The sequence below is a fragment of the Bifidobacterium boum genome, from assembly GCF_000741535.1.
Classification (GTDB): domain Bacteria; phylum Actinomycetota; class Actinomycetes; order Actinomycetales; family Bifidobacteriaceae; genus Bifidobacterium; species Bifidobacterium boum.
This window is the reverse complement of sequence record NZ_JGYQ01000013.1, coordinates 115,343-173,013: the sequence shown is the minus strand read 5'-3', so window position 1 is coordinate 173,013 and position 57,671 is coordinate 115,343. Positions and strand designations below refer to the sequence as shown.

Sequence of the window (57,671 nt, the reverse complement as noted above, 5' to 3'; positions counted from 1 at the left end):
CGTGAAATTGGTCATTGCTCCACCTTCTGTATGTCCCGTGCAAGGCTACCACGAGGTGGAACTGCGTATAGGCGGAATCGCCCGATTTGCTGTGAAATCACCATAATTTGCATGATGATTTCACAGATGCGTTACCGCCGGTTCAGACCTGAAGAGGGATGGGGATGGATGAGGATGGGGACTCATGCTTCAGGTGTCGGGGCGGATGATGCGGCGGTAACAGTGCTGGAAGGGTTGGTGCCGGCAGCGGTGGTGTCGGTACCGTCAGTATTGTCGATGTCGCCGGCGGCATCGCTCTCCGTGGCGGAATCATGACTGCTGCCATCACGCGCCCCGTTTGCGTCTGCCGTCTTGCCCTTGTTCGACTCCGCGCGTTTCGCTTTCTGCGCCGCCTTTTCGGCCGCTTCACGCGCACGCTTGGCTTTCGACCCCTCGTAGCGCAGTTCTGGCTTCGCTTCAAGACGGGACAGGCCGTGCCAGGCGAGGTTGACGATCAGCGCGGCGAGCTGTTCTTTGCCGAGCTTGGGCCGGTCCGCCCAATACTGGCCGGTGAATACGGTCATGCCGACGAGCATTTGCGCGTAGTATGGCGCGCTTTTGGCGGGAAGATGCAGGCGTTTGAACCATTCGACGAGGATCTGCTCGACTTTGGAGCTCACATCGCCGAGCAGCGAGCTGAACGAACCGGTCGGATCAGTGCTGGGGGAGTCCCGCACCAAGACTTGGAAGCCTTCGGGATTCTCTTCAATGTAGGTGAGCAGTGCGAGGGCGGCGCGTTCCACAATCTGCCGGGGATGGGCGTCGGCGTCATTGAGGGAGCCAATCAGCGCGTCGGTCAGCGCGCGCATCTCACGGTCGACGACGACAGCATACAAGCCCTCTTTGCCGCCGAAATGCTCATAGACGATGGGCTTGCTGACTTTCGCACTGGCGGCGATTTCCTCGACGCTCACCGCTTCAAACCCTTTGGACGCGAATAGCGACCGCCCGATTTCGATAAGCTGCTCTCGCCGCTGATACGACGTCATCCTCGAACTACTTGCCATAGTGTCTAGTTTCTCACTTCTTGTGGATTTCAGCTGTGGGGCAGGGGATGGCGAATTGGCGGGTGGGTACTCAAAGGCACCCAAAGATAGCAGTGTATCCCGAGGCTCCTGTTCGCCCTGCAGCACGGGAACCGGCGGATGGACGCGTATTTCGCCGGTGCTGTTGAGATGTGCCCGTATTCGTGGGTTGCTGTGATCGGGCAGTGTCGGCTTGTCCGGGATGCGTCCACATCTGCCGGTCACCGTACGCTGGGCGGTGCGGGAACCGGCGATTGTGTGCGTATCTCATCGGTGTTGCCGGGATTGCGCGCCCATCTTGCGTTTGCCGGGCGCAATCCAGCACAGGAACTGCCGGTTGCGTGCGTATCATACCGATGCAGTGGGGGATGAGCCACTATCTCCCGGTTCCTGCGGCTGCAACGATACGGCCTTGCACACTTACGCACCTATCCACGGGTTTCCGTACAGTCTCGCACACTTACGCTCCCATCGGCCGGGGACCGTAAGTCCCGCCGGGCCCGTAACTCCCCGCCGCCGGAGGTTGCATCGCCCTCGCGCCGACAGACATGACTGGTTCCCGGCGTGATTGTGCGAACAGGATGATCGCCGTCACCGCATCCACGCAGAACAGGAATCCCGCGATGCCGTACATCGCGCTTTGTACCGGTGTCAGTCGTCCGTACCGCACCCCGACAATCACTGCGGCAAGTTCATACAATCCGCTCGTCACAATGAGTGTCGCGTCGGCGATGAAACAGAACGCCCACACCGCCACCGTGATGAACGGGATTTTCAACGAGAGGATGATCGACAGCGCGGCGCACGCGAACACCAGCAGATAGTAGGGGATATGGGCGAGTTTGATGATCATCGCATTGCGTGCGAGCGAGCGGAATTCACTGTTCCAGGAAAGCCAGATGTACAGCGCTCCGATGATTCCCGTAGCGAGCACCCACACGGTCGCGATCAGCGGGAGATTGTCGGAGAACCAGTTGGCATCTTCGAACACGTGCGCGCAGACACTGAACATGAGCCAGAACAGGTAGGGTTGTGCGGCTTCGAATATGGTGAGTGCGGTGAGCGCACGCTTGGTGTTCATGTCATGTCCTGCCGTCGGCGGTTGGCGCGGAATACAGCGATGTGGTTTCCGTTGCATCCCAGTGTATCAACACGGATGGGCGTGGCGTTGAGCCATACGTGGTGCACGCCTCGTATAGAGTCCTGCCTGTCCCTTGAAAACCATAGGCTGGGGGTATGGATACTCAACAGATTATTGCGATTGTGGTGGTGGCGGTTATCGCCATCGCGTTGATTATCGCCGGCGTGCTCGCTGACCGTGCGCGCAAGAAGCGTATCGAGACGGCCGAACAGGCGCGTGAAGACCGTGAGGCCGCAGCGAAAGAGGCCGCCGACACGGCGATTGTGGCGCAACAGGCTGAACGATCCGGTCAATCCGAGTCTGAACCTGAACCGCCGGCGGCGACCCCCGAGCCGGCGGCAACCTCCACTCCTACGCCCGCCCCAGCTTCCTCCGCTGCGTCCGAGTCCGCCCCGGAATCCGCGACCTCGCGCATGACCCGGTTGAAGGCGCGCCTTGCGAACAGTGCGAACCCCTTCGGCAAGGCGCTGTTCAATATTCTTGCCAAGGATCACCTGTCCGAAGCTGATTGGGAGGACGTCGAAGACACGCTGCTTATGGCCGATGTCGGCGCGGATGCCTCCGAACAGCTCGTCGATGAGCTGCGCAATGACGCCCGCATCACCGGCACGCATGACCCCGCCCAGGTGCGTGAGGCCTTGCGTTCCAAGCTGCTCGCGATGGTCGGCACGGATACTGATCGTCGTCTGAACGCCGACAAGCCCGAAGCGCACAAGCCAAGCGTCATCATCATGGTCGGCGTCAACGGCACCGGCAAGACCACGACCGCCGGCAAGCTCGCGCGCCTGTTCGTAGCCGACGGCAAGAGCGTCATGCTCGGCGCGGCGGACACCTTCCGTGCGGCCGCCGCCGACCAGCTGGCAACCTGGGGTGCGAAGGTCAACGTGCCGGTCGTGCGTTCCGACAAGGACGGCGCTGACCCGGCGTCTGTCGCGTTCGAGGCATCGCAGCGTGCGAAGAACGAGAACGCCGACGTGTTGATTATCGATACTGCGGGCCGCCTGCAGAACAAGGCGAATCTCATGGATGAGCTCGGCAAGATCCGCCGTGTCACCGAGAAGAACCTGCCGGTTGACGAGGTGCTGCTTGTTCTTGATGCGACCACCGGCCAGAACGGCATGGAACAGGCGAAGGTGTTCGCCCAGGCGATCGGCATCACCGGTGTCGTGCTGTCCAAGCTGGATGGTTCCGCGAAGGGCGGCATTGTGATTTCCGTGCAGAAGGAGCTTGGTGTGCCCGTCAAGCTGGTCGGTTTGGGTGAGGGGCCGGATGATTTGGCGCCGTTCGACCCGGAAGGTTTCGTCGACGGTATTCTCGCCTGAATGTAACACTCGGTGCCGCCGTATGCAGTGACGCTACGGCGGCACTACATACGGCTTACGTGTCCGGTTGCGGCCATCGGTCTCCTGATAGCTAGGCGCGGTATCGAGGTATGTGCAGCATCCCGCAGCATCTTGCATATCTGTAGTACGTTGCGGAACATATCGTTGCTACGAGGGTTCGCTGCCGATCAAACCGGCGAGTACAGACAGCGGATTTCCCATGGTTCTCTTGCGGTATTGACGCTCATCGAACCCTGATAAGCGAGTTGCTTTCCGGCATGTACTACAGATAGCGCGGATACACCCGCCGAATCTCGATTCAGCGCCCCATATCATCGGCTGGCCGCGCCGGCAATGGAATCTGGACGGGTCATAACATGTCAGGCGACTGGTGCAGCCATCCCGACCGCGCTGGTGTCTGCCGTCTGCGCATCGATGATGTCCGTAGCTTCGCTTTCGGTCTCGATGACGTTTTCTGTCTTCGCGCTCCCAGCCTCAGCCGCATCATCCCGCGCCGGAGCCCCGCGCAGCGCAGCCTTCAAGAACAGCGGCGCGATGAGCGTCACCAGCGAAATCGTGAAAATAATCGTCGAATAGTAGTCGTCCGACAGAATATGCTGCGAGAAGCCGATTTGTGCGGTGATCAGCGCCATCTCGCCGCGGGGAATCATGCCCGTGCCGATGATGATGGAGCTGCGGCCGTTGAAGCCGGCCATCCGCGCTCCCAGCCCGCAGCCGACAATCTTCGTGATGACACCCAGCACGGTCATCACCACAATGAACCACACCAGATGCATGTCGTGCACGGCCTCGGTGTTCAAACCGATACTCACAAAGAACAGTGGCACGAAGAAGCAGTCGCCAATCGGCTCGATATCTCGATCCACCTGCTCGCGGTAGTCGCTGCGGCTCACGGCGATGCCCGCAAAAAACGCGCCCACCGCGTAGCTTAATCCCACGAGTTCCGAGCACCAGGCCATCGCCAGGCAGATGATCGTCGCCATGATCGCAATGCCACTCGGCGCTTTGAGCAGTGCGGCGAAGGTCATCAGCCACGGCGCCACCCACAGCACCACCACGACGGTCAGCGCGAAGAACGCGACCTGCTTGAGCGCAATCAATCCGAGCTGCTGGAACGACACGCTGCCCGTGCTGATCAGCGTGCTCATGACACTGAGCAGAATCACGCCGATCACATCATCCGCGACGGCCGCGCCCAGAATCGACGCGCCTTCCTTCGTGTCAAGACGCCCCGCTTCCTTCAAAACCGCCACCGAAATCGACACGGATGTCGCGGAGAACACCACGCCGATGAACAGGGACGACATGAGGTCGAACCCGAACACCATGCTCACCCCGCCCATGATGAGCACCGGCGCGACCACACCCATGCACGCCACAATGAGCGCCGCCTTGGAATAGCGCTTCAGCAGCCCCAGATCGCAACCCACCCCGCCTAGGAACATGAGCACGATAATGCCGATATTGCTGAACAATTCCGTCGAACTGCTCGGCTGCATCAACCCCAGGACGGTCGGCCCGAACACGATGCCCACTACGATTTGGCCGACGACTTCAGGCAGCCCGGTTTTCCGGCAAATCGCGCCGGACAGCATGGTCAGAACCAGGATTGCGCACAATGTCGCGACGAATACCGCCATCTCGGAACCTTCTCTCTTCGGTAGTTGGACATTTCGGGCATTGGCGTCCAACTGTTTCCACACGACTGCATGAGCCGCAAGACGCGGGAATCCAAGCTGTTCGATGCCATGTGCCGGATATATAGGAATCACTGTAATCTCGCCGCGGTATCGTCCGTTACTTCCGCGCAATCTACGTGACCTGCGTGTAACAAGGCATGCGTTCCCCGGAAATCCGCCTGTTTAGCATGGTTGCCAGAATCCGGGACAACAAGAGACGGGCTGAGGCCAGCGGGTTGAGGCCGGTTCTTGGGGCCTCGCGTCCGGACCCGTGTCCGCGTCTTTCGGATTCAGACGGCCATCCATAAGAGAGGAAAGGAAGTGGGTGCCATGTCATCGACCAATGTCATTTGGACATTGCTCGCCGCGACGCTGGTGTTCATGATGCAAGCCGGCTTCGCGATGCTGGAGACAGGCTTCACGCGAGCAAAGAACGCCGGCAATATCGCCATGAAGAACCTCATGGACTACTGCATCGGCACGGTGTTGTTCTGGATTTTCGGCTTCGGCATCATGTTCGGCCCGTCCATCGGCGGCATCATCGGCAAGCCTGATTTCTTCGTGATGAGCAACTACCAGTACAACCAGTACGTTCCGACGATGGTGTATCTGATGTTCCAGACCGTGTTCTGCGCGACATCCGCGACCATTGTCTCCGGCGCTATGGCTGAACGCACGAAGTTCTCCGCTTACCTGATTTACAGCGCTTTGATTTCCGCGATTGTCTACCCGATTTCCGGCCACTGGTGCTGGAATTCGGATGGCTGGCTCGCACAGCTCGGCTTCCACGATTTCGCCGGTTCCACGGTCGTACACATGGTCGGTGGCATTTCCGCGTTGATCGGCGCGATTTTCCTTGGTCCGCGTATCGGCAAGTTCGACAAGAACGGCAAGGCGCGCGCCATTCCGGGCCACAGCATCACCCTGGCGATGCTCGGCATCTTCCTGCTGTGGATCGGCTGGTTCGGCTTCAACCCAGGCTCCACGATCACCGCTGATGGCAAGGACACGTGGGTGGAGATGGGCAGCATCTTCATCACCACGAACCTTGCGGCCGCTGTCGGCGCGCTCACCGCGATGTTCCTCGCCTGGAAGAAGTACGGCAAGCCTGATGTCGGCCTGACCATCAACGGCGCGCTCGCCGGCCTGATCGGCATCACCGCGGGCTGCGATGTGGTCAGCCCGGTCGGCGCCTTCTTCATCGGCCTGATTTGCGCGTTCATCTACGTGTATGCCGCGTCCATCGTCGAAAACAAGTTCAAGATTGATGACCCGGTCGGCGCGTTCGCCGCTCATGGTTGCTGCGGTGCCGGCGGCACGCTGCTGGTCGGCCTGTTCGCCAAGGATGGAGGCCTGTTCTACGGCGGCGGCTTGAAGCTCTTCGGCGTTGAGCTGTTGGGTGTTGCCGTGGTTGCGGCGTGGACCACGGTCACGATGATCATCATCTTCTGGGTCATCAAGCACACCATCGGCCTGCGCGTCTCTGCCAAGGAAGAGCTGTCTGGCCTTGATCTGCCTGAACACGGTCTGGTCGCGGCCTACGCTGATTTCGAGCCGAGTGTGCTCACCAAGAGTGAGGACTCTTATGAAGCCCGTATCGCCCGCGAAGCTGAAGCCGCTGCCGCCGTCGGCACCCCGGCGAAGGAGGCTGCCGCCGCCAAGTAGCAGACAGGCAGTCGTCCTTGTGCCGCCAGTCTTGAGCTGGCCGGCCATCGGACAATGCCCACAATGTGGTCATCAACTGGGTGGATGCGTCCCATCCGCAGACCCCCGCAAAGCGCGGAATTCGAGACAAGACCGCGGAAATGTCCAATACGCTGTAACTTCGGCGTAACATTCCGTAACGTTCCGAAAACCCGGCGGGCGTTCCATGACCATGTCAGTCCCCACGGGGATTACTAATGAGTGGTTCGCTCGCCCGCCCGCCTCGTCCAAGGTGGGCGCCGGAGAGGGAGGTAATTGTATGGACACCGGAAATGCAGCGTGGATGTTGACATCTGCGGCTCTGGTCTTTTTGATGACGCCTGGTGTGGCGTTCTTCTATGGCGGCATGGTCCGCGCGAAAGCAGTCTTGAACATGTTGATGCTGTCGGCGGCCGCAATCTCGGTCACCGCCATCATCTGGACGTTCTGGGGCTGGTCGATCGCCTACGCAGGCAAGGATATTGGCGGGATTTTCGGCGATCCGGCCACCGGCTTCCTGCTCAAGGACTCGATGGTAGCCAAGGACGGCGTGTTCACGGCAGCCAACACGTCCGGTGATTATCCGGGCAGCATCAACGTGGCGTTCCAGGCGACCTTTGCGATGATCACTGTCGCGCTGATCACCGGCGCGATCGCTGAACGCGTGAAGTACAGCACGTGGATGCTGTTCGTGGCCCTGTGGATCACCTTCGACTACGCCCCGATGGCGCACATGGTCTGGAACGGCGGCCTGCTGTCCCCGACAGGCGCTATTTCACAGGCGCTCGGCGCCGCAGCCCACGATTTCGCCGGCGGTACGGTCGTCCACATCAATGCGGCAACCGCAGCCCTTGTCATCGTGCTGATCATCGGCAAGCGCAAAGGCTTCGGCACCCAGCCGATTCGTCCGCACAACGTCCCGTTCGTCATGCTCGGTGCGTTCCTGCTGTGGTTCGGCTGGTTCGGGTTCAATGCGGGTTCCGCGTTCGGCGCGAACGGTGTCGCCGGCTACGCGTGGGTCAGTACGACCGCTGCAGCCGCCGCCGCCATGCTCGCTTGGGGCTTCACCGAAAAGGTGCGTTCCGGCCACTTCACTGCGGTCGGTGCGGCATCCGGTATGGTGGCCGGTCTGGTCGCCATCACCCCGGCAGCCGATGTGGTCTCCCCGCTGTGGGCCATGGTGATCGGCGCGATCGCCGGTGTGGTCACTTGCCTGGCGTGTGGTCTGAAATTCAAATTCGGTTATGATGATTCGCTCGACGTGGTCGGCGTCCATGGCGTCGGCGGCCTGATCGGCACCGTGCTCATCGGTTTCTTCGGCGTGGGTACCGGCCTGTTCACCGGCGGCAGCTGGCGGCAGCTGGTCGTCCAGATCCTGGTGGCTCTGGTCGCCATCCTGTACTCCGCCGTGGTGACCTCAATCATCGCCTTCGCGCTTGAGAAGACGATGGGTTGGCGTGTCACCGAAGCCCAGGAGGTCGCCGGCATCGATATGGCCGACCAGGGCGAGCGCGCATATGATTTCGCTGGCACTGCCAGCTCTGTCCTCAAGGAGGTGAAGTGAGATGAAGCTTATTACCGCTATTATTCAGCCCCATAAGCTTGATGATGTCAAGGAGGCGCTCGCAGCTGCGGGCGTGCATGGCCTGACCGTCTCGGAAGCCAATGGATATGGTCGCCAACGCGGCCACACCGAGGTTTACCGCGGTGCCGAATACACGGTGGATCTCATTCCGAAGATCCGCGTGGAAGTGCTTTCCGATGATGCCGACGCGGAAACGCTGGTCGGTGTGATCGTGAAGTCCGCGGGCACCGGAACCATCGGTGACGGCAAGGTTTGGGTCACGCCTCTTGACTCCGTGACTCGCGTCCGTACCGGCGAAACCGGTTCGGCCGCCATCTGAAAGCTCCCGTCCCCGGTGTCGCGGTTTCGTCTGTTTGCCGTGGCGCTGACGGTCGGGTATTGATAAGACAGGTCCCCGCACGTGCTGGCGCAGTGCGGGGATTCTTTATGCGCCCCACGTCTGCGGGCAAGCGCCGGAATAGTTCACCCGTTTTCGGGCGTTTGATCGCGGCAACTGCGCGACAAGCCCGGGAATCAGGAAACATGGCTCATTGGAGGGGACATGGCTTCTGCGGTAGATGGATTGAAACAACGCTTCATGGATGTCAGCAAGCCCGACGTCGACGGTATCTACCGTCACGGCAAAGACAAGCGCAGGCAGCGCACGGATATTGCGATGTCCAGCCTGCGGGACTTGTGGCGGGAAGCGGTCGAATCAGTACCGTTTGACGTGCCGGATCATGGCGTGGGTCTCGCCGCGGTAGGCTCGCTCGCCCGTGGACAGATCGGTCCGAGCTCTGACATCGATGTCGTGCTCATGGTCGAGCCGCACACCCTGAAGGACGACCAGCTCAACCAGCTGGCGAACAAATTGTGGTATCCGCTGTGGGACAGCGGCCTTGACCTTGACCATGCGGTCCGCACTCGGCAGCAATGCGAATCGGTGACTGACCATGACCTGCCGGCGGCCATGGGATGGCTGTTCGTGCAACCGGTTGCAGGGGATACGGCTCTGATAGAAAGCACAGCGAAATCCATTCTCGAACGATGGCGCAAAGCGGCGCGCAAACGATTGCAGGAACTGCTCGATTCAGCGTCCTCACGTCTTGAGGAGTTCGGCAGGCTCCCGTACTTGAACCAGCCTGATATCAAAGAGGCTCGCGGCGGCCTGCGCGACACAGTGCTCGTGTCCGCGCTCGCGGCATCCTGGCTTGCCGACCGGCCCCACGGCTCCTATGACGAGGCAGTCGAACGGCTGTTGGATGTGCGCGACTGCCTGCACGTGGTCGCGGGCAAGGAGACCAATCTGCTGTTGCCTGCCTATCAGCCGAAAGTCGCTGCGATGCTCGGCCTGGCCGATCCGACCTTGCCTGAAGGCGAGCGTGAGGCTGATGCGGTTGAAGGGTTGCAGACCCTGTTGGCCACGTTGGGTCGTCGTATTGCGTTCTCGTTGGATTCCACGGCTTCGCACGCACGGCACACGCTTACCCATGAGAAACCGCGCTTTGCGTTCTTCCAGATGTTCCAGCCGCGTTCCGGCGGTAAACGCGAGGCGCCGACCTTCAACACCATCGCGCCGGGCGTGGTCGAACATGAGCAGGAGGTGGCGCTCGCCGTGGGTGTCGCCCCGAGCGGGGACGCGACCCTGCCGCTGCGGGTCGGGGTGGCGGCCGCGGAATACGGTCTGCCGATCAATCCGTCAACGCTGCTCAATCTCAAGCAGTGCCCGGTCAGCGATAAGGGTTGGGATGACGAGACGCGCGAACTGTTCATCCGCTTCTTGGCTACGGGTGAGTCGTTGCCGCCTGTGTGGGAGGAGCTTGATTTCGTTGATCTTCCGGGACGGTGGATGCCCGAGTGGCTGGGCGTACGCAACCGGCCGTCGGTGTCCGCAGCGCACAGGTACACGATTGACCGCCATATGATCGAAGTCGTCTCACGGCTTGGACGCGAGGCGCCGAGTGGGATGCGGTACGACGACACGCAATACGCGACGCTGCTGCTGGCCGGCCTGCTGCACGATATCGGCAAACGTCCGGGCGTGCGCGACCATGCGGCCGAGGGTGCGCGGCACGTGCCGGTCATTTTGGGGCGCATGGGTTTTGACAAGCCGATAATCGCCCAAGCGACGCTGCTGGTGCGTGAGCATCTGACACTCTCCCAGTTCGCGACAGGCAAGGATCCGGAAGATCCTGCGGTCGGGCGTGAGCTTGCGGAGCGTGTTGAACATGATCCGGTGCTGCTGGATATGCTGTTCGACCTGACGCGTGCGGACGGCTCGTCCTTGGGCGCCACATCCGGCGAGGCAATCACCAAGCAGTACGGCTGGTCGCATTGGCGTGAGGCGACCGTGCGCATGATGTATCAGGCGGCGCGGGAGGCGATGAAGGGCTGAAGCGTCGGATGGAGTGCGTGCGCCATCAGCCTGTCGGCGGTAGGCTGAGTGCAAGCAGAACGGACGGAAGGCGGATATGGTGCATCGGAAAACAACCAAGGAGCTGCTTGCTGAATCGTTTCGTGAGCTTGCGTCCAGCAAACCCGTCGACGTGATCACCGTGCAGGGAATCACCGCCCATTGTGGGTATTCGCCGGCGACATTCTACCGGTATTTCAGTAGCAAATTCGATGTGATGGCGTGGGATTACGCGGCGAATTGCCGCGCCATCATGGACTGGTCCGGTCGCAATCGCCCATGGTCCGAAATCATCGCGTTCGGGTTGCGGTATCTGGACGAGCAGCGCGCATACCTGCGCAACCTGCTGGAACATACTAGCGGGCACGAATCATTCTTCGGCTATATGCCGTCCGTCAACACAGATGCTCGCAGACAGAATATCCAGACGGTCCGACGGCATGGCCCTACCGGAAGGTTTGCAGGTATTCATTGATATCTATGCCGCCGTGGTCACCGAGCTGATCTGTGAATGGCTGCTGGGCAGGCGCATGATCCCCCTCGACCAGTTCCCGGACATCCTCGTACAGGCGTTGCCGCAGCCGCTCATACCGTACTTGCATGATGCGTGAGACACTTCTCGCATAATCTCTCATGGTGAGAGATTTCGCGCGTGTTCTGTATCACCGTGTACGTGGCGTTCCTATCAATACCGTTCCGATTGCGCAACAGACCGAAAAGCGGCGGAACGTGAAACTCGCGCTCAAAGAATTGCGGCATGGTTGGAAACGATACACACTCATCGCCATCATCGTATTCCTGATGATGTTCATGGTGCTGTTCCTGTCCGGACTGGTCAACGGTCTGGGCAGAGCAGTATCCTCCGGTATCGATAACCTGCCCGCGGATTCGTTCGTACTCAGCGACGACTCCGAAAACTCATCACCGTGTCGAACCTCACGTCGGACGAAGTCAACAAGATCGAGACCGATATTCCCGGCACGACAACGACACTGGATATCCAACGAACCTACGTGAAAACGGCAGGCAGCGACGAAAAGAAAGACGCCGTGTACTTCGCCGTCGATCCGGACGGCTTCCTGGCTCCCAGCGTGGACGCCGTGCGGTGGAGATGATCGCCATGGAGGCGCATAAGCGTCACAAGGCGGCGGTTATGGTGACCCATGATCAGCGCGTGCTTGATCTTGCGGATGCCGTCTACCGGATGGAGGATGGTCGTCTGGTGCGGCAGTAGGCTGCATCATCGGGCTGATCGGGGCGGATTGGCCGAACCCGCGCAACCGCCCCTGCCCATGTCCTGCACCCGCCGCAACCATCGCCCGTAACTTTCGGAATTTCTGACGCCAGCGTCAATAATTCCGAAAGTTACGGGCGTATGCGGCGGAGCTCTCACGTCCCGCTACCGGTCGAGACTGTCTGAATCAAGAAGAAAATCGAACAATCCCATGGTCAGAATGCCGTCGTCATCCATATAGGGTCGTATCACGTCCTTCACGACCACGATTTTCTTGAAACTGTCATCGATGGAGAGCAGGGGGCGCTTCTCCTGCACGGTTTTCTCAGGGGTGTCGAGCCGCAACGCCGATTGGACGTAATACCGTCGATAGCCACGATTGGCCACGAAATCAACTTCTAGCCGTTGTCGCTCATTGTTCCCTTGGTTTTTCGTTCGTTTCTCGACCTGTCCGACATCGACCGAGAACCCGCGTGCACACAGTTCGTTATAGATGATATTCTCCATGAGATGCGTTTCTTCGACCTGCCGGAAGCCGAGCCTGGCGTTGCGCAGCCCAACATCTTCGAAATAATACTTTTTCGGGGAACCGATGTAGTGTCTGCCTTTGATGTCGTACCGTGTGGCTTCGTTGATGAGGAAAGCCTCCTTGAGGCAGTCGATATACCGGTTGATGGTGTCGGCGCTCATGGTGGAGTGCAGGACGCTTTTGAAGGTCGCTTCAATTCTCGACGGATTTGTCAGAGAGCCGACCGATGACGCGAGAACGTTCACCAGCGAATCCAGCTCTTCTGATTTGTGCAGACGGTTTCGCTCGACGACGTCAGTCAGGTAGACCTCGTTAATGAGGTGAGTGAGATACGTGGCTTTCTGCTCGTCGTCGTGCATCGACAGTGTGAGAGGAAGACCGCCGTACATGACATATTCAGCCCAGCCTTCATAACGGTCGCCGTCGAAAGCCTGCATGAACTCGGAGAAGGTGAGAGGGTGGATGCGTATTTCGTCGCCTCGTCCACGGAACTCCGTCATCACATCAGTGGAGAGCAGTTTGGAATTGCTGCCCGTGATGTAGACGTCAACATTGCGATGGTGTAGAAGACCGTTCAACACGCTGTAAAGAGCGGGTGGCTCGTCTTTGCTTCTGAGTTCGCGGGCGCTGATTGCATACTGGGCCTCATCGAGAAGAACGTAGTAGGTATTGTCGTCCTGGATGAGTTGGAGCAGATGCGCGTACAGTGCCTTGGGATCACGGAAGGACCTGTTCGCTTCGTCATCCAAGGCGAGAGTGATGATGTGGTCCTGCGGCACGCCTGATTCGATGAGATGATGTACAAAAAGCTCGAATAGAAGATATGTTTTCCCGCAGCGTCTGATGCCGGTGATGACCTTCACCATGCCGTTGCCCTCGTGGATGACAAGGTCGTGCAGGTATTTATTCCGTGTAATCTGCATCATCGGCTCCTTTCATGTCATGATGATAATCATACGGAATTTCTGACGCCAGCGTCAATAATTCCGAAAGTTACGGGTGTGTACGGTGGTCGTGATGCCGAATGTGGTGTGGATGGCCGCTCTGCGGGCTTGTTCCGGTCCGGCCTGAATTTCTTGGCTTGCTTGCTATTGCCTCGGATCTTGCCGGGCTTCGACCTGTCTTGAGCCGTGACGCCCCTGCCTTATCTCACCTTGTGGTATTCATCCTGTGGTGGTCTGCCCCGTCCTGCCAGCGCGTCGTTTCTTCTCCCGCTACTGTCGGAATTTCTGACGCCGGCGTCAATAATTCCGCATCGTGTTGCTGCCGTGGAAGGGGACGTGATGGTGATGGGCGTTTGCAGATGGCCGGCCGCAGGATAGGCGGTGTGGACGTGCGCGCTGCTGGGATTGTTGCGCATAGCACTTTGAGGGGATGGATGCAAGTCGGTGTAGTGACGCCGGAGGATTGTCCCCAAGCTATCCACAGAATTATCCCCAATATGTGGATAATCATATGCGTTATCCACACGGTTATCCCCACAATGTGGATAACTCGATTTTCTATCCACATTTCGTGGCGTCCGCGTGTCGTACAGGTAAACGGCGTGCAAACATCAGCTCGCACAACAGCGGGTTGCGCGCCGTGATTGCTGTTGGCAGAGAATGGAAGACGCCAGTGTGTGAGGATTCGCTCACACAGTGACTGGTTGCACGGCTGGATTTGGCCGTTTGGGGATGCAGGGGCATCTCCGTGTGAGGATTGGTTCGCACAGTGGCGGGGTTGGTTGTCCGGATGCGGTCATGCGGGCTGTTGAATGGGTGGTTGTGTGAGCATTGGCTCACACGGCTGCGGGGGTCTTGACTGGTGGCACATGCAGGGGCATGTGGCCTTGCCGGATTATGATCAATGCACGAGCCGGCTGATTGCGCATGACACGTCTGCTCCCCGCAGGTGTGGAGAGGCGCGGAACATCCGCTGGCGGGGAAGCAGGATGCGGCTCTGGAAACCGCGGGATTGCGCCAATCTTCTCCCCGTTGTATCTCACATGTGCCCATTGCTCCCTCGGTATGCTTTCCACACGAAACGGATTGGTGTCTGATTTCGCGGGTGCGGAGGGATAGCTGCCATCCGAGGTGAGAGGGGGGCAATCGGCAGTGATCGACAAACCGCATGATTCCAACAATCTTTCATTCTGCTGGCTCCCGCCGTCGTCTGCCGCCCCTCAGTATCCTTTCCACACGATGCGGATTGATGCTCGGTCTCTCGGGTGCGGAGGAAGCGGCGGCGGGATCATCGGCCCATAGGCGTAACATTGCGGTTCCCTTACATTCCGCCCCCTATACTCAAAGGTATGGCAGAAGGCAATCCATGGGACAACAACCGGCAGCAAGGCACCGGCTATGTGAAGGGTGAGACGGGCACCCCGGTCCGCGACGCGGTGTTCGACCGCGTGCCCCCGCATGACGATGACGCGGAGATGGCCGTGCTCGGCGGCATGCTCATGAGCAAGGACGCCATCGGCGAAGTCTCGCAGATGATCAGCGTGTCTGATTTCTACCAGCCGAAGCACCAAACGATCTATCAGGCGATCATCGACCTGTTCTCAGCCTCGCAGCCGGTCGACGCCGTGCTCGTCGCAAACGAACTCATGAAGAACGGCGACCTCGAGAAAGTCGGCGGCGCCGATTACCTGCACAGCCTGGTCGCCTCAGTCCCGACCGCCGCGAACGCCACATATTACGCCGAAATCGTGCATCAGCGAGCGATTTTGCGTAACGTGATCGCCGCGGGCACGAAAATCGCGCAGCTCGGCTATTCGGCGGAAGGTTCGCAGGCCGAGGACGTCGTGAATATGGCCCAGGCCGAGGTCTACGAGATGAGTGTCGGTAAGGTCCGTCAGGATTATTCGGCCATCGGCCCGGTGGTCCATGACGCGCTCGACCAGCTCGACAAACTGCAGAACGGCGAGGTCGAGCGTGGCGTGCCGACCGGCTTCCGCGATATCGATGATGTGACGCAGGGCTTGCAGCCGGGTCAGATGATTGTCGTCGCAGGCCGTCCGGCCATGGGCAAGTCCACGCTCGGCGTTGATTTCGCGCGCTCCGCATCGCTGCATCACAATATGACGACTATCATCTTCTCCCTTGAGATGAGTCGCGTGGAACTTGCGCAGCGTATCATCTCCGCCGAAACGAACATTCCTCTGGTCGCATTGCGCCGTGCGGACGATATCACGCCGGAACGGTGGAACACGTTGAATAATTTCTGGAATAAGATGCAGGACGCGCCTCTGTTCATTGACGACAGCCCGAATATGAGTCTGATGGAAATCCGCGCGAAATGCCGTCGCCTCAAGCAGACGAACGACTTGAAGCTTGTCGTGATCGATTACCTGCAGCTCATGAGTTCCGGTAAGCAGGTGGAAAGCCGTCAGCAGGAGGTTTCTGAATTCTCTCGCGCCTTGAAACTGCTTGCCAAGGAGCTTGAGGTGCCGGTTGTTGCGTTGAGCCAGTTGAACCGTGGCCCGGAAATGCGTAATGACCGCAAGCCGCAGTTGTCCGATCTGCGTGAATCCGGTTCGATTGAACAGGACGCCGACGTGGTGTTCCTGGTGCACCGCCCGGATTTCTACGACAAGGAGGACCGTCCGGGCGAGGCCGATATCATCATGGCGAAGCACCGTAACGGCCCGACGGAAACATTCCATCTCGCCTTCCTTGGCGCCACATCGAAGTTCAAGGATATGCCGCAGGATTACCAGCAACAGCAGGAGGTATGACATGGCGCAACAGCTTTCCCCGGTATCGGGCGGTCATCAGGATTCCGCCGCGTCCGCCCGCCCCGTCCAGCAGCAGCCCCTGCCCGCCCGGTCTGCTTCCGCAGCCGAACCTCTGGCAGAGCCCAAGCGCCCGTGGTACGCGTTCGCGACACCGACAATCGGCAGGGCAGTCCGGCACGCGTCTCGTTTGCTGCACCATGGCGGCAGCGCGCTGCCCGGCAAAGTGGTTGAGCGCATCGACCCGGGCTTCCTCGCCCGCACCTTGGGTTCGCTGCCTTACGGGGTGGTGCTGGTGTCCGGCACGAACGGCAAAACCACCACGACCCGCATGGTCGCCTCCATGCTTTCCGATATGGGGTTGCGCGTGTTCACGAACCCGACCGGCTCGAATTTCACGCGCGGTGTGGTCTCCTCCCTGCTCACTCAGGTGAGCGCCTTCGGGCATCTGCACGCGGATATCGCGGTGTTGGAGCTTGATGAGGCGTACGCCGTGCATTTCGTCCGTCAGGTCCGTCCCCGCTACGCCCTGTTGCTGAACGTGATGCGCGACCAGCTTGACCGCTTCGGCGAAATCGACAACACCGCCCGCCTGCTCGCCCACGTGGCGCGCGCGACCACCGGGACCGTGGTGCTCAATCGCGAAGATCCGCGCATCGCGCGGCTTGCCGACGAGGTGCAACCGGGCGTGCAGGTGCGGTATTTCGGCCTATCCCAAGCGTTGCGCAGCTATTTCCCATCCGATGATGACATGCACAATACCGATATGCAGGCCGCCGGCACGCAGTCCACTACCGGAGTTGTCTACGATCCCGACTGTCTTGATGCCGATACGACACTCACCCATGTAGGCGACCACGAAGCCACGTACCGGATCGACGGCCACGACATCGCCACATCCGTGAAACTCGAAGGCGTCTATAACCTGTTCAACGCGGCCGCCGCTGCCGCCGTCGTGCGTGCGGTCACCGCCGACACTCCGCAAGGCGTCGCTTCGGACGACCGTCTGATCGCATCGCTATCCCGCGTGACCCCGGCGTTCGGCCGCGGCGAAACCATCAGCGTCAACGGCACCCCTGTCGAACTGCTGCTGGTGAAGAATCCGATGGGGTTCCGCCTGTCGCTCGCCTCGTTCCCGCCTGCCGGCCACGACACGATGATCATCATCAACGACGAATATGCCGACGGCCGCGATATGAGCTGGCTGTGGGATGTTGATTTCACCGGGCTGCGTGGCACCGGCGTGGCCTCCGTGTCCGGCACGCGCGCCTGGGATATGGCCTTGCGCCTTGAATACGACCAGGTGCCGGTCAGCCATGTCGATACCGACCTCGAACAGGCGGTCGCTGATTTCGTGGCCGCCGACCCGGACACGCCGAAACGCATCTACTGCACGTACACGGCGATGCTGCGCACGCGCGCGAAACTGTCGCATATCACCGATGTCGCGGACGCGGGCGTCGGCAGATAACCACGGTGAGACGACTTGCGCACGGACGAACCAGCGAAGACACGAAGGAGCTTGTCATGCCAGCAGTGAATGAAACAACCCGGCGTCCGTCGGGCGTCGAGACTAACCAGCACCCAGATCGTCGCATCGACGTCGTGTCCTTGTACCCGAAGGATATGAACATCTATGGCGACTGGGGCAACGTGCTCACCGTCATGCGCCGTCTGTCGCTGTACGGCTACGACCCGGTCCTCCACGAATACAACCAGGGCGACCCGTGGCCGGACCATGTGGATCTGATTCTCGGCGGCGGTGGGCAGGACAACGGGCAGAAGAAAATCACCGACGACCTGTTCGTCCGTGCGGACACCCTGCGCGCGCTCGCCGCTGACGGCGTGCCGATGCTCATGATCTGCGGCCTGTACCAGTTGTTCGGTGAGTATTTCGAAACCGTGGACGGCACCAGGCTTGACGGCATCGGCATCCTCGGCGCATACACCGTGGGCCGCGAACACCGCATGATCGGCAATCTGGTCGAGCACAGCGAGGAATTTGGCGACATCATCGGCTACGAGAACCATTCCGGGCAGACCTTCCTGACCGGTGGCACCAAGCCATTGGGGCGCGTGGACGCCGACGGCACCGGCAACAATGGCACCGACCACACCGAGGGCGCGCGCTTCGGCAACGTGATCGGCACATACATGCACGGGTCGGTATTGCCGAAAAACCCGCGTTTGGCGGACGGTTTGATTCGAATCGCCGCCGAACGGCGCTATGGCGCGTTCGCTCCCCGGCAGGACGACCAGCAGACCGCCGAGCTGCGCAGAATCGACGATTGCGCGCAGCACGCGCGTGATGTCGCCGCGTCACGCCCCCGGTAAGCAGACAATCGGTGACATATTCCTGTTCGCGACGCGCATACGGGAGTGTCAGACCTCCCGTCCGTGACATTCGTGGAGTAAGGTGGAATATGCAAGGACCTGATACAAGGAGGTAATGATGGCTGACTTCAACTTCAATGACGGCCTGCTGCACAAGGTGTTCCTCGCAGGTGTCGGCGCTCTGGCGACTACGGTCGAAAAGAGCCAGGAAATCGTGGATGATCTTGTCAAGAAGGGTGAGATCACCGTTGAACAGGGTAAGGCGCTGAACGCCGAGCTCAAGCATAAGGCCGAGGAAGCCAAGGCTGAAGAAGCCAAGCCCGCTTCCGACGAGAAGAAGGACTGACTCCGGTCGGTTGCCGTCGTGCCGCCGTCCGCGCCTGCCGTATGCATTCCCATGCGGCAGGGCAGGCGGCGGCATGTGGTATGCCCGGCGTCAGACAGTACATATATGGCTGATATGGCAGACGATCACAACGAGACATCGCAAGAAGCCGCGAAGCAGGAACCCGGACGGCAACAGGCATCCGGGGCGGAAGAGCGCGTGAACGCGCAGGACGCATCATCCCGTTCCGACAGCCGTTCCGACAGCGCTGCCGTGCCCGACAACACCCCGCTCGCATACGATGATCCCCAGTTGCAAGCCCCAAACGCCACATCCAACCATATCGACGAGAAAATCGGCTTGTTCAGCGGCCGAAAAAACGACTTCTCCGAAAAATACCATCTCACTCGGCGAGGCAGACTCAAGCGTCTCGAGCAGATCATCCGGATCGCTAACCAGTTTGATGCGATTCATGGGTTGACGCCGGTCAACATGCGTCTCATGTTCGAAGCGCTTGGCCCCACCTTCGTCAAGGTCGGCCAGATCCTGTCCATGCGTTCGGAGATTCTGCCGCAACCTTTCTGCGACGAACTTGCGAAACTGCGCGCCAACGCTGACCCCATGCCCTACCAGACCGTGTTGGACACGTTGTCTCACGAGTACGGCAAACCGGTCAAGGATATTTTCAAGTCCATCGATTCAACCCCGCTCGGCTCGGCTTCGCTCGCGCAAGTGCATCGCGCGACCCTGCTGACCGGCGAAGACGTGGCTGTCAAAGTGCAGCGTCCGGGCGTGCGCGAAACCATGGCGCAAGACGTGTCCATCATGCGCACCATCGCCAAGGGCGCAACGAAAATCATGCACAATGCGCAGGTCGTCGACTTCCAAGGTGTCGTCGAAGAGCTGTGGGACACCTTCGAATCGGAAACGGATTTCCTGATCGAGGCGCGCAACTTGCAGGAATTCAAACGATTCTGCTCGCACTTCGCGTATATGGACTGCCCGAAACCGTATATGGACCTATGCACCGAGCATGTTGTCGTCATGGATTACGTTGACGGTATCTCGCTGTCGCACCCGGGCGCGCTTGTCGCCAAAGGCTATGATCTCAAGGAAATCGGCACCAAGCTTGTCGATAATTATGCCACTCAGGTGCTGGACGAGGGATTCTTCCATGCCGACCCGCATCCGGGCAATATCATCATTTCCGGTGGGAAAATCATTCTGATCGACCTCGGCATGACTGGCCGGCTCAACAAGAAAACCCGCACGGTGATGCGGGATATGATTTTCGCTGTCGCCAAGCAGGATTCGCCTGCGCTTGCCGACGGGCTGCTGCGCTTCGCCACGACGGGCGCCACTGTGGACAACTACCCGGAACTGCTTGCCGATCTTGATTTGATTGTCGAAGAATACGGCACTGTCGATTTGGATGAGCTGGATATCGCGAGTTTCATCACATCGCTCACCCAGCTCGCCCAACGGCATGGCATTGAGGTGCCAAGCTCGGTGACTACGGTCGGCAGGGCGCTGGTGACGTTGGAAGGGCTGCTGGACGAGTTCATTCCGGATGTCAACATGATTGAGATCATCTCCCAGCACATCGCCAACAGCAAGACGAATGTCGCCACAATCGAGAACGAGGTCCAGACGCTCGGCATCGAGGGGCATAAGGCGTTGCATGGCGCGTTGCAGGCGCTCGCCGAGATGAAAACCGCGTCGCGTATGCTCACTCGCGGCCAACTGCGTGCAAACATGCAGCTTGTCGGGTTTGACGAGCCGTTCAAATTGCTCAGCGATATGGTGAATCGTCTGACGATGGCGTTGATTGTGGTTGGGCTGTTCATCGGCTCGTCCATTGTGTACTACGCGGGTATGAAACCGATTATTTTCGGCATTCCCGTCGTCGGGTTCATGGGGTATGTCGTCGCGTTCATCCTATCGGTGTGGATTGTGTTCGACATTTATTTCAAAGGCCGCAAGAAGAAACATTGAATCGAGCCGCCCGCCTGGCCTCACCGCCCCGTGTCTTCTCAAACTGGTTGCGTTGGGTGGGCGCCCGGTGGCGCGGTTTCCTGCGGTTTGCCAGATGGTCACGCTGCGTTCACTGGATTCCCGGACGTTGGTTCTGCCGGTACGGTAGGCTCGAATAAGCATGTCCACGAGGAGGAATCATGTCCGGTAATAAGCAACTTACGCGTCTGCTGTTCGGCGCCGCCGCCGTGACGGGAGCCGCGGCGTGGGCGCTCGCCCCACGGTCGTTCAACGATAAACGGAATAATTTCGTTCCTGTCGTGCCACACGTGTGGTACGCACACCGCGGTTTGCACGATGCCGGTTCCGGTTTGACGGCACGGTATGCGGCCGAAAGCGGCGAGTATGTGGCGCTTGCCCGCAGGATGGCCATGCAAGCGGGGTATGGCTCGCCGCTCGTGGCCGGTCCGATAGCCCCGGAGAATTCACTGGCAGCTTTCGCCGCCGCCTGCGAGGCCGGATACGGGATTGAACTGGATGTGCAGCTGACCCGGGACGGTAAGGTCGTAGTCGTGCATGACGGCGATCTGCTGCGTGTTGCAGGCGATCCACGTCGCATCGAGGATCTCACTTATGACGAGTTGACCCGTATCCCGCTGTTCCCCGCTCCGGCGGCTCCGGGAGACGCGGCCGCCGCACGGATTGATTTCGCCGGCGCGGCGCCGGTCACGCCGAGTGAAGCGCCGGAAGGGTATTATCAGCATGTCCCGCTGTTCGCCGACGTGCTGCGCGTGGTCAACGGCCGTGTACCGCTGATTGTGGAATACAAGTTCACTGACAACGCCGCGTGGAGCGAACGTGATGAAGCACTGATGCAGCGTGGAGACGAGCTGCTGCGCCGCTATGACGGCCAGTATGTGATCGAGTCGTTCCACCCGGCGGCGGTGCAATGGTACCGGCAGCATCGTCCGGAAGTGTGCCGCGGACAACTTGCCGAGCCGCCGCAGCCCGGGCGATCCGACTGGAAAGGCTGGATCGCGGGTTTGCTCGGCTTCGATTGGCTGAGCCGTCCGGATTTCGTCGCATATGATTGGCAGGGCGGTGATTTGCCGCAAATGCGCGCAGCCCGCGCGATGGGTGCGACCGCCGTATCATGGACCATCCGCAGTCGTGCCGAATTGGAGGTCAGCGACCGGTGGTTCGACCGCCACATCTTCGAGGCGTTCATCCCCGATTTCAAGAACCATTCATCCTGAACAGGCGCCATTGAGCGTCATCGCCGGGCGTCTTCGATGGAAGATCTTCCGATAGCGCAACGAGCCGGGAACGGGCACGGTACAACCCATGCCAGTCCCCGGCTCGTCGTGTTGTGGGCGACAGAGAGTCCGCCGCTCAGTCGACCACGCCGTACAGACGGTCACCGGCGTCACCGAGACCCGGCACGATATACGCCTTGTCGTTGAGCTTCTCATCGACAGCGCAGACGACGACCTTGAAATCGATGCTCGGATCGATCTGCTCCTGCACGAATTTCAGGCCTTCCGGTGCCGCGATGATGTTGATTGCGGTGACATCCTTCGCGCCGCGTTCAGCCAGATAGTGGGTCGCAGCGACCAGCGTGCCGCCGGTGGCGAGCATCGGGTCGATCAGGAAGCACTGGCGTCCGGTGAGATCATCCGGCAGACGGTTCGCGTAAGTGATCTGCTTGGTCGGATTGTCTTCGTCACGCTTCATGCCGAGGAAACCGACTTCGGCGGACGGGATCATCCTGGTCATGCCGTCAAGCATGCCGAGGCCGGCACGCAGCACGGGCACGATGATCGGGCGAGGCTCAGCGATATGCTTGCCGATCATCGGGGCGACCGGGGTTTCGATGGGCTTGTCGACCACGTCAAGATTGCGCGTCGCTTCGTAGGCTTCGAGCATGACGAGTTCGGAGATGAGCTCGCGGAAGGTGCTGGACGGGGTGTTCTTGTCGCGCAGCACGGTGAGCTTGTGTTCCACCAGCGGGTGGTTGAGTACATGCAATTCCATGCTTCCCAGATTAGCCCCATTGCGTCCTTTGGGCGAACCGGCATTACGGCGTGGCGGGGTCTCGACTTTGAAGATATGGGACGACACCTTGGAAAAGCAATGCGCCGGACCGCGAAAGCGCCTGTCGGCGCAAACGCCGCTCGCAGCGGCAACAAATGGAGCCCGGGGCTTAAGCACGGCCCGACGCAACAGTCCAGTATAGCGGCATTCTGCGGGCTTCCGCCACGGCGTGGCGCAACCGTCTGCGACCTGTCGCGCGGGCGGAGATAGCGGTCGCGCCGGTTATTCCAATCGCCCCCGCCGCCACAAATGGGCGCCTTCGCGGAAGTCCCGTGACGTGGTCAGCAGGTTCGCGGCGGTGTGCATCAGCCGTGCGGCACGAGTCTGGGCTTCGTGCAGGGTTCCCCGTTCACCGTCTCGTGCCGTCGTCTCCCTCTCCTTTACGGTGATACGCCGCGCTTGAAGACGCAATCCGGTGGCGATGACATCAGTGAACGCGCTCGCCCGGTCCAAAGCCACGGCGAAATCCCCGGTGAACGCACCGGAGAGAATCGAATCCGCAGTGCGTGCGATATCCGAGGCGTCCGGGGTTTCATCAACGCCGGCGATAGCTGACGCTGTGGTCGCCACCGGCTCTCCGAGCCGCCATAGGCGTGCGATGTGCTCGCGATTGCGTTGCATCCACGTGCGCAGCATGTACAGACGCCACATGATGCCGGGCAGGGAATCGGGTTCCGCATCGCTCCACAGTTGTGCGATCACGTCCACGCCTTCCGTGTCCACGAGTGTGATGACGCGGCGCACCACTTGCGGGTCTTCGGTGTGGTGCACGCGGTCGAGCAGCGCCGCGGCGGAGGCATGGCTCATTTCGCTGACTTTCTCCGGGTCGAGGCCGCCGCTGAGATGATCCAGAATCGCCGGGTCGAGTTGCGCCGGTCGTGCCGGACGTGACGCACCCGATGGGGAAACGAGGAAGCCGGTCCGGCTGGATTGGATTGAGCCTGAACGATAAGAGTCAGTAGACAAGTGGAGCCACTTTCTGTATGTCGATGATGCGTGGGCCGTCGCCCGTTCTGATGATAGCCAGTACGATCGCGCATCCGGTCGGCATATACGGTGATTTCGCGATAAGCCGTTTCGCCAGTGTCTCTGATGCGCAGATATCCCGCAAGTGGGTGAAGATGCCGCCGATGACCGGACGGTGCATGCACACCGCAGTGTCCATGCCCGTATCCAACATGTGATCGATTTCCTGGCTGAACCGCCGCCAAGCCGCATCCGGGTCAGCGGCGAACGCATCCTCCGTCAACTCGCCAGCAGTGATAATCGGCAGGCCGGTCTGCCATGAGAAAATCTCGATGGTTTGCATACAACGCAACCATGGCGAGCTGACCAGCCGGTCCGGGCTATAGCAGGCGAGCTCCCGGCCCAGTGCGAACGCTGCCGCAGCACCCCGCGGCGTGATCGGCCGGTTGCCGTCCTCGCCTTTCCACTGTTTGCGAGCCTCGGCTTTGCCATGCCTGACAATGAGCAGGGTGCGAGCCTGAGCCGCTCCCGCTTTCACCAGTGCCACGAAGCGGTCCAGGATATTGCGGTCGAGAATGTGGGTCAGCAGTTTGCGTGCTCGCTGGACCGGCACCCACACTACCGTATCGATTTCGTCTTTGTCTGCGGGCAGCACCGGTCCGAACGCTGAATGGCGTCGTCGTGCTTCCTGATCGTCAAGCGGCGTCGCCATCCAGAACACCACATGCTTCTGATCCAGTGTTTTCTCTTTCGTGCGGCGCTTGCGTCGTCCCTCGTCTGCGATCGGGTATTCGATATCCCCGATGATCGGGCCGAGCTGCACTTGGACGCCGGATTCCTCACCCATTTCACGCACCGCGGCATGGCGATGGGTCTCATTGTTTTCCAGCTTGCCTTTCGGCCAGCTCCAATCGTCATATTTGGGGCGGTGGACGATGCACACCTCGATCGCGTCCAGCGCCGCCGACGGGTCAGCGCCTTGAGGCAGGCTCCCGTTGTCGGAAAACTTCATCACGCCGGATTGATCTTGACGTGCGCGATAGATGATGCCGCCTGCTGCTTCCACGATTCTTGGCATGCTTGTTCCTTTCCGTCATGTCGTGGCGTCCCGTCGTTTGCACGGATACTGCGGAACACCCCACGGTTGTTTCGACCGCCGGACATGGATGATGGCGGCCTGCCGGTTGGGCCTGCCGCCATCATCCATGTCCGGGGCTGCGCGATGGCACGCGTGCAGCCCCAAAGGTGGTTAGTGAGCCAGAGTATTGGTGCCTGGCTTGCGTTGATGCTTGCGGATCAGGTACTCCTGGCTGTCGACCAGCGGGCGTCCTTCCTCATCACGCGAATGCAGCACGTACGTGCCGTCGGCCTGCATATGCCACGAGATGGTGGAGTCGGCCATTTGCAGATCAACGTACCGGATGAGCTCCTCCACCTGCTCCGGCGCGGTGATGCGCACCAGCGCCTCGACACGACGGTCGAGGTTACGGTGCATGAGGTCTGCGGAGCCGATCCACACTTCCGGTCCGGAAATCGGGCCTTCGCCGATCTGCGGACCGTCGGAGTTCGCGAAAGCGTAGATACGGCTGTGTTCCAGGAACCGGCCGAGAATCGAACGCACGCGAATGTTCTCGCTCAGACCGGGAACACCGGGCTTGAGCGCGCAGATGCCACGCTCAACGATGTCGATCTTCACGCCCGCCTGGCTGGCGCGATACAGCGCGTCAATGGTTTTCTCATCGACGATCGAGTTGACTTTGATCTTGATCCACGCTTCCTTGCCGGCGCGGGCGGCGTCCTCTTCGCGGCGGATGCGCTGAATCAGACCAGTGCGCACGGTACGCGGGGCGACCAGCAGGCGGTGGAAGCTGGACTTCGGCGCATACCCGGACAGCTGGTTGAACAGGCGGGTCAGATCCTGACCGACCACCGGGTCGCAGGTCAACAAGCCAAGATCGGTGTACATTCGGGCGGTCTTCGGATTGTAGTTGCCGGTGCCCACGTGGCAGTAGCGGCGCAGACCGTCGGCCTCCTGGCGGACCACGAGCGAGAGCTTGCAGTGCGTTTTGAGTCCGACGATGCCGTAGACCACGTGCACGCCGGCGCGTTCCAGCTTGCGCGCCCACATGATGTTCGCATCCTCATCGAACCGTGCTTTGATTTCGACGAGCGCAAGCACCTGCTTGCCGGCATGGGCGGCGTCGATCAGCGCGTCGATAATCGGCGAATTGCTGGACGTGCGGTACAGCGTCTGCTTGATGGCGAGCACCTTCGGATCGGCGGCGGCCTGTGCGAGGAACGCCTGCACGGAGGTCGAGAAGGAGTCATAGGGGTGGTGCAGCAGGATGTCGCGCTCGCGGATGGCGGCGAAAATATCCTGTGCGTGGCTTGATTCGACTTCCGCGATCTGCCGGTTGGTGATCGGGATGAACGGACGGTATTTGAGGTCCGGGCGGTCGATGGCCTGCAGCTCGAACAGGACTGTCATGTCCAGCGGCGTGGGCAGGCGATAGACCTCGTCGGCGCTGACACGCAGCTGGCTGGCGAGCAGCTGGGAGAGGAACGGGCTGGTCGCGTCGGAGATCTCAAGACGGATCGGCGGTCCGAAGCGACGGCGGAGCAGTTCTTTCTCCATCGCGTTCAGCAGGTTCTCGGCGTCGTCTTCTTCAACGTCGATATCTTCGTTTCGGGTGACGCGGAAGGAGCGCGCCTCTTTGATGATCATGCCGGGGAACAGGGACTCCAGGTGAGCGATGATCAGGTTCTCCATCGTGATGAATCCGTAGCGTTCTTCGCGGCTCTCCTCGTCGGTCAGATCGTCGACGGGGACCAGACGGTTGAGGTTGCCTGGGATCTTGACGCGGGCGAAATGCGTTTTACCGCTTGTCGGGTTCTCGACGAGCACCGCGAGATTCAGCGAATTGCCGGAGATGTAGGGGAACGGGTGCGCGGGGTCCACGGCGAGCGGGGTGAGTACGGGGAACACCTGCTGGCGGTAGTAGCGTGACAGGCGCTCTTGCTCGGCGGTGGTGAGTTTGTCCCAGCTCAGCAGGACGATATGCTGCTCGGCGAGTGCGGGCAGGATATGGTCGATGATGTAGTGCGCGTGTTCGTCTTGCAGGCGATGCGCCTGTTCGCTGATGGCGCGGAACTGTTGGCGTGGGCTCAGACCGCTTGGCGAGGTGACGGCGATGCCGGTGTCGATGCGGCGTTTGAGGCCGGCCACGCGGACCATGAAGAATTCGTCGAGGTTGGAGGCGAAGATTGCGCCGAAATTGGCGCGTTCGAGCAGGGGAACGTCTTCGTTCTCCGCGAGTTCGAGGACACGCTTGTTGAATTTCAGCCAGCTGAGCTCGCGGTCGAAGAACCGGTCGGGCGGTAGCGGCTGTTCGCCTTCCTGCGTCTCTCGCTTGTCGTTTTTGTCTGTTTCGGCGATGTGCTCAGCTATTTGGCTGCGCAGGATCGCCTTTGAGGGTGCGTCAAAAATCTGTGCCATACTCCTACTCTAGGCACTTGTCTTCGTGTTGTCTTGGGGAAACGTGGAAAATTTAGCCGCTGTTTACATTCTGCGCGTGTCGTCGGGCGTGTTGCGTGCAGCGGGCGTGGCGTGCAGTGATCTGGCTGTGCGTTCTGGTGCGGGTTTGTGCGGGTGTGGTTCGTTTGGGGCGAGGGGGGCGCACCGCCGCGACCGGCGTGTCTTGAGGTGTGCACACAACCGCACATATGAACCGGTTCGATGTGCACAATAATCAGCAGGTTGGCGGCTTCGTGATGTGTTGTTGAACACTTGCGCAAAGAAGCGAACAATCCGCCTGCATGGGGCGGATGCGGGTTGCGGTGCGTGCGAATCGGAGCATAATAGCAACTACAAGGAAAACTTAACAGAGCAGAAGCCCACAGTAGTGTATAGCCACGAAAGGTTGTTTCGTTGGACGGGCATTGGATAGACTTACCGTTACGACGATGGTGTTGTGAAGAGATTCTGCTTGTGCGTTCATCCTTGTACGGGAGGCCCGCTTCGGCGGGCCTCTTCGTTTGTGCGGGGCGAACCCCCACTCGGTCTGATCGGCGGCTTCCGGCTCATTGCGGGAATTCGGCCGACAATCCTCCTGCTTCTGCCGGCGCTGGGATACCCGTAAGCGTCGGTAGAAGCAGGAGACGGTAACGACATGAAAGCAGAGATGCCGATGATGACTGCACGATTTGCCACCCCGCTCGGCGATTTCGAAATGTTGCGCAACGGGAGGAACGTCGAATACGCCATCGCATGCGGCACAGCCGACACGTACTACCGGGACGGCACGCCCCTGCATCCGGACGGCTGCTACGTGGCTCGCGTCAGCACGCTGGGCATGCGGCCGGGGGACACGGTGGTCGCATGCTTCCCGTCGGTTTCCACGCTGATACTGGACGGCGGCGACGAGAACACCGTCAACGCCGTGGCACAACTGCCGGCATACGCGCTCGGTATCGGATGCGATGACACCGAGAACCTCGAAATGTTGTGGTCTCGCCGCAAACAGCAGCATGACCGCGAGATGGGGCCATTCCTTACGCCGCGTATGTTCCCCTACTCTTGGCTCGGCCTGACGGCGCGGTGCGACGGGTTCGTATTCCGTATCGAGGATGATCCGGAAGCATACCTGCAATATCGCGGCGTTGACGGCACACCATATCCCGACAGGACAGATATCGCGGTCACACTGGTCTGGGACAGTCTCGTCCACGACTACGCACAGGAGATCGTGTCATTCCTGACCTGCTGACATCCGCGTGACGACAGGCCAGACCATCAATCCACGCGCCGGCATCATCTTTCGACCACATTGCCGGTTCCAGGTGGCGCCCTGCTGATTGCACCGTGTTCGATTGAACGGTATGACCACAGATATCAATATCCATCAATCACAACAAGCCATCCGCCACCGTGCGGGAACCAACAACCCCGGGGCATACCAAACCGGGGCCGAACCGTTCGCGGCATCATGCCCGCTGCCGGTGTATCGCGCACCCAACGCGGTGATGGTACTGTCAGCGTCCGGCGGGCTCGGCGCCAGCACCTTTGCGGCGCTTCTGGCACGGACACTGCATGACAGCAGGGATTGCGCCTTGGTGGACGCCGACATATCCGGCGGCTGCCTGGACATCCTCCTCGGCATGGAAAGCGATCTCGGGGTGCTGCTCAACGCGGTCACCGCCCCCTTGGGCGAGGTCGATGGCGTGGCGTTGCGCCGCCGACTGGCCACGTGGGATGGGGTCGGCATCCTGTCCAGCCGCCCCTGGATCGCCCCGATGCCGCAGGATTGGGAAATCGCCGTGACGGTGTGTGCGCTCGCTGACATGTACGACACCGTGGTCGTCGATGCTGGACGTGCCGGATATACGCCCGGCCAAGCGCTCCCGTTGCCGATCAAAGGCGCCGCGATCATCTTGCTGGTCGAACTGTCCGTACTCGGCACCGCCCGCGCCCACGCGTGCATCGAAGCGCTGACCGGCCGCGGCAGCCGCCGGAGCCCGGATGGCCAGGTCACGCGTGTCAGCCGGAGCGCTGAGGGAACCGTTTGCGAGGACGATATCGCACTGGTCGGAGTACTGCCGCCGGCCGTCCGTGCAACCGACCGCGGTGTGGTCGGCGCACAAGAAGCCGCGGAATACCTCGGCATCGATATGGTGTGCAGTATCCGTCCTGATACACGATTATGCGCGGCGGCGCTTGAAGGGGCAGGTGCGCTCAAACCGAACCGGGCGAACGCGAAAGCGTTGCGCGCCATGGTGTCATGGCTTGATACACGGGCACGGGGGATGGCGCAATGATCAGCGGTGAAGACGGCAACGACGCAAGCGCCAGCCAAGCCGGTTGCCCGCAGACCGAATCCCGCAGAATGCTGTCCATCACGTTCGGCCCGCTGCAATGGCTGGCTCAGGACACACAAATCACTGATATCGCCGTCACCTGTGACGGCGGTGTCTGGGCTGACCGCGGTGCCGGCATGCTGCCGTGCCGTATCGCCGTGCCGTTCCGTTCGCCGCAAGTCGTACGTGATTATGCCGTGCAATTATGCGCACAGATGGGCCGCCGGCTCGATGACGCTTGCCCGATCGCCGACGCGTCCACAGCGGACGGCATTCGCGTTCATGCGGTCGTCGCGCCGATTGTGCCGCAAGGCGCCTCGATTTCAATCCGCTTGCCAGGCAGTCTGCCGCCGACTTTGGAATCATTATGCGCACACGGCATGTTCCCGCCGGCATGGCTGGCACTGTTGGACGGTCTGGTGCACGGCCGTGCTTCAATGCTCATCACCGGCAGCACGGGAGCCGGCAAAACCACCCTGCTCAAAGCGCTGCTCGGACGTTGCCCGATCGGCGAGCGCATTGTCAGCGTCGAGGAGGTGCGCGAGCTTGGCGAGCTGGCTGCGGCGTCCGGCGGCAATCATGTGTCGCTGGTGGTGCGCGAGGCGAATATCGAGGGAGTCGGTGCGGTCGGTTTGCCTGAACTGGTGAAGGCGACGTTGCGGATGCGTCCTGACCGTGTGGTGCTTGGCGAATGTCGTGGCGAGGAGATCGCCGACCTGCTTCGCGCGTTCAATTCCGGGCATCGTGGGGGTGCGACCACTTTGCATGCCGATTGTTTGGAGCGTGTGCCGGCACGGCTGACTTCGCTGGGACTGCTGGCGGGGCTTGACGCGCGTGCCTTGTGTATGCTGGCGCAGGGCGCGTTCGACGTGGTGATGCATGTGGAACGCTCGCCGGCGGGACGGCATATCGCGCAAGTGGGTACGCTCGCGCTGGTTCGGGGCGCTCTGGTCGGAATGCCGTTGCTTGCGTGGGATGGTGTCGGCAAGCCGCTGGCCATTGACGGATGGCAGGATTTTGCTGCGCGTTGGTTGGCGTCGGCGACAACGTCGTGGCGTGACTGTCCGCCGAAGGAGGTGACAGCGTGATGGTGTCGTGGCCGATGCTTGCTGCAATATATTGTGCGGTGTTGTCGTTGCTGCCGTCATGGGATTGTGCCGTCCGCCGGCGACGATTGCGTGACGCAGCCCGACCTCGACGTGCAGCAGCCCGTGCCGTCGCAGGATTGGATGCCGCGCTGGCGATGCTTGCCGCCGGCGTGCGTGCGGGGGGCACCTTGGAGGACGCGCTGTCCAGACTGTCGGGCGAGCCGTCGGCGGCGGGCATGGTGGTGGACCGGGTTACGGTGGTCCGGGCGCTCGCTGGTCATGCCCGTGATGGGGAATCGGCGTATCTTGGGCAGATTGCGGTGGAAGTGTGTGCTGCCGCACGGTTGAGCAGACGGCTGGGATGCGAACTGGGGCCTTGCCTCGACGCTGTCGGTGTTTCGTTTCGTCGCAAGGTCGGCCGTGACCAGTTGGTCGCGCAGACGACGGCGATGCCGAAGGCGACGGTGAAACTGTTGCTGGCTTTGCCTGCTGGCACGTGGGCGTTCGGTATGCTGCTCGGCGCGAACCCGCTGACGGTGTTATGCGCTTCGCCTGTCGGGTGGGCGTGTCTGGTACTGGGCGTGGGCGGGTACGCGGCCGGCGCGTGCTGGGTGCGTGCAATGCTGCGCGCGATGTTGGAGCACGAGTGAATACGGAAGGGAAACGGATATGGGTGTGGAAGTGGTGCCCGTGTATGCGGCGTTCGCGGCTTGGTGCGTGGCGTTGTGCCACTTGCTGCGATGGGTGGGAACGTACCGGATTGACCGTGTACGGGCCGCGATGCGTCCGGCGGACGGCGGGTTGCGCCCCAGTGACGCGTTGATGTTGCAGATGCTTGCCGTGGCGTTGCGCGGCGGCGCGTCGATTCCTTACGCTCTCGAAGCCGTAGGGACGGCGGTTGGCGGGCCTCAAGGACGAGTCGTGTGCGCAGTGTCGTCGGCGTTATATCGCGGCGTTGCGTGGCGTGACGCATGGCTGGTTGACGGGGATGATTGCCCGCCGGTGTGCGTGTTGATCGCTGAAGGGCTGCGTGACGCTTGGGAGCATGGCTCGTCGCCCGTGCAGGGCTTGCAATTGGCAGTTGAACGTGCCGACCGTGACACTGATCATGCGATGCGTGAGGGGGCGGCCGCCTTGTCGGTGAAAATCCTACTGCCGATGGGCTTGTGTTTTTTGCCGGCATTCGTCGCCACAGGTGTCGTACCGACCGCCATGTCGCTGATGGCTGGCTGATACGCCTGCCGCATGCCACCTCGTTCCCGCATATGTGGATAACTGACGACTTCTGACCACAATCACCTGCCTGCGTTCCGGTCACAATCAGGCTCCGGCACACTGGGATGTATCGCCACAGCGGGCGATACCCGGATACCGGGTTGGTATGAAAGGAACAGCCATGACACACATTCAATCGGCCACAAGACGCGGCGGCTCGTTCATCGGAGCGATGCGCCGGGCGCCCATGACGGCTGCGCGCAAAGCGCGCGAACGGGCCTGCATGATCGACGCGAGAATACGCCTGATGGCGATGGAACCGGAGAAGGGGGCCGCCACCGCGGAGTACGCGATGGTACTCGTGGCCGCCTGCGGGTTCGCCGCAGTCTTGTTCGCCGTCATCAAATCGGATCTCGTGCGCACCCTGGTGATCAACCTGATCAAAGGCGCCATGGAGTTGAAGAAGGGCTGACATGCGCAACGTATATGAACGGGTGTTCGTGCCGTCAACCGGTGACCATCACGCCGGACAGGGGGAGTCTGGCGTATCGGGGGATTGCCGTGCCATCAGCGGGGGGATTGATGCATCGGTACCGGAACTCACACGATTGTCAGGGGGACAACGGTTGGGGAACACCGGTGTCGTACGGCACCGTTCATATCCTTGCCCGCAGCGTGGCGAGCGGGGGGCCATCACCGCGGAATTCGCGATGGTGCTCCCCGTCGCCATGGTGCTCATGATCCTGCTCCTGTCACTGACCCGCGTGGTGACCACATCCATGGCCTGCCAGGACGCCGCTTCCGCCGCAGTGCGGGAACTGGTCATCACCCGCACGCCAGCCGGCAGTGCCGAAGCGCAACGTATCGCGTCAACGGCCGCCATCGCGGTCGCGGGGAAAGGCACCACTGCCGCCGTCTCGGAGGATGGGGGACTGGTCACTGTACGCACACAGTGCCCGGTTGTTCCGGGAGCGACAGACATCCTGCCGACCATGGTCAACGGTTCGGCGAGTGGAGCAGGCTCATGAACGCCGTAACGCGTACAGGGGAACGCGGGTCGGGAACCGTGCTCATGCTCAGCGTCGTGGGCATCGCCTGCCTCGCACTGCTCATCGCGGCGGGTGCCGGGCATGTGTGGATTGCGTCCAGACAAGCGCTCGCCATGGCGGATACGGCGGCGGTGTCAGCGGCCAGCGCATTGCTCTACGGAACCGGTGACCCATGCCCGGTCGCGAATCGCATCATCAGCGCGGAAGGCGGCACAATGGCATCATGCGTCATCGACGGCGAAGACGTCACCGTGACCGCCATCCGCCGGATCGGCGGGCAACTGGACATGACAATCAGCAAAACGTCACGCGCCGGCCCCGTCGTATGCCGGTGACCGGTGTGGCGCGTTCGCCTTATTGAAAACCGGGGCGACCGGTTGAAAGACCGGTAGCGCGTGCCACGTATGCTGGTAAGGCACGATTGCTGCTGATGAAGGAGTTGGACATGGCGTTGGCATTGTATCGACGGTACCGTCCCGATACGTTCGACGGGGTCATCGGACAAGACCAGGTGACCGTACCGCTCAGCCGTGCACTCGACCAAGGCCGACTCACCCACGCATACCTGTTCTCCGGTCCGCGAGGATGCGGCAAAACCAGTTCCGCACGCATCCTCGCCCGATGCGTGAACTGTGCGAAAGGCCCCACCTCGCATCCGTGCGGCGAATGCCCCAGCTGCAAAGACCTGGCCACCGGAGGCCCCGGCTCCATCGACGTCGTGGAAATCGACGCGGCAAGCCACAACGGCGTCGATGACGCGCGCGAACTACGCGAACGCGCCGGATTCGCCCCCGCACGCGACCGCTACAAAATCTTCATCCTCGACGAAGCGCACATGGTCACCCAACAGGGATTCAACGCACTGCTCAAAATCGTCGAAGAACCGCCGGAACACGTCATGTTCATCTTCGCGACCACGGAACCGGACAAAGTGATCGGCACCATCCGTTCACGCACCCACCACTACCCGTTCCGCCTGGTCCCGCCTGAGGTCATGGGGCCATACCTTGAACACATCTGCGACAAGGAGCAGATCAAACCCGAGCCCGGCGTCCTCAAACTCGCCATGCGCGCCGGCGGCGGCTCGGTGCGTGACACCCTCTCCGTACTCGACCAGCTCATGGTCGGCTCCGAACACGGTGTTATTTCACACGATTCCGCCGTAGCGCTACTCGGATTCACCCCGGACTCCCTGATCGGCGAGGCAATCGACGCCATCATCGACCGTGACGGCGAACAACTGTACGGTGTCATCCAGAAAGTCGTCGTCGGCGGTTTCGAACCCCGACGTTTCGTGGAAGACCTCCTGGCCCGCGTACGCGACCTCCTGGTACTCACCTTGGGCGGCGAACGTGCGGAAAGCGTGCTCAGCGATGATGCCGCCGTCGAAGACATCGATGACCTGCACCGGCAGTCGCAAGCCCTTGGCCTGCGCTCGCTGACGACAATCGCCGACACGATCAACGACACGCTCGGCACAATGTCCGGCGCCACGTCGCCGCGCATGCGGCTGGAATTGCTTGCCGCGCGCCTGCTCGCCAGCCGCGAGGAGAACGTTTTCGGCACACCCGGCGCGGCGTCGTCGGAACACAACGGCGCGGCACCGACACCGGCGGACCAGCCGGCCGCCCGCAGCGGATTCATCGATTCGACGCGTAACAAGCGCAACAAGCAGGTGTCGGCTGCGACACCACGTCATACGGCAGTCCCGGCAGCCGAACAGACGGCGCAGCACTCCACCCCATCCGACACCCCACAACAATCATCCACGGCGACCATGACGGCGAATGCAGCCGCACCGTCGCCGACAAGCCCGACAGCGGCGGTCAGCCAAACCCAAGAGTCGCGCAGTATCGAGGAACGCTGGCAGGATGTCCTCACCGCACTCCCCGCGGATGTCCGCGAATACGTGGGACGCGAGCAAGTGCCATCCGTGCGTTTGATCACCGGCCCGGCGGGGAAATCCAAACTGTTGATGACCTTCGCCCGTCCGATCGACCAGCATGCGTTCGCGCTCGCGGTATCCTCCGATGACGCCTACGACGGTAAGAAAGCGGCGATCGTCGTACAGGACGCGGTCAAACAAGTGTTCGGCGAGGGAACGCGGATTTCCCCGACACCGACCGCGGCGAACGGCGAAACCGTTGAATCCATCAGACGGATGTCGCCGGAGCAGGTCAGCCAGGTCAAACGCGAAATCGCGCTCGCACGGGCCAAACAGAGTGCGGCCACACTTGCCGCGGCGACCGTCGGAATGCACGGCGCCGCCGGCAAGGAAGCCAAAACCCCGGCACAGGCGGACGGCGGACCACATGATCAGGACGATCCGAGCCACCGAGGCCATGCCGGCGTTTCCGCGGCGGCGGTTTTCGCTCCGTTGACCGGCGGCCCGGCATCTCCGAGTCCCGCCTCGACGCCGCTGGCAGGACAGCTGGCATCATCTGATCAGACGTTCGACGAGGATGACCCGTGGATGCAACCGCTGCCCACACCGTCCCTGTCACAATCGCACGCCCCCGCCGCGGCGGCAGTCGGGCCGACAGTGTCTGCAGCACCCGAAACGCCAAGCCATCATGGCAAGCATGTGGCTGTCCCCGATATCAGCGACGGCGTCGACCCGTGGGCGGCATCATCCGTCCCCGCGGCATCATCCGACAGCACACCAAACGGGGCGGACGCCGGCGAGCCGACAGCCGACCGCACTCGCAGCGCCCGAGCAGTCTCGAACGTCGAGCATGTCGGCAACGTGTGGCAGACGATGCCGGATCAGCCACAAGCCGAGCCCCAGCCGTACGACGATTCGCAAAGCATGCCGGAACCCGTCGAACCGCAGGACGATCCGTGGGCGCAACAGCCCGGAGATATCAACGCCGCCGATCCGGCGGCGCAGCCCGACGCCCCTGCCGTATCGCCGGTCGCCCCCGAAGACGACGAGTATTCACTGAACGACGAATCGCTCGGTACAGCCACAGCGTTGAGTATTGATGAGCTCAAAGAACTCTTCGACGTGAAAACCGTCGAACAGTTCGCCCCCGACGACCCGAAGAACCCGAAGAACATCCAGCCGCCGAATCGTACAACGGCATGACCGGTCCCGGAACGCCTGATACCCTAGACACCGCAAGCCGGCAATCGCACCGCATGCAGAAAGGATAATGACGATATGGCTTTGGCCTACGACGGCGCCATCCAGCGTCTGATCGACGCGTTCGCCAAGCTTCCCGGCATCGGGCCCAAAGGCGCGCAGCGCATCGCCTTCTACCTGCTGTCCGCAAGCGAAGACGAGGCGCGCAACCTCGCCGACGCCATCATTGACGTGAAAGAACACGTGCGATTCTGCGACACGTGCGGCAATGTGTGTGAAACCAGCCCCTGCCCGATCTGCTCGGATCCGCGGCGTGACCAATCCATGATCTGCGTGGTTGAAGAGCCCAAGGACGTGATGAGCATCGAACGCACGCGCGAATACCACGGCCTGTACCATGTGCTCGGCGGTGCCATCAACCCGATGGCCAACGTCGGTCCGGCGGACCTCAACATCGCCAAACTGCTCGAACGCCTGCAAAACCCTGACATCAAAGAAATCATTCTCGCCCTCGACCCGAATATTGAAGGCGAAGCGACCACCAGCTATCTCAGCCGTCTGTTGGCACCGCTCGGCATCAGAGTCACCCGGCTCGCCAGCGGTCTGCCGGTCGGCAGCGACCTCGAATACGCGGACGAAATCACCCTCGGGCGTGCGCTCACCGGCAGACGTGAAGCCTGAGCTGCCGGCATGCCGTTCCGCATGCTGGTCACCCCACATCCGGCCGTATTGCGCGGCTCGTATAATCGTCACACTTGCGTATCATATAGACGCAGGATATTCCTTTAGAGAAGATTGGACAATCGTGGCTCTTATCGTGCAAAAGTACGGCGGCTCCTCGGTCGCCGATACTGACTCGATCAAGCGTGTTGCCAAGCGTATCATCGAGACGAAGAACGCGGGCAACGACGTTGCTGTAGTGGTTTCGGCTATGGGAGACACCACCGATGACCTCATCGATCAGGCGATGAGCATCGATTCGACCCCGCCGGCCCGTGAAATGGACATGCTCATGACCGCAGGCGAGCGTATTTCCATGAGCCTGCTGTCCATGGCGATCCATTCCGCCGGCTCGCACGCATACTCCTTCACCGGTTCCCAGGCTGGGTTCATGACGGATGCGCGGTTCGGTGCGGCGCATATCCGCGCCGTCAAGCCTGATCGTGTCCGTCACGCGCTCGAAAAAGGCAGTGTCGCGATTGTCGCCGGATTCCAAGGCATCAACGAGGATGGCGACGCCACTACGCTCGGCCGTGGCGGTTCCGACACTTCCGCCGTCGCGCTGGCTGTCGCGCTCGGCGCCGATGTATGTGAGATTTACACGGATGTTGACGGCGTGTTCACCGCCGACCCGCGTATCGTTCCGACCGCCCGCCGCATTCCCGTCATCGATTATGAGTCCATGCTGGAAATGTCATCCTGCGGTTCGAAGGTGCTTGCCTTGCGTTGTGTCGAATACGCGCAACGTTTCGGCATGCCGCTGCACGTGCGCAGCTCCTTCTCCCACCGCAACGGCACACTGATTTTGCCTGAGGGCATCAGCCCCGCATCGGTGCCGAACCTCACACGCGAGTAGCGAGAAACCCTGCCGAACGGTTCCGGGCTGATCGCTGGACGCAACTTCCGTACCCTTATCCCACCGACCGCAACATATACCGTACGTTGCACTGATTCGAGGAAACAATGAACGAGAACGATAACAAATCCATGGGTGACCTGTTCCCTGACCTTGGGCCTGAAACCCCGGTCATTTCCGGTGTCGCGCATGACCGTAGCGAGGCGCTTGTCACCGTGCGCCGCGTGCCGAACGAGCCGGGCATGGCGGCAAAGGTGTTCACCAAGCTCGCCGAAGTCGGCGTGAACGTGGATATGATCGTGCAGGCGAGCGCTTCCACCGGCACCGCGGATATTTCCTTCACCGTCCCGGAAACCGCTGTCAAGCATGTGCAGGATCTGCTGCAGAACAAGCATGATGAGCTGGGCTATCAGTCTTTCGACGTGAACACGAGCGTCGGCAAGGTCGCTGTGGTCGGCGTTGGTATGAAGACGCATGCCGGTCTGGCGGCGAAGTTCTTCAACGCGCTGAGTGACGCCGGTATCAACGTGTTGATGATTTCCACGTCCGAGATTCGTATTGCGGCGCTGGTCCCGCTTGATCAGCTTGATGACGCGGTGCGCGCACTGCATACGGCGTACGGTCTTGACGCCGACCAGGTGGAGGCTGTGGTGTACGGCGGCACCGGCCGCTGAACCGCTGGGCTGAGAGCTGCTGAGCCGCAAACTCGGTGATGTTCCTGCCTCGGGGCGGTAGGGCGTTAATGTGGCGAAAGCCCGTCGTCGGTTGTATGCCGGCGGCGGGCCTTTCCTGTTGTGACCTGGGTTTGTGGGTGGTTGTTGGGGATGGGCGTTGGGGATTGTCTGGTGTGTCTGGCGCGTCAGGTGTGTTCTGCTCGTCGTGTATGTCGTGGCATGCACGATTCAAACGAATGGGTCGCTGAACGGCAGAATGTCGTCGTATGTGTGGTGTCGTGTATGTCGTGGCATGCGTGATTGGGTGGTTTGACGTACCAATGCGGCGGGCGTTGCCGTATTTGGCGTATGGCGTATGTCTCGTCATGCGCAACTGGTCGAACGGACAGGCTACGGCAACAACAAACGGCGGTATCCGACCGCCCGCGCATGCCGTGACATACGCGGGTAGGCAGATACCGCCGTTATCGGTGTTTGCCGACGCTGTCTTATTTGGCTTCGATATAACCGAGCGCGTGGAGCATTTCGGCGCATTCGAGCGCGCCACCGGCCGCGCCGCGCAACGTGTTGTGCGCGAGGCCGACGAACTTCCAGTCGAAGATCGAATCCGGGCGCAAACGGCCGATGGAAATGCCCATACCGCCCTCATAGTCGACGTCCAGCTTCACCTGCGGGCGATCATCCTCGGTGAGGTACTGGATGAACTGCTTCGGCGCGTGCGGCAGGCCAAGCTTGGCGGCTTCGCTCGTGTAGTTGACGAGACGGTCGACCAGCTCCTCCTTGGACGGGTCCTTGCCGAAGTTGATGAACACGGTGGAGGTGTGGCCGTTGAGCACGGGCACGCGGATGCACTGCGAAGTGATGCGCAGCGGGCCTTCGAACGGTACGATTTGGCCGGTCGCGTCGTCCACATGGCCGAAAACCTTCAGCGGTTCCTTCTCGGACTTTGCTTCCTCGCCCGCGATGTACGGGATGATGTTGCCGACCATTTCCGGCCAGTCCTTGAAGGTCTTACCGGCGCCGGAAATCGCCTGATACGTGCTGACGATAACCTCATGCGGCTCGAATTCCTTCCACGCGGCCAGGGCCGGCGTGTACGCCTGGATCGAGCAGTTCGGCTTGACGGCGATGAAACCGCGCGTGGTGCCCAGACGCTTGCGCTGATACTTGATCACATCGAAATGCTGCGGGTTGATTTCCGGCACAACCATCGGCACGTCCGGCGTCCAGCGGTGGGCGCTGTTATTGGACACCACCGGGGTTTCGGTTTTCGCGTACCGTTCCTCGATCGCGCGAATCTCATCTTTCGGCATATTGACCGCGGAGAACAGGAAATCGACATCAGCGGAAACACTGTCGACATCCGCCACATCCTTGACGACCATGGACTTGACGAATTCGGGCATCGGGGTTTCCATCTTCCAACGCCCGCCGACGGCCTCTTCGTAGGTTTTTCCGGCGCTGTGCGCCGACGCCGCGAGGGTGACCAGCTCGAACCACGGGTGGTTTTCGAGCAGGGTGACGAAGCGTTGCCCGACCATGCCGGTTGCGCCGAGAATGCCGACCTTGATTTTCTGTGACATTATGGCCTTTCGATTGCAAGGGTAACTGCGCAGTACAATGCCCGAACCTTCGGTCGTGTACGTGTGCGAGCCATGCTAGCAGAACGTATACTCAGCGATTGTCCTGCTTTCATATCGTGGTCGGCTGCCGGCCGCCCGGCAGTAAGGCTCACGGCTCGCAGGCCGCGTCGTTGCGGTGCTGCGAGCCGGGTGGGTCTTACGCGTAGATATTACGTGGGCGCATATCGTCAGGCAGCCCGTTGAGCAGCGTGGTCACCGACCCGGATTCGAAGACGGACCGGATGCCGGCGGCCAGCAGCGGCGCGACCGACAGGACGGTCATATTGGGCAAGCGCTTGCTTTGCGGCACAGGGACAGTGTCCATGAGTACGATTTCGCGGGCGCCGCAATCCTTGAGCCGGTCGATGGCCGGTCCGGACAGCAGACCGTGTGTGGCGACCAGCGTGACGCTTTTCGCGCCGGCGCCGCGCAACGTGCGCACGGCCTCGCAAATCGTGCCCGCGGTGTCGATCATGTCGTCGACGACGATGCAATCGCGCCCCTCGACTTCGCCGATGATGCCATGCGCGACCGCATGGTTCGGGCGCGTGATGTCGCGGGTCTTGTGGATGAACGCGAGCGGCAGGCCGCCAAGTTTCGCCGCCCACTGTTCGGAAACCTTGATGCGTCCGGCGTCGGGGGAGACGACGGTCGCGTTTTCCATGGGCATGGAATTGCGCACGTAATCAAGTAATACCGGCATGGCGGTGAGATGGTCGACCGGGCCGTTGAAGAAGCCCTGCTCCTGGGAGGCATGCAGGTCGACGGTCATGATACGGTCGGCGCCCGCCGTGCGGAACAGGTCGAACATCAGGCGAGCGGTGATCGGTTCACGGCCCTGATGCTTTTTGTCTTGGCGTGAATAGCCCATGAACGGCGCCACCACGGTGATGGATTTCGCTGAAGCGCGTTTGAGCGCGTCGACCATGATGAGCTGCTCCATCAGCCACTTGTTGATCGGCTCGGTGTGTGACTGGATGACGAACACGTCGGCGCCGCGAACCGGTTCAGTGAATCGGATGTACATCTCACCGTTCGCGAAATCGTACGCCGTGGTCTCCAACAGGTGGGTTCCCAGGTACTCGGCGGTTTCCTGGGCTAGCTGCGGGTAGGCGCGTCCCGTGACCACTGCCAATCGCTTGTCCGGTTTGCCTTCGAGAATTGCCGACATCTTGCGCCTTCCCGACCCTATGGTCGATTGATGGGATGAAAACATCACCTAATATAACAAGGCTCGGGCATAAGCCGACGCGCGTGGTTTCGCGGTGGGCGGCAAATCAGGCGCGTCGCGGAACACGCATCGAAAGTCAGCCATCGGGAGTATGCTGGCAGGGTTGTCCGCAGCACCTGCGGACAGTCGCATACACACTCCTGCCGTGGAAGGTCCACGGCCTTTAGTCCGAAGGAGGTGGGTGATGTCTGCGCATAAGTACGAACTGATGTTCATTGCCGATCCTGAGCTGGATGAGCGCGGTCTGAAGAAGTTGACCGAGCAGTATCTGGAGATCGTCACCAAGGAGGGCGGTTCCGTCGACGGCACCGATTACTGGGGTCGCCGCAAGCTCGCCTATGAAATCCAGGGCAAGACCGAAGGCAACTACGTTGTCGTCAACTACACCGCTGAGCCGGCCACGAGCGACGAGCTCGACCGTCTGCTTAACCTCAGCGAGTCCGTTATCCGTACGAAGATCCTTCGCAAGGATAAGTAAGTCGTTCAGCATTGCTTGAGCAAGGCTCCGCAAGCCGCGAAAGCACATGCACACAGGTAAGAAGGTAGCGTCATGGCAGGCGAAACAACCATCACCATCATCGGTAATCTCACCGCCGACCCGGAACTGCGCACTATCGGCAGCGGGGCGACGGTCGCGAGTTTCACCATTGCTTCCACTCCGCGCTCCTACAACCGCAACACCGGTCAGTGGGAAGACGGACAGGCGCTGTTCATGCGCTGCTCGGCTTGGCGTGACATGGCCAACCATGTCGCCCAGTCGCTGACCAAAGGCATGCGTGTCATCGCGCAAGGCCGACTCCAGCAGCGTTCCTACCAGGCGCAGGACGGCTCCAACCGTACCGTCGTCGAATTGCAGGTCGATGAGATCGGCCCGTCCTTGAGGTACGCCACCGCGCAGGTGACCCGTCAAGGCTCAGGTTCCGGATTCGCCGGCAATCGCGGCGGCTTCGCGGGCAATCAAGGCAACGGTGGCAATGCGGGATTCGCCGGCAATAGTGGCTACCAGGGTGGCGCAGGCTACCAAGGTGGCTATGCCGGTGGTGCTTCCGCCGCTCCTGCCGTCCAGCAGGCGCCTGCCGCCCCTGCAGCCGACCCGTGGGGCACGTCAAGCTCCAGCCAAGCGGGATCAAGCTTCGGATCCTTCGGATCGAGCGACGAGTTCGGCAACGATTCCGAAGAACCCGAGTTCTGACGCCGAGCTTTGCTTCCAGCAATCAATCAAGTTTTGTCATAAGGAGAACATCAGATGTCACGTAAGAGGCCGCAACCGCCGGTCAAGCCGTTCAAGAAGAAGCCGAATCCACTCAAGGCCGCCAAGATCACCGAGATCGATTACAAGGACGTCGCGCTGCTGCGCAAGTTCGTGTCCGATCGCGGCAAGATTCGTTCCCGCCGTATCACCGGCGTGACCGTCCAGGAACAGCGCGAGATCGCGAAGGCCGTGAAGAACGCCCGCGAGATGGCTCTGCTGCCGTACGCCACCACCGGTCGCTGAACAGGAGGATATCGACATGGCTGAAACCAAGATCATTCTCACCCAGACCGTGGCCAACCTGGGCCACGCCGGTGACGTTGTCGAGGTGCGTCCGGGTTACGCCCGCAACTACCTCTTCCCGCAGGGTCTCGCGTTCAAGTGGACCAAGGGTGCCGCCGCTCAGATCGAAGCGATGAAGCGCGCCCGCCAGGCCAAGGCCCTCGCCACCCGCGAGGACGCTGTCGCCGCCAAGGCCGCCATTGAAGGCACGGTCGTCGAGATCGCCGCCAAGGTGTCCGAGTCCGGTAAGCTCTTCGGCGCCGTGTCCGCTGACGCGATCGCCTCCGCCCTTTCCGACAAGGCTCCGATCAGCCCGAAGTCCATCAAGGTTGAGACCATCAAGACCACCGGCGAATTCCCCGCCACCGTGGCCCTGCACCCGGAAATCTCCGCTTCCTTCACCGTCAAGGTCGTCGCGGAGTAACCGATTCCAGACTCCGGCCGTGCCGCCGATCATGGCGAATGGCATGGTCAAGTTAGTCTGAGCTTAAGCATGCGAAAGCCCCCGAACCCGGGGGCTTTCGTGTTTCCTCGTCCATGTGTCGGCGTCAGTGCCGAATGCTGTCGGGTGCCGTCTTGCGCCACAGGTTGCGATAACGCAGGTGGGGATGGGAGTCCGGCCAGTTGCGGCGTGTCAGACGACAATGTCCGAATGCGATACGGGAGTTTACGGCGATGGGCCGTGCCCGGCGCTGATCTCCCACGGAATCGTGGAAGAACTCGGCAGAATTCGTGATTCGGGGGTATGCCCCCCACGCCGGGGCCGGGAGTTTGTCACATTCCTGGGCCTTTGCGAAAAATCTCCCAACAGGAACGTTGGAATCTCACGGTTCTCGAAATCGGCCCCGAAGCCTCTTGTCGGGAGTTTATCTGCGGAATGCCGTTTTCCCGCCAAACTCCCGCAAATGTGTGGGAATCCACCGACCGGATTGTTGATTTAGGTTGAAATCAATATACCGAAAACAATACAATTCAGCGGTAGCCTTGCCGCCGGAGAATTTGGAGGGTACAAATCCGATTCAGGGGGGCATTTGAGACAGGAGGGTGCAAATGCATCACAAGAAAGGCTGAATTTTATAGTCACATAGCCCTGTATTAGGGCCGGTGATCCGTTTTTTTGTTTGAAAAATATAATTTTGCTGAGGTGTCATCGTGAGGAGAAAAGACCGGAAGATTATTGATTTAAAGGCAATTACCAAGATTATCCGGAAATGCGATGTATGCAGGCTGCTCTGGGTTGTGTTCCAGAAGTTGGTATATGAGGCCCTGTTCCCTGCGGGGTGTTGAAGGGGGTCGCCGCCTAGTATCGCCATTGATGGATGAGTGAAATTGATGGCGGGAAGGATCAGACGATGACCGTAAGGCATACGTTAGCATCATTGGACGATGAAGAGGCGCGGAGGCCGACGAGGTGTGCGGCGCGGCGTACATGGACACGCGGGGAGGGGCGTGTGAAAGGTAGTACCGCGAGCGTGGCGTGGACACGCCCCTGGGCACGTTTGTATTTTGTCAAGTTGATTTGTACGGTGGGGACTGCGGTGGGAATCTTGGACCGAATCCATCCTATGCTACCAGGCCCAAATCCCTGCGATACTGCATGGGGCTCCTATAATCCAGGTCGCTCTTTATCCTGACATCCCTGTACCATCTGAGGTAGGCGTCGAGCATCCCCATGAACTCCTCGATCGTGACCCCGGCCCAGTCGCAGCCGTAGAAGAATTCTATCTTCAACCTTCCGAAGAAGCCCTCGCACCTCGCGTTATCGGGACTGCATCCCTTCCTCGACATCGATCTGACCAGGCCGTTCTCATCGCATATCCTTATCCATCCCGGCCAGCGGTAATGGCAGCCGCGGTCCGAGTGGATCTTGGGATGGTCGCCCTCGCCGAGCCACTTGCACGCGCCGAGCAGCGACGAGTTGGCCATCTCGGCGTCGGGCGACGTGGAGATCGACCAGCTCAGCGGCATGCCGTCGAAGCAGTCCACGATGGGCGAGAGGTACACCTTGCCGGCGGGGATGCGGAACTCGGTCACGTCGGTGATCCACAGCTCGTTGGGCTCGCCGGCATGGAAGTGGTGCCTGCCCCGCTCGTCGCGCAGCAGGTTCTCGGGCGCCTCGGTTATCTCGCCCTCGTAGGAGCTGTAGCGCCGCCTCTTCTTGGCGGAGCGGGCGGCCAGCCCCTCGTCCCTCATGATGTCGCGAACGGTCCACTCGCCGACGTCGACCATGGCGGTGATGCGCCTGTAGCCGTATGTGCCGCCGCTGGCCTTAAACGCCTCGATGACCGCCTTCCGCGCTGCGGCGCGCTCTTCGGTCTCGCCTTCGGCCTGGGCGTTCCTGGCGTACTCGTAGCTGCTCTTGGCCATGCCCACCACGGGCAGAATCTCGCAGAGCTTGTATTCAGCCCTCAGCGCCGTCACCATCGCCGCCTTCTCCTCGTTCGTCAGCAGCTCTGGGTCGGCGCCCTGGTCTTTTTTTACTATCTCGAGGGTCGCCTGGCGCACGTCCAGCTCGAGCTGCACCCGCCTGAGCTGCATCTTCGCCTCGCGCAGCATGTCTCGCAACACCTCGATGTCGTCTGGCAGGTCGTCGTATTCCTTGCTCACGGGAACGCCTTTCTCTTCGATGTCCCCGACATTATCGCCCATTATCTCCCTTCGCCAGACGTAGGGCGTCGTCCTCGACACGCCGTGCTTCTCGGCGACCTCCGTAGCGGGCCCCGTCCTCGCCTCCAGCTCGGCGATGACCTGCACCTTCTTCTCGACGGAGACGGGTTCTCGCCTTGGGTCGGGCCCCCTGTACTTGCGCTGGCCGGGGGCGAGCTCGTCGATCCAATCGCAGAGGTACTCCCTGCTGGCGGGATAGCCCATCGTGCGCATGGTCCTGGCGAGGCTCTTTCCGTGCGCGAGGTAGTAGTCCACGGCAGCCTGCCTCATCTCCAAGGTGAACTTGGGATCCCGTTGCCGCTTCGGGGGCCTGATCTCCCCGTGCTCCAGATAGTCCTTGTACCAGGCTTTGAGCGACTGCCTTGTCGGGTAGCCGAGCTCGGCAACGGTGTCTGCCGCGCTCAGGTCGAACTTGATGTAGGTCTCGATTGCCAGCTTGCGCTGCTCTGTACTGTACATGCGGTCCTCCGTGTAACCTTTTCTTGGTCCAGGATCACCACCGCAGTCCCGTGTCGTCACTTTTTCTGGACAGTTTCGTCGTCCATTCTGGACGGTTTGGGCTGTCCGGTTTCCTATTGGTGTTGTTTGGTTATTTCATTAGTGAGTGGGTGTTCCTGTAAGATTCGCCGTGGAACCTGACGATGCGCCCGTGGTGGACGATGCGGTCGATGACCGCGGCGGCCATGTCGCCGTCGCCGAACACGTCGCCCCACCTGCTGAATTCCAGGTTCGAGGTGAACACCACGCTCCTGGTCTCGTAGCTGTCAGCTATGACCTGGAACAGGAGGCGCGCGCCTTCGATGTCGATGGGCAGGTAGCCCAGTTCGTCGATGATCAGCAGTTCTGCCTTGCCGATTGTCTTGAGCTCGGTGTCGAGGCGATTGTCGTGTTTGGCCTTGCGCAGGCGCATGACCAGGGACGAGGCCGTGAAGAACCTGACCGGTATCATGCGCCTGCAGGCCAGTTCCCCGATCGCGATGGCCAGGTGCGTCTTGCCGCATCCGACGTCGCCGTAGAGCACGAGGTCCTCGGCCCTGTCCACGAACTGGAGGCTGGCGAGCTGTTCGCGTCCCCAGTCGGCGGGGAACGAGGCCATGCTCCAGTCGTATCCGTCGAGTGTCTTGGATTGCGGGAAGCCAGCCTGCCGGAGCAGGCGGGCGCGTTTGGATTCGGCCCTGCTGGCGTTCTCCATCTCGAACAGGCCGGCGAGGAAGCCGAGCTGCCCGGGGGTGGCATCGTCGCATGCCCGGCGGAGCACGTCCCGTGTCAGCGGCAGCGTCCGGGCGAGTTCCATGACCTGCCCGGGCGTGGCCTTCGGCGATCGCCGCCTGCCGGTGGGCGCCGTCGTGGCGGGAACATCGGTCGTGGTGGTGTCGGTCATCATTCCTCCATGTATTTGTCGTATCTGGTCAGGTCCTGGCCGCCGGGCGTGTCATCGCCTTGCAGGATGCGTGCCGCGGTGGTCTCGATGGTCGCCCGGTCGACAGTGCGCCCGGCCTTGATGATCGCGGCGACGGCGCCGGCCGCGGCCGGGAAGCCGTACGTCTCGCTAGCGTGCCGGATGTCCGAGATCAGTGAGGAGCGTTCCGGCGCGTCCATGCGGTCGAGCAAGTCGCGCACGGGTCCGGGGAAATCCCCACGGATCGGGCTCTCGCCCCATGACCGGGGCTTGCGCGCGATGACGGCAAGCAGGGCCGCGGGGTCGGCCTGCGTGTCGGGCGAGCGTCCCCATACACGTTCCAGGGTGGTGATGCGCCCGCCGTCGGGGTCGCGCAACTCGATCTGGAAGACCCTCACCCCGGCCTGCAGGCGCATGGAATGCCATTTCGGGCCGGCGAGGTACCGGTTCGAGTCGATCAGCACGGTCCCGGTGCGGTCTGCCTTCACCGAACGCCACTCGACCGGGTCGAACGCGGCGGACGGCAACGGGAGCATATGCTCCTTCTCCGATTCGAACAGGCCGGCGACGGGCACGCCGAGCCGGTAATGGTCGGCCTGCGCGAGCCGTTCGCACGCGTCGAACCACGCGCGCGTCAACGCTTGGTAACCCTCCGCCGACGGGACCGGCACCATCAAGTTACGGCGCACGAACCCGACCGCGTTCTCCACACTGCCCTTCTCGTTGCCCGAGTACGGGTTGCAGAACCTCGCCTCGAACCCGTACTGCGCGCAGAACCGCTGGAACATCACGGTCTGCGTGACCGTGCCGTCCGCGTTGCGGTGCCCCACGCCCGTGGCGTTGTCGAACACCACCACGCGCGGCGCCATCCCGACACGCGCGAACACCTCGCCCAGCCCGTGGCACACACACCCCGACGTCTCACCCGGCAACGCCGCGACATACCGCATGTTCGAATACGGGTACGAGACCACCAGGAAATGAACCACACGCTCCACGCCCGCGATCGACGCGCGCGCTTGGCCGAAATCCACCTGCGCGGTCCCCGGCGCCCACGCGAGCCGCGCATACCCCTCCGACTCCGCGCGATGCCGCTCCCGCCACCGCTTGACCCAACGCTGCACCGACGGATACGAACCCTCGAACCCGTGCTCGTCGCGCAATCGCTGCCACACACGCATGGCGGTATGCCGCTGCTTGCGCGGGAGCCTGAGATCGGCGGTCAACCATCCCTCGACGATCTCGGCGTACCCCGAATCGATCAGCGTCCGGCCAGCCCTGCCGGCCGGACGAGGGGAGAAATCCTCCCTCGAGGCGTACTTCACCACCGTCGTCCGGGACACATGCAGCTCACGCGCGATCCGCGCGTGGCTCATGCCCTGTCCCTCCAACTGCCTGATACGCTGTTGCATAAGCATCGATGTCGTCAATCCCTTCCTCCCGGGAACCTCGAAAACGGTTATCAGCACCCGGGAATCTATCAGGAAACCGGACGGCATCGATGCCCTATTCCGCAACCGACCACACCGTCCAAAATGAACGCCACGACTGTTCAGAAATAGTGACGAAACCGTCCACATCTAAGTGAACACAAACACACGTTGACGGTGCATGTGCCCAAGCTCCGTGAGGGGTATTACAGTCCCGAGGGAATCATCGGCAAGGGACGGCGCGTGGATGCCGCCGTCGCCGCGGCGGTGGTGGAGATGTGGGTGCAGGGCGTGTCCACCAGGCGGGTCGAGTGGGTCTCCCGCGGCCGCGGCCGCCGCGATCGCGGGAGACGACGACGGCAGGAAGCGCGTGGTCGGGTTCGACGTGTTCGACACCGAAAGTTACGCGGGCTGGAAGTCGTTCCTCTCGTCTCTGCGCGCTCGCGGCATGGACGGGGTGCGGCTGGTCGTCTCCGACGACCATTGCGGGCTGCGCAAGGCGTCGCCGAGGAGTTCCAGGGCACCTCGATGAACTTCCGGAAGAGGCGATGCGCCAGACCATTGCTTATTTTAACGGTAAGACGAAAGCAGTTGAAGCCGCACGTGATCTGGCTGAGCATCTTGAAGAACTGGAAGATCCTGAGTTAACAACTTTGTCCAAGGACATCGCAAACGAGGTTCATGGAGACTATTACCTTGCCAGAATCATCAAAAAGGGAATCGCTTATCATATTGGTTATCTGCCTGCGGCAATCCGTATGAGAATTGAGGATATGTTCCGCAAGGGTAAGATTACAACTATGTTCTGTACCAGCACGTTTTTGGAGGGCGTGAACCTACCTGCAGATAATCTGTTCATCACGGATAACAGGATTTTCAGAAGCCAGATGAATCCCGTTGACTTCCGAAATCTGATAGGGCGAGTTGGATGGGTCGAATATAACCTTTACGGGAATGTTATATTCGTTTTGTCAGAAGATGATAAGCTCCCTGAAACAAAGTATGTGGAGACGTTTCAGGAGCCGGTTCCGGAGCAGACCCTTTCCATTGACGCGGGACCTAAGACGCTGACTAATCCGGAGCGGAAATACATCGTAAAGGCACTCAAAGAGGGCAATATCGAGCTTGTTAAGCGTAATGATCAACAGTCAGAAGAATCCTACATTATGATGCGGAAGCTCGGACTGATTCTTCTTCAAGATATTATGAACGACAATAACAGTCTTGTGCGGCAGTCTTTTCCAGACCTTATCAGTAAGGATGATGCCGCACTTATCAAGGAGAAGTTTAAAGATTCGTTTGCCTTGCCGGATGACGATATCAACATCTCTGCGGATCAGACGCGAAACCCCATTATTGCTATTAGGCAGGGGCTCGAATATCCCAAGATGAAGGATGATAAGTTTCGTTATGATGATGTAATCGTCTTTCTTGAAAGACTTTGCACTATCTTCAAATGGGAGGAGTATGAGTATTCGACTCTCGGCAAGGTCACAAAAGGCCAACACATGAAATTGAGATGGTATGCCGTTATTCTCATACAGTGGATGTCGGGACAGGGATTGAGCAATATCCTGAAACAGGATATCTGGCATCATGTGCATTATCCGGACAATTTCTGGATCAACAAGACAAAGACCACAGTTTATAAGGACAACATAGAATTCCGCAATATTCTGTTTGCAGATACACTGGAGGTTATTGACAACTTATCCTTTTCAGCATGTCGAATTATTTTCTGCGGTTCTCCAACGAATACAAGAAAATTCGTAGAGTTAAGGAGTTCGATAATAACTGGTATGAATATGTCGAGTATGGAATGACGAATCCGGCGACAATCCTACTTCAGCGCATAGGTTTTACCGGAGAGAATTCGATTTACATAAGGAGTCATAGAGATCAATACGTCTTGCTGGAAAGTGAATCGAAGTTACTTCTCAGCAGAGATTTGCTTAATTGCAGCAACCAGAATGTCAGTGATCAGGCAAACACGGTCTTGCTGAACATGCCGGGGATGTTCGAACCGGAAAAAGAAGACTGAGAAGCAGGAAAGGATAGGAAAATATGATAAAGCAGGTAGCGCACCCTACAGTTTCAGAGATATTCTCGATAAACAATAACATTGTATATCGGATACCGAAGTACCAGAGAGAATATACATGGGGAATCAATGACTGGAACGCACTATTTAACGATGTAACCGAGAACGATTCCGGCTATTTTCTCGGCTCTTATATCTGTGTCAATAGCGGTTCCATCAATGGAACGACGCTCGAAGTGATTGACGGGCAGCAGCGGTTCACCACCTTGATGTTGCTGCTTACTGCTTTATATGAAAAGCTGTCTGCTCTCAAGAATCAGATGGATGAGGACGAACGGACAGATCTCGTGAATCTCCGCAGCGAGATTGCCAATAAAAAGCAGACCTACGCACCTGATGGGATGAAAAAGACAGAGTATTTACAAAGGCTTATCCTACAGAAGCAAAACTTGAATGATGAGGATTTCTCATACATTCTTGCCGATAAGGGTATCACTACTGGACAGAAGTCTTACCCGCGGAATTTTGGTAATCGGCGTATATCAAAGGCCTATAAGCATTTTGGAAAACTGATAGAGGAAGAAATCGCTGATATTGAAGGTGAAAATCCAAATATCAATGATATCGGAGCCTTGTTCAGCATTGTTCGCAAATTCGAGAATGCAATCATGGTGGGGATTGAGGTCGATACCAATAAGGATGCCTATATGCTGTTTGAATCCCTCAATCATCGTGGCGTTCCGCTTTCTGCACTCGACCTCATAAAGAACACCTTAATCGCACAGGCAGAGAAGGAATCAGATGCGGATGAAAGTTATGAAGTGTGGAAGCAGATTCTTGCCAATGTCGGCCAGGACGACTATTCGGTTCAGGAGCGTTTCTTCCGCCAGTATTACAACGCCTTCAGAGAAGAACTGAATGCGCCATATCAGAGCCCGGATAAGAAATATTACCTTGGTTATCTGGCAACAAGGACGACCTTGCTTGATATTTATGAAAAGATGATCAAGAGCAATTATAAAACGCTTCTTTCCGATCTACTGTCAAAATCGAAATACTATGCCTTGATTACGAATAACAGCGAGGAGGGTCATGTGTACAGTGCAGCACTCGCCGACCTCGAAAGAATAGCGGGCGCGCCGTCATATATTCTGTTGCTTTATGTAATGTCTAATCAGGACGCTCTCGTACTGACAGATGAGAATTTGAATGCGATCGTAAAGACGCTTATTACATTCTTTGTTCGCCGTAATGTAACAGATGTCCCGAACACCCGTAAACTGACACAGCTATTCATCGATATTATTGCAGAGATTAAGACACTTCAGGGCGAGACTGCCGTTGAGGCTATTCATGACAAGCTGGTTTCCGTTTCTGCGCCGGACGATGCTTTTGAAAGTAAGCTGCGTGGTTCGATTTATGATGAAAATCCAGAAGCGACAAGATTCTTGTTATGTAGCATTGAGGCACAGCACCAGACTAAGGAAATTTATTCTGATCTCTGGGCTCGGGATAACAGGAAGAAGTACATATGGACTATAGAACATATCTTCCCGGAAGGCGAGAACATCCCGGATGCGTGGGTAAAAATGATCGCAGGTGGGGACAAGGAAAAAGCGAAGCAGTATCTTTCCGATTATACACATACTCTCGGAAACCTTACTATCACAGGCTATAACCAGAATCTGTCTAACATGTCCTTTGATCAGAAAAAAGACCGCAAGTCGAAAGATAAGACAAAGGATATGGGATATAGGAATGGGCTGTTCCTGAACCAGACGGTCGTAAATGAAGATATTTGGACTGTCAAGAAAATAGAGGACAGGACCGATATGCTTGTTAAAACGCTGATGGATATGTACAAGTGGTAAACCTTTCATCGTTTCCACACTTTTAGCGATAGCCATACATTTCAGCGACAGCAATTATTCTCACAGGAAGGAGGGTGCAAAATGGCGATGGCGGCAGCGGTTCAATCAGCGTTCCGGGCATCTTCCCGGCTTCGGGCGAGGGCATTTCGTGTGTCCAGAAATGCGAAAACGCCTTTATTCCAAGCCTTTTTACGCTCTTCCCTCGTGAGAGTCATAGATGGGCGTTGTATCAAAGACGGTACTCCGAAAGATCCTTCGTGCGGAACCGGTGGCATCATCCATCATGGACTTGTCGTGACACTGACCTGTCATGACGCGACCCGTCACCGCCCCATGGGATAATGGCATACATCGCGTACGCGATGCGACGATGATGCGGCGGGTTGGGATTGTCATACGGCGTGAATCCGCACGGAAGGGGAAAGCCATGGTGCTTCAGCACGATACCTCACATGTTTCAGCGACTGCGGCAACCCGTAAGCCGCATACGCCGAGACAAGGCGTCAGATTGGCAATCGCTGCGGCGCTCGTTGTAGCGTTGTCCTCGAGCGTATTCCTGCTCGCCGGTCTGGCCGCGTACGCGTGGTATCGCCGCGCACTGGCGGACTGTGTGGAATGGGGCAATACGTACAGGCTGATGGATGAGCATGTAGCAGCGTTATCCAATCAGGCCACTGTGATCGCAAATCGCGTCTCCCAGACCAAAGATGTGGACCGCAAATCGCTGGACAAGCTCGATGCCACCGCAGCGCAGGCGTCAGCGCAACGTCGGCAGGCCACGGCATCGGTGCAGACGGTCGGCGATGTCCCGTCGGCATGCCGGGCGAAACAGTCGCCGCTTGCACTTCGATCGCATGTCGACGCCTATCGTGATGCGGCTCTGGCACTCAAACCGTGGGTGGGGCGACTGCGCAAGGCTGAGCATCCGGTGGCCGTGCGCGTGCTGGCGCAAGACAGTCAGACGCTGAATGAAACAGCCGGCAGGATCCGTGCAGCATTGCCGGGCGTGCGCGAACTGGCTCGGGAAACCACAGGATTGCATGACCATCGCGTTTCCCGCGAGCTGCATAAGGCTATCGAGGCCGCCCAATCCGTGACGGATAAGCCGAATCAGGCGTCGTACGGAACGCTGCTCGATACGGAACGACAGCTGTTCGCGCGTGCTGATGCGGCGGTGCACGCCCGGAATATTGAGCGGGGGATTGATTGTGGACGTACAGCGTGCGTGGCGCTCACCTTTGATGACGGCCCGCGCGCCGGCACAAGCCAGCAGGTCACAGCGGCATTGCGGCGGGCAGGAGATCAGGCCACATTCTTCGCGATAGGCGGGGCGGTCAACGATGCCACGCAGACGATGCTGCGCAACGATACGCGGTACGGCATGCCGGTGGGCAGCCACACGATGTCCCACATGGATTTGCCGATGATTATGAGTTCAGGAGCTGAGCATCGGGAATTCGACGAGGCATCGGCACGTATCGCTCAGGCAAGCGGACGACCGGTCACCCTGCTGCGTCCCCCTCATGGTGTCGCGGATGAGGCAAGCCGGCAGTATCTTGCCGACCATCTTGGCGTGGGAATTGCCTTGTATGATGTCGATTCCTATGATTGGGCGGTTGGAGCGACCGCGAGGTCGGTCCAGTGGAAGGTCACCGCCCAAGTACGGTCGGGTTCGATCATACTCATGCATGACATTCACAGCCATACGGCTGCGGCCTTACCGCATATCCTTGATGCCTTGCGGGCGAAAGGCTACAGGACGGTCACGATTACGGAATTGATTGACCGCTATCCACGTCCGGGATACGTGTACTACTCGCGGGACAACATCATTCCTTGGTAATCGGGTAGGGGGCCGTGGCGACATGGGGTGAACTGTTGCGCGCAGCTGATTCGTGTTGTCCCCGCCATTGGTGTATACTCGCATACGCCTCCGCATGGCGTTACGTCACCCAACTCCCCCAGGGCAGGAATGCAGCAAGGGTAAGTGGCCTCTGACGGGTGTGCGGAGGTTTTCTTTTACCATCCGCGGCATAGGGGCCGGGATTGTCGTGAAGATTGTGGTGTGGAACGAATCCTTCTAACGACGCTCATGGGGTCTCAGCATCGCAGAAACAAGAGGAGCCGGCGTTTGGACAACGGTTCGTGGCTGGTGTGACAGAACCGCCGTATCGGTATTCTCGTCTGCTTTCATGTGCCGCGCTTGTGAACAATCACCGGGATGGCAGACGGTGTGCACGATGGCGGCAGGTATAGTCGGTGACTATGGATGAGAATGAACAAGAGCCGTTGGTGTCGCAGGCAGGCCAAACCGAACAAGCCGGATGGATGCCGCAACCCGGCCAGACCTCGCCGGCTGGTCAGGCGCAGGACGCGCCGGCAATGGTAACGGCCGGATCCCCGGTGCCGCCACCTGCCCCACGCTCTCCGGAACAACCCACGGAATCGCAGGAGGGCGCGGCGCCGGATGTGCATGGTGCCGCCGTACCGATTCCCCCGGCCCGGACTCCGGCTCCGCAATCTTCAACCCAGCCGCCGGCCGCGTCACACTCCGCAGCCCCGCAGCCCGCCGTGCCGCAGCCTGTCGCTGCAGATTCACCGGCTCCAACCTTGGCCACGTCATCGGTCCCGGTGTTCACGCCGGTTCCCGACCATCAAGACGTCCAGTGGCAGCCCCGGCCATCCTTGACGTTCACGCCGTTCGAACCGCAGACAGAGGACGCACCGGGTTTTGACGGCCCGCTGCCGGCATCATCGCGGGTGTCCACGACTTCGACGGATGCCCCGCAGGCGAATCCGTCCGGACCTGTCGCCGACGACTTGTCGGTAGACAACATGGATCAGGGCCTCGCCCAGCCTGACCCGTTGGCGATTCATCCACGCCTGTCAAGCACGATCCTGTGCATCGTATTCGGCCTGATGCTGCTCGCCGCCTCCGCCGGTGTGTGGTGGCTTGGCGTGCGGACCGCCAACGGGCAGAATTTTGATGACGAAGTGTGGACGCTGCTGGACGGCTCACTGCCTTCATGGTTGCGTGCGATGGTCCATATGTTGACCGCGTCAAGCACGATTATCATCATCAGCGTGGCGCTCGCCGTCGTAGGCGTGGCGGTTGCCGCGATACGGCGACGCTGGTGGATGCTCGGGCAACTGGTCGTGTTTACGGCTCTGTGTTACGGCTCTGAGCTGCTCAAAGGCGTGTTGCCGCGACCATACTTGCAAAATATTGATTCTTCGCCCAATAACACCGCGCCTTCGGGGCATACGATTCTTGCTGCGGCGGCCGCTGTTGTTTTGATGTGTGCGGTGCCGCGCGCATGGCGTGCCGTGTGCGCACTGGTGGGGTCGGCGTACGCTTTGCTTACCGCACTGTCGCTGGTGGCGGCCAAATGGCATCGTCCTACGGATGTGGTGATGAGCTTGTTGATTGTCGGCGGTTGGGCGCTGCTTATGCTGGCGTTCACGCGTACGACCGGCATGGATGAAATCGGTACGCGTACGGCGTCGGCGAGTATCCAGATTGTGGGCAGCGTTATGATCACCGGCGGTATCATGATCGCCCTGTATGGCGGATACCTGCTATGGCAGATCGCGCCCGGACTGTCGCTGCGGGCACAGTGGACGCAGGCGGGGGCGTGCGCGGCGACGGTGATGCTGGTTTCCGCAGCGTCTTTGCTGGTGTTCGGTCTGGTGCTCGCGCTTCGACAATTGACCGCATCCCCGTTGACGAAACTCGGCTTGGTCGGCGCTCCGCCGGCCCCGCCATCCAAGTAACACGGCACACCAGATACGACGTTGGCCATGCTCCGTGAGTATGATGGCGTTCCGTACACAGTATTAAGGAGGGGCAATGGCAGCCGGCACAAAGCTTGTTATCGTGGAGTCTCCGACGAAAGCGAAGAAGATCGCGGGATACTTGGGTGATGGGTACACCGTGCTCGCGTCGGTCGGTCATATCCGCGACCTCGCCCAGCCCAGCCAGGTGCCGGCTGCCAAGAAAGAGAAGTACGGCAAGTTCGGTGTCGATGTCAATGACGGGTTCGAGCCGTATTACATTGTCGGCCCTGACAAGAAAAAGACCGTCTCCCAGCTCAAGGAGGCGTTGAAGAACGCTGACGAACTATATCTGGCGACTGATGAGGATCGCGAAGGCGAGGCGATCGCCTGGCATTTGGTCCAAACGTTGAAGCCGAAGGTCCCGGTCAAACGCATGGTGTTCCACGAGATCACCCCTGAAGCGATTAAAGCCTCACTGACCAAGACGCGAGATGTCGATGACCATATGGTGGATGCGCAGGAGACGCGTCGTGTACTTGACCGCCTGTACGGCTATGAGCTGTCCCCCGTGCTGTGGCGCAAAGTAGGGCCGGGACTGTCGGCCGGCCGCGTGCAGTCGGTGGCCACGCGCCTGATTGTCGAGCGTGAGCGTGAGCGTATGGCATTCGTCAAAGCCCCGTATTGGGATGTCGTGGCATCCCTGTCGGCTCCGGGCGCGGAAGGCGAACCGGTGCGATTCGATGCGCGCATGATCCAGCTGGACGGCAAGCGGCTGGCCACGTCCAAGGATTTCGGCGCGGACGGTAAACTCACCCCCGCCGGATTCGCCGACAACGTCTGCCAGTTGGATGCCGAAAGCGCCGCCGCTGTCGCACAGACGCTGCGTGAAGCGGCATTCACCGTGCAATCCATGGAAACCCGCCCTTACCGCAGACGTCCGCTGCCTCCGTTCACCACGTCCACACTGCAACAGACCGCCGGAAACCGTCTCGGTATGAGCTCCCGTCAGACGATGCGAGCGGCCCAAGGCCTGTATGAGAACGGTTTCATCACGTATATGCGTACCGATTCGGTCACACTGTCCCAAGAGGCGATCGCTGCGGCACGCAACGCCGTCGAATTCCACTTCGGCACCAAGTTCCTGTCTGACGCCCCCAAGCAGTATGCGACCAAGACCGCTGGCGCGCAGGAAGCGCACGAATGCATCCGTCCGGCAGGCTCCAGCTTCCGTGACCCTGAGGATGTGGCGAGCAAGGTTCCCGCCGATCAGGCGAAACTGTACCGGCTGATCTGGCAGCGTACGCTTGCGTCCCAAATGGCTGACGCGACTGGTTCGACCGCAACCGTGCGACTGAGCGCACCGGCCGGACCCCGTGGCGACGCGGTATTCCAAGCATCCGGCACGGTTATCGAATTCCCCGGCTTCATGCGTGCGACCGGCGAAGGCAAGCGTGCCGCACAGCCGGCAACCGCGGCCAAAGGCACTGCATCCGTGAAA

50 protein-coding genes, 1 other RNA gene and 1 pseudogene (2 of these 52 running past the window's edge) are annotated in these 57,671 nt (G+C 60.2%); 38 read left to right on the top strand and 14 right to left on the bottom strand.

From position 1 onward, the window contains the following. The 3 genes from BBOU_RS04730 to BBOU_RS04720 form a co-directional block, all read right to left on the bottom strand. Window positions 1–15, bottom strand: partial view of a glycosyltransferase family 2 protein gene (locus BBOU_RS04730; RefSeq protein ID WP_081815574.1) — the beginning only. 1,116 nt of this gene lie to the left of the window's left edge; 15 of the gene's 1,131 nt are visible here — the first part of the coding sequence; it begins with the start codon at window positions 13–15; the stop codon falls past the left edge of the window. 167 nt (window positions 16–182) lie between these two features. Beyond that, a complete protein-coding gene (locus BBOU_RS04725) occupies window positions 183–1,028 on the bottom strand; it encodes a TetR/AcrR family transcriptional regulator (RefSeq protein ID WP_238552051.1) in 846 nt (281 codons plus the stop codon). 496 nt (window positions 1,029–1,524) lie between these two features. Then, window positions 1,525–2,145 carry a DUF6652 family protein gene (locus BBOU_RS04720; RefSeq protein WP_026503466.1) on the bottom strand — a complete coding sequence of 207 codons (621 nt, stop codon included), beginning with the start codon at window positions 2,143–2,145 and terminating at the stop codon, window positions 1,525–1,527. Between the two features lie 155 nt (window positions 2,146–2,300). Here BBOU_RS04720 and ftsY point away from each other — a divergent pair, with 155 nt between their 5' ends. Beyond that, window positions 2,301–3,527, top strand: coding sequence for a signal recognition particle-docking protein FtsY (ftsY, locus tag BBOU_RS04715; protein WP_026503467.1), 1,227 nt, complete (start codon window positions 2,301–2,303; stop codon window positions 3,525–3,527). Window positions 3,528–3,907: 380 nt separating this feature from the next. On the opposite strand, the gene BBOU_RS04710 is transcribed toward ftsY, so the two are convergent. Further along, a complete protein-coding gene (locus BBOU_RS04710) occupies window positions 3,908–5,188 on the bottom strand; it encodes a cation:proton antiporter (RefSeq protein WP_238552040.1) in 1,281 nt (426 codons plus the stop codon). A 369-nt stretch (window positions 5,189–5,557) separates the two neighbouring features. Here BBOU_RS04710 and BBOU_RS04705 point away from each other — a divergent pair, with 369 nt between their 5' ends. The 7 genes from BBOU_RS04705 (at window position 5,558) to BBOU_RS04680 (ending at window position 12,002) form a co-directional block, all read left to right on the top strand. Then, complete coding sequence (locus tag BBOU_RS04705; protein WP_033490612.1) at window positions 5,558–6,892, top strand: ammonium transporter; 1,335 nt, start codon at window positions 5,558–5,560, stop codon at window positions 6,890–6,892. Between the two features lie 298 nt (window positions 6,893–7,190). Then, window positions 7,191–8,474 carry an ammonium transporter gene (locus BBOU_RS04700; protein WP_026503468.1) on the top strand — a complete coding sequence of 428 codons (1,284 nt, stop codon included), beginning with the start codon at window positions 7,191–7,193 and terminating at the stop codon, window positions 8,472–8,474. A 1-nt stretch (window position 8,475) separates the two neighbouring features. Beyond that, window positions 8,476–8,814, top strand: coding sequence for a P-II family nitrogen regulator (locus BBOU_RS04695; protein WP_015449732.1), 339 nt, complete (start codon window positions 8,476–8,478; stop codon window positions 8,812–8,814). Window positions 8,815–9,036: 222 nt separating this feature from the next. Next, window positions 9,037–10,869, top strand: coding sequence for a [protein-PII] uridylyltransferase family protein (locus tag BBOU_RS04690; protein WP_026503469.1), 1,833 nt, complete (start codon window positions 9,037–9,039; stop codon window positions 10,867–10,869). A gap of 76 nt (window positions 10,870–10,945) precedes the next feature. Beyond that, window positions 10,946–11,362, top strand: coding sequence for a TetR/AcrR family transcriptional regulator (locus tag BBOU_RS04685; RefSeq protein ID WP_026503470.1), 417 nt, complete (start codon window positions 10,946–10,948; stop codon window positions 11,360–11,362). Then, the gene (locus BBOU_RS09230) at window positions 11,346–11,498 is read left to right on the top strand and encodes a hypothetical protein (protein ID WP_155809253.1); all 153 of its coding nucleotides are present in this window, start codon (window positions 11,346–11,348) and stop codon (window positions 11,496–11,498) included. The genes BBOU_RS04685 and BBOU_RS09230 overlap by 17 nt, the downstream gene beginning before the upstream one ends. A gap of 315 nt (window positions 11,499–11,813) precedes the next feature. Then, on the top strand, window positions 11,814–12,002 hold the full coding sequence (locus tag BBOU_RS04680; protein ID WP_026503471.1) for a hypothetical protein: 189 nt from the start codon (window positions 11,814–11,816) through the stop codon (window positions 12,000–12,002). A 284-nt stretch (window positions 12,003–12,286) separates the two neighbouring features. Here BBOU_RS04680 and BBOU_RS04675 read toward each other — a convergent pair whose 3' ends face one another. Then, on the bottom strand, window positions 12,287–13,576 hold the full coding sequence (locus BBOU_RS04675; RefSeq protein ID WP_238552038.1) for an ATP-binding protein: 1,290 nt from the start codon (window positions 13,574–13,576) through the stop codon (window positions 12,287–12,289). 1,367 nt (window positions 13,577–14,943) lie between these two features. On the opposite strand from BBOU_RS04675, the gene dnaB reads away from it, so the two are divergent. From dnaB to BBOU_RS04645, 6 genes are all read left to right on the top strand, one after another. Further along, complete coding sequence (gene dnaB, locus BBOU_RS04670; protein WP_081815576.1) at window positions 14,944–16,371, top strand: replicative DNA helicase; 1,428 nt, start codon at window positions 14,944–14,946, stop codon at window positions 16,369–16,371. 1 nt (window position 16,372) lies between these two features. After that, the gene (locus tag BBOU_RS04665; RefSeq protein ID WP_238552036.1) at window positions 16,373–17,839 is read left to right on the top strand and encodes a Mur ligase family protein; all 1,467 of its coding nucleotides are present in this window, start codon (window positions 16,373–16,375) and stop codon (window positions 17,837–17,839) included. Between the two features lie 56 nt (window positions 17,840–17,895). Beyond that, entirely contained in the window at window positions 17,896–18,702 is an 807-nt protein-coding gene (locus BBOU_RS04660; protein WP_081815577.1) for a type 1 glutamine amidotransferase, read from the top strand. A 118-nt stretch (window positions 18,703–18,820) separates the two neighbouring features. Continuing rightward, the gene (locus tag BBOU_RS04655; RefSeq protein WP_026503476.1) at window positions 18,821–19,048 is read left to right on the top strand and encodes a hypothetical protein; all 228 of its coding nucleotides are present in this window, start codon (window positions 18,821–18,823) and stop codon (window positions 19,046–19,048) included. 114 nt (window positions 19,049–19,162) lie between these two features. Continuing rightward, window positions 19,163–21,022 carry an ABC1 kinase family protein gene (locus BBOU_RS04650; protein ID WP_026503477.1) on the top strand — a complete coding sequence of 620 codons (1,860 nt, stop codon included), beginning with the start codon at window positions 19,163–19,165 and terminating at the stop codon, window positions 21,020–21,022. A gap of 179 nt (window positions 21,023–21,201) precedes the next feature. Continuing rightward, window positions 21,202–22,257 (top strand): glycerophosphodiester phosphodiesterase family protein, encoded by a 1,056-nt coding sequence (locus BBOU_RS04645; RefSeq protein WP_026503478.1) that lies wholly within the window; start codon window positions 21,202–21,204, stop codon window positions 22,255–22,257. A 136-nt stretch (window positions 22,258–22,393) separates the two neighbouring features. Here BBOU_RS04645 and upp read toward each other — a convergent pair whose 3' ends face one another. The 4 genes from upp to BBOU_RS04625 form a co-directional block, all read right to left on the bottom strand. Further along, on the bottom strand, window positions 22,394–23,035 hold the full coding sequence (gene upp / locus BBOU_RS04640; RefSeq protein WP_026503479.1) for a uracil phosphoribosyltransferase: 642 nt from the start codon (window positions 23,033–23,035) through the stop codon (window positions 22,394–22,396). Window positions 23,036–23,317: 282 nt separating this feature from the next. Beyond that, complete coding sequence (locus BBOU_RS04635; RefSeq protein WP_026503480.1) at window positions 23,318–24,061, bottom strand: hypothetical protein; 744 nt, start codon at window positions 24,059–24,061, stop codon at window positions 23,318–23,320. Then, entirely contained in the window at window positions 24,051–25,139 is a 1,089-nt protein-coding gene (locus BBOU_RS04630; protein WP_026503481.1) for an NUDIX hydrolase, read from the bottom strand. Before BBOU_RS04630 ends, BBOU_RS04635 begins: the two co-directional genes overlap by 11 nt. Window positions 25,140–25,310: 171 nt before the next feature. After that, window positions 25,311–27,557 (bottom strand): RNA degradosome polyphosphate kinase, encoded by a 2,247-nt coding sequence (locus BBOU_RS04625; RefSeq protein WP_026503482.1) that lies wholly within the window; start codon window positions 27,555–27,557, stop codon window positions 25,311–25,313. Between the two features lie 673 nt (window positions 27,558–28,230). Here BBOU_RS04625 and BBOU_RS04620 point away from each other — a divergent pair. The 12 genes from BBOU_RS04620 (at window position 28,231) to BBOU_RS04565 (ending at window position 38,601) form a co-directional block, all read left to right on the top strand. Next, window positions 28,231–28,827 (top strand): hypothetical protein, encoded by a 597-nt coding sequence (locus tag BBOU_RS04620; RefSeq protein ID WP_026503483.1) that lies wholly within the window; start codon window positions 28,231–28,233, stop codon window positions 28,825–28,827. 112 nt (window positions 28,828–28,939) lie between these two features. Beyond that, window positions 28,940–29,875, top strand: coding sequence for a P-loop NTPase (locus BBOU_RS04615; RefSeq protein ID WP_051616897.1), 936 nt, complete (start codon window positions 28,940–28,942; stop codon window positions 29,873–29,875). 68 nt (window positions 29,876–29,943) lie between these two features. Continuing rightward, window positions 29,944–31,002 carry a TadA family conjugal transfer-associated ATPase gene (locus BBOU_RS04610; protein WP_051616903.1) on the top strand — a complete coding sequence of 353 codons (1,059 nt, stop codon included), beginning with the start codon at window positions 29,944–29,946 and terminating at the stop codon, window positions 31,000–31,002. Then, on the top strand, window positions 31,002–31,652 hold the full coding sequence (locus tag BBOU_RS04605; protein ID WP_051616898.1) for a type II secretion system F family protein: 651 nt from the start codon (window positions 31,002–31,004) through the stop codon (window positions 31,650–31,652). The genes BBOU_RS04610 and BBOU_RS04605 overlap by 1 nt, the downstream gene beginning before the upstream one ends. 19 nt (window positions 31,653–31,671) lie before the next feature. Further along, window positions 31,672–32,235: a type II secretion system F family protein gene (locus BBOU_RS04600; RefSeq protein ID WP_051616899.1), complete on the top strand. Its 564-nt coding sequence runs from the start codon at window positions 31,672–31,674 to the stop codon at window positions 32,233–32,235. A gap of 214 nt (window positions 32,236–32,449) precedes the next feature. Beyond that, window positions 32,450–32,689 carry a DUF4244 domain-containing protein gene (locus tag BBOU_RS04595; protein WP_044280568.1) on the top strand — a complete coding sequence of 80 codons (240 nt, stop codon included), beginning with the start codon at window positions 32,450–32,452 and terminating at the stop codon, window positions 32,687–32,689. Window position 32,690: 1 nt separating this feature from the next. Further along, window positions 32,691–33,245, top strand: a complete 555-nt coding sequence (locus BBOU_RS08885; protein WP_051616900.1) for a TadE/TadG family type IV pilus assembly protein — start codon at window positions 32,691–32,693, stop codon at window positions 33,243–33,245. Next, window positions 33,242–33,601, top strand: a complete 360-nt coding sequence (locus BBOU_RS04585; RefSeq protein WP_026503486.1) for an Rv3654c family TadE-like protein — start codon at window positions 33,242–33,244, stop codon at window positions 33,599–33,601. The genes BBOU_RS08885 and BBOU_RS04585 overlap by 4 nt, the downstream gene beginning before the upstream one ends. A gap of 110 nt (window positions 33,602–33,711) precedes the next feature. Next, window positions 33,712–36,354 (top strand): DNA polymerase III subunit gamma/tau, encoded by a 2,643-nt coding sequence (gene dnaX / locus BBOU_RS04580; RefSeq protein ID WP_026503487.1) that lies wholly within the window; start codon window positions 33,712–33,714, stop codon window positions 36,352–36,354. Window positions 36,355–36,429: 75 nt separating this feature from the next. Then, window positions 36,430–37,032: a recombination mediator RecR gene (gene recR / locus BBOU_RS04575; RefSeq protein WP_026503488.1), complete on the top strand. Its 603-nt coding sequence runs from the start codon at window positions 36,430–36,432 to the stop codon at window positions 37,030–37,032. Window positions 37,033–37,156: 124 nt separating this feature from the next. Beyond that, on the top strand, window positions 37,157–37,927 hold the full coding sequence (locus BBOU_RS04570) for an aspartate kinase (protein ID WP_026503489.1): 771 nt from the start codon (window positions 37,157–37,159) through the stop codon (window positions 37,925–37,927). A gap of 107 nt (window positions 37,928–38,034) precedes the next feature. Beyond that, a complete protein-coding gene (locus BBOU_RS04565) occupies window positions 38,035–38,601 on the top strand; it encodes an ACT domain-containing protein (RefSeq protein WP_026503490.1) in 567 nt (188 codons plus the stop codon). 488 nt (window positions 38,602–39,089) lie between these two features. On the opposite strand, the gene asd is transcribed toward BBOU_RS04565, so the two are convergent. Together asd and BBOU_RS04555 are read right to left on the bottom strand one after the other, a co-directional pair. Then, complete coding sequence (gene asd / locus BBOU_RS04560; RefSeq protein ID WP_026503491.1) at window positions 39,090–40,184, bottom strand: aspartate-semialdehyde dehydrogenase; 1,095 nt, start codon at window positions 40,182–40,184, stop codon at window positions 39,090–39,092. Window positions 40,185–40,380: 196 nt separating this feature from the next. Next, window positions 40,381–41,394 (bottom strand): ribose-phosphate diphosphokinase, encoded by a 1,014-nt coding sequence (locus tag BBOU_RS04555; protein WP_026503492.1) that lies wholly within the window; start codon window positions 41,392–41,394, stop codon window positions 40,381–40,383. 244 nt (window positions 41,395–41,638) lie between these two features. On the opposite strand from BBOU_RS04555, the gene rpsF reads away from it, so the two are divergent. From rpsF to rplI, 4 genes are all read left to right on the top strand, one after another. Further along, window positions 41,639–41,932, top strand: a complete 294-nt coding sequence (rpsF, locus tag BBOU_RS04550; protein WP_026503493.1) for a 30S ribosomal protein S6 — start codon at window positions 41,639–41,641, stop codon at window positions 41,930–41,932. 72 nt (window positions 41,933–42,004) lie between these two features. After that, the gene (locus BBOU_RS04545) at window positions 42,005–42,646 is read left to right on the top strand and encodes a single-stranded DNA-binding protein (protein WP_026503494.1); all 642 of its coding nucleotides are present in this window, start codon (window positions 42,005–42,007) and stop codon (window positions 42,644–42,646) included. A gap of 54 nt (window positions 42,647–42,700) precedes the next feature. Next, on the top strand, window positions 42,701–42,949 hold the full coding sequence (gene rpsR / locus BBOU_RS04540) for a 30S ribosomal protein S18 (protein WP_015449763.1): 249 nt from the start codon (window positions 42,701–42,703) through the stop codon (window positions 42,947–42,949). 16 nt (window positions 42,950–42,965) lie between these two features. Then, window positions 42,966–43,412 (top strand): 50S ribosomal protein L9, encoded by a 447-nt coding sequence (rplI, locus tag BBOU_RS04535; RefSeq protein ID WP_026503495.1) that lies wholly within the window; start codon window positions 42,966–42,968, stop codon window positions 43,410–43,412. 1,139 nt (window positions 43,413–44,551) lie between these two features. On the opposite strand, the gene BBOU_RS04530 is transcribed toward rplI, so the two are convergent. The 3 genes from BBOU_RS04530 to istA form a co-directional block, all read right to left on the bottom strand. Beyond that, the gene (locus tag BBOU_RS04530; protein ID WP_035142631.1) at window positions 44,552–46,114 is read right to left on the bottom strand and encodes an IS3 family transposase; all 1,563 of its coding nucleotides are present in this window, start codon (window positions 46,112–46,114) and stop codon (window positions 44,552–44,554) included. A gap of 130 nt (window positions 46,115–46,244) precedes the next feature. Then, the gene (gene istB / locus BBOU_RS04525; protein WP_033490754.1) at window positions 46,245–47,036 is read right to left on the bottom strand and encodes an IS21-like element helper ATPase IstB; all 792 of its coding nucleotides are present in this window, start codon (window positions 47,034–47,036) and stop codon (window positions 46,245–46,247) included. After that, window positions 47,036–48,484 (bottom strand): IS21 family transposase, encoded by a 1,449-nt coding sequence (gene istA, locus BBOU_RS04520; protein WP_026503559.1) that lies wholly within the window; start codon window positions 48,482–48,484, stop codon window positions 47,036–47,038. Before istA ends, istB begins: the two co-directional genes overlap by 1 nt. 171 nt (window positions 48,485–48,655) lie before the next feature. Here istA and BBOU_RS09575 point away from each other — a divergent pair. The 8 genes and pseudogenes from BBOU_RS09575 to topA all read left to right on the top strand — a co-directional run. Next, window positions 48,656–48,784, top strand: a pseudogene (locus BBOU_RS09575) (transposase); the annotation flags it as partial. After that, the gene (locus tag BBOU_RS09570) at window positions 48,732–49,016 is read left to right on the top strand and encodes a transposase (protein WP_161788252.1); all 285 of its coding nucleotides are present in this window, start codon (window positions 48,732–48,734) and stop codon (window positions 49,014–49,016) included. The pseudogene BBOU_RS09575 and the gene BBOU_RS09570, both read left to right, overlap by 53 nt. Before the next feature lie 16 nt (window positions 49,017–49,032). Next, window positions 49,033–50,307 (top strand): helicase-related protein, encoded by a 1,275-nt coding sequence (locus BBOU_RS04515; protein WP_051616904.1) that lies wholly within the window; start codon window positions 49,033–49,035, stop codon window positions 50,305–50,307. Window positions 50,308–50,548: 241 nt separating this feature from the next. Further along, window positions 50,549–52,396: a DUF262 domain-containing protein gene (locus BBOU_RS04510; RefSeq protein WP_026503497.1), complete on the top strand. Its 1,848-nt coding sequence runs from the start codon at window positions 50,549–50,551 to the stop codon at window positions 52,394–52,396. A 427-nt stretch (window positions 52,397–52,823) separates the two neighbouring features. Next, window positions 52,824–54,239: a polysaccharide deacetylase family protein gene (locus tag BBOU_RS08875; protein WP_051616906.1), complete on the top strand. Its 1,416-nt coding sequence runs from the start codon at window positions 52,824–52,826 to the stop codon at window positions 54,237–54,239. Window positions 54,240–54,320: 81 nt separating this feature from the next. Then, window positions 54,321–54,417, top strand: an RNA gene (gene ffs, locus BBOU_RS09070) — signal recognition particle sRNA small type. Window positions 54,418–54,661: 244 nt separating this feature from the next. Beyond that, on the top strand, window positions 54,662–56,170 hold the full coding sequence (locus BBOU_RS04500) for a phosphatase PAP2 family protein (RefSeq protein WP_026503498.1): 1,509 nt from the start codon (window positions 54,662–54,664) through the stop codon (window positions 56,168–56,170). 76 nt (window positions 56,171–56,246) lie between these two features. Then, on the top strand, window positions 56,247–57,671 hold the 5' portion of the coding sequence (gene topA, locus BBOU_RS04495) for a type I DNA topoisomerase (protein WP_033490460.1). The gene runs 1,497 nt beyond the window's last position; 1,425 of the gene's 2,922 nt are visible here — the first part of the coding sequence; the start codon lies at window positions 56,247–56,249; the stop codon falls past the right edge of the window.

Excerpts from the sequence above, each read along its gene's own strand:
- BBOU_RS04725 (WP_238552051.1), bottom strand. The coding sequence starts at position 1,028 with ATGACGTCGTATCAGCGGCGAGAGCAGCTTATCGAAATCGGGCGGTCG.
- BBOU_RS04720 (WP_026503466.1), bottom strand. The coding sequence starts at position 2,145 with ATGAACACCAAGCGTGCGCTCACCGCACTCACCATATTCGAAGCCGCA.
- ftsY (WP_026503467.1), top strand. The coding sequence starts at position 2,301 with ATGGATACTCAACAGATTATTGCGATTGTGGTGGTGGCGGTTATCGCC.
- BBOU_RS04710 (WP_238552040.1), bottom strand. The coding sequence starts at position 5,188 with ATGGCGGTATTCGTCGCGACATTGTGCGCAATCCTGGTTCTGACCATG.
- BBOU_RS04705 (WP_033490612.1), top strand. The coding sequence starts at position 5,558 with ATGTCATCGACCAATGTCATTTGGACATTGCTCGCCGCGACGCTGGTG.
- BBOU_RS04700 (WP_026503468.1), top strand. The coding sequence starts at position 7,191 with ATGGACACCGGAAATGCAGCGTGGATGTTGACATCTGCGGCTCTGGTC.
- BBOU_RS04695 (WP_015449732.1), top strand. The coding sequence starts at position 8,476 with ATGAAGCTTATTACCGCTATTATTCAGCCCCATAAGCTTGATGATGTC.
- BBOU_RS04690 (WP_026503469.1), top strand. The coding sequence starts at position 9,037 with ATGGCTTCTGCGGTAGATGGATTGAAACAACGCTTCATGGATGTCAGC.
- BBOU_RS04685 (WP_026503470.1), top strand. The coding sequence starts at position 10,946 with ATGGTGCATCGGAAAACAACCAAGGAGCTGCTTGCTGAATCGTTTCGT.
- BBOU_RS04675 (WP_238552038.1), bottom strand. The coding sequence starts at position 13,576 with ATGATGCAGATTACACGGAATAAATACCTGCACGACCTTGTCATCCAC.
- dnaB (WP_081815576.1), top strand. The coding sequence starts at position 14,944 with ATGGCAGAAGGCAATCCATGGGACAACAACCGGCAGCAAGGCACCGGC.
- BBOU_RS04665 (WP_238552036.1), top strand. The coding sequence starts at position 16,373 with ATGGCGCAACAGCTTTCCCCGGTATCGGGCGGTCATCAGGATTCCGCC.
- BBOU_RS04660 (WP_081815577.1), top strand. The coding sequence starts at position 17,896 with ATGCCAGCAGTGAATGAAACAACCCGGCGTCCGTCGGGCGTCGAGACT.
- BBOU_RS04655 (WP_026503476.1), top strand. The coding sequence starts at position 18,821 with ATGGCTGACTTCAACTTCAATGACGGCCTGCTGCACAAGGTGTTCCTC.
- BBOU_RS04650 (WP_026503477.1), top strand. The coding sequence starts at position 19,163 with ATGGCAGACGATCACAACGAGACATCGCAAGAAGCCGCGAAGCAGGAA.
- BBOU_RS04645 (WP_026503478.1), top strand. The coding sequence starts at position 21,202 with ATGTCCGGTAATAAGCAACTTACGCGTCTGCTGTTCGGCGCCGCCGCC.
- upp (WP_026503479.1), bottom strand. The coding sequence starts at position 23,035 with ATGGAATTGCATGTACTCAACCACCCGCTGGTGGAACACAAGCTCACC.
- BBOU_RS04630 (WP_026503481.1), bottom strand. The coding sequence starts at position 25,139 with ATGCCAAGAATCGTGGAAGCAGCAGGCGGCATCATCTATCGCGCACGT.
- BBOU_RS04625 (WP_026503482.1), bottom strand. The coding sequence starts at position 27,557 with ATGGCACAGATTTTTGACGCACCCTCAAAGGCGATCCTGCGCAGCCAA.
- BBOU_RS04620 (WP_026503483.1), top strand. The coding sequence starts at position 28,231 with ATGAAAGCAGAGATGCCGATGATGACTGCACGATTTGCCACCCCGCTC.
- BBOU_RS04615 (WP_051616897.1), top strand. The coding sequence starts at position 28,940 with ATGACCACAGATATCAATATCCATCAATCACAACAAGCCATCCGCCAC.
- BBOU_RS04610 (WP_051616903.1), top strand. The coding sequence starts at position 29,944 with ATGCTGTCCATCACGTTCGGCCCGCTGCAATGGCTGGCTCAGGACACA.
- BBOU_RS04605 (WP_051616898.1), top strand. The coding sequence starts at position 31,002 with ATGGTGTCGTGGCCGATGCTTGCTGCAATATATTGTGCGGTGTTGTCG.
- BBOU_RS04600 (WP_051616899.1), top strand. The coding sequence starts at position 31,672 with ATGGGTGTGGAAGTGGTGCCCGTGTATGCGGCGTTCGCGGCTTGGTGC.
- BBOU_RS04595 (WP_044280568.1), top strand. The coding sequence starts at position 32,450 with ATGCGCCGGGCGCCCATGACGGCTGCGCGCAAAGCGCGCGAACGGGCC.
- BBOU_RS08885 (WP_051616900.1), top strand. The coding sequence starts at position 32,691 with ATGCGCAACGTATATGAACGGGTGTTCGTGCCGTCAACCGGTGACCAT.
- BBOU_RS04585 (WP_026503486.1), top strand. The coding sequence starts at position 33,242 with ATGAACGCCGTAACGCGTACAGGGGAACGCGGGTCGGGAACCGTGCTC.
- dnaX (WP_026503487.1), top strand. The coding sequence starts at position 33,712 with ATGGCGTTGGCATTGTATCGACGGTACCGTCCCGATACGTTCGACGGG.
- recR (WP_026503488.1), top strand. The coding sequence starts at position 36,430 with ATGGCTTTGGCCTACGACGGCGCCATCCAGCGTCTGATCGACGCGTTC.
- BBOU_RS04565 (WP_026503490.1), top strand. The coding sequence starts at position 38,035 with ATGAACGAGAACGATAACAAATCCATGGGTGACCTGTTCCCTGACCTT.
- asd (WP_026503491.1), bottom strand. The coding sequence starts at position 40,184 with ATGTCACAGAAAATCAAGGTCGGCATTCTCGGCGCAACCGGCATGGTC.
- BBOU_RS04555 (WP_026503492.1), bottom strand. The coding sequence starts at position 41,394 with ATGTCGGCAATTCTCGAAGGCAAACCGGACAAGCGATTGGCAGTGGTC.
- rpsF (WP_026503493.1), top strand. The coding sequence starts at position 41,639 with ATGTCTGCGCATAAGTACGAACTGATGTTCATTGCCGATCCTGAGCTG.
- BBOU_RS04545 (WP_026503494.1), top strand. The coding sequence starts at position 42,005 with ATGGCAGGCGAAACAACCATCACCATCATCGGTAATCTCACCGCCGAC.
- rpsR (WP_015449763.1), top strand. The coding sequence starts at position 42,701 with ATGTCACGTAAGAGGCCGCAACCGCCGGTCAAGCCGTTCAAGAAGAAG.
- rplI (WP_026503495.1), top strand. The coding sequence starts at position 42,966 with ATGGCTGAAACCAAGATCATTCTCACCCAGACCGTGGCCAACCTGGGC.
- BBOU_RS04530 (WP_035142631.1), bottom strand. The coding sequence starts at position 46,114 with ATGTACAGTACAGAGCAGCGCAAGCTGGCAATCGAGACCTACATCAAG.
- istB (WP_033490754.1), bottom strand. The coding sequence starts at position 47,036 with ATGACCGACACCACCACGACCGATGTTCCCGCCACGACGGCGCCCACC.
- BBOU_RS09570 (WP_161788252.1), top strand. The coding sequence starts at position 48,732 with ATGCCGCCGTCGCCGCGGCGGTGGTGGAGATGTGGGTGCAGGGCGTGT.
- BBOU_RS04515 (WP_051616904.1), top strand. The coding sequence starts at position 49,033 with ATGCGCCAGACCATTGCTTATTTTAACGGTAAGACGAAAGCAGTTGAA.
- BBOU_RS04510 (WP_026503497.1), top strand. The coding sequence starts at position 50,549 with ATGATAAAGCAGGTAGCGCACCCTACAGTTTCAGAGATATTCTCGATA.
- BBOU_RS08875 (WP_051616906.1), top strand. The coding sequence starts at position 52,824 with ATGGTGCTTCAGCACGATACCTCACATGTTTCAGCGACTGCGGCAACC.
- BBOU_RS04500 (WP_026503498.1), top strand. The coding sequence starts at position 54,662 with ATGGATGAGAATGAACAAGAGCCGTTGGTGTCGCAGGCAGGCCAAACC.